The sequence below is a fragment of the Enterococcus sp. HMSC072F02 genome, from assembly GCF_001837725.1.
Classification (GTDB): Bacteria; Bacillota; Bacilli; order Lactobacillales; family Enterococcaceae; genus Enterococcus_B; species Enterococcus_B lactis.
The window spans coordinates 25,521-73,263 of sequence record NZ_KV833977.1 but is presented as its reverse complement, the minus strand read 5'-3'; the positions used below and the strand labels follow the sequence as shown (position 1 = coordinate 73,263).

The following is a 47,743-nucleotide window of genomic DNA, read 5'->3' as shown; positions in this document are numbered from 1 at the left end:
GAGATCGCGGGTTCGATTCCCGTCGGAACCGTTTGGCTCGGTAGCTCAGTTGGTAGAGCAATGGATTGAAGCTCCATGTGTCGGCAGTTCGATTCTGTCCCGCGCCATTATGCGGGTGTAGTTTAGTGGTAAAACCACAGCCTTCCAAGCTGTTGTCGCGAGTTCGATTCTCGTCACCCGCTTTTAGTTTTTATGGGCCTATAGCTCAGCTGGTTAGAGCGCACGCCTGATAAGCGTGAGGTCGATGGTTCGAGTCCATTTAGGCCCATTTATTTTATTGGCCCGTTGGTCAAGCGGTTAAGACACCGCCCTTTCACGGCGGTAACACGGGTTCGAATCCCGTACGGGTCATGGAAGATACTTGATGAGTATCTTTTTCTTTTTATCTGAAAGAATGATTTTAAAAGGCTTAGCAGAGTTATCTTTATAGATGATTGTGCTAAGCTTTTTTGGATAAATCTAACGTAAAATATTTATATTTTTTAAGCAAAAAAATGAAAAAATACGAGCAGAAAACTGTTTTATCTGCTATACTTGGTTCGTTGCAAGTTCCCGAAAGGATCCGTAGGACGGAGATGCCTTGTAACCGAATTTAACTAGGGGGAATCATTATAATGGTAGAAAGACACTTATTTACATCAGAATCTGTTTCTGAAGGACATCCAGATAAAATCGCTGACCAAATCAGTGATGCAATCTTGGATGCAATTTTAGAACAAGACCCAACAGCACGAGTAGCGTGTGAAACATCTGTAACAACTGGGCTTGTTTTAGTATTTGGAGAAATATCTACGACGGCATATGTAGATATCCAAAAAGTTGTACGGGAAACAATAAAAGAAATTGGTTATACACGTGCAAAATTCGGATTTGATGGAGATACAGCAGCTGTATTGGTTGCGATTGATGAACAATCTCCTGATATTGCTCAAGGAGTTGACGAAGCACTTGAGATCCGGGATGAAGATAAAAAAGACGTATTAGATGAAATTGGTGCTGGCGACCAAGGGTTAATGTTTGGTTTTGCTGTAGATGAAACACCGGAATTAATGCCTTTACCAATCGCTTTGAGTCATCGTCTGGTACGCCGCTTGGCAGATTTACGTAAATCAAATGAATTAACGTATTTACGTCCAGATGCAAAATCTCAAGTCACAGTTGAATATGATGATCAAGGACAACCTGAACGCGTAGATACAATCGTTATTTCAACACAGCATGATGATGCAGTAGATAATGAAACAATTCGTCATGATGTCATCGAAAAAGTAGTGAAGGAAGTTATTCCAGCTGAATTATTAGATGATCAAACAAAATATTATATCAATCCGACTGGCCGATTTGTCATTGGTGGTCCTCAAGGGGATGCCGGATTAACAGGAAGAAAGATCATTGTTGATACGTATGGCGGTTATGCTCGTCATGGTGGCGGTGCTTTTTCTGGTAAAGATGCGACAAAAGTTGACCGTTCTGCCAGCTATGCTGCACGTTATATTGCTAAAAACATCGTTGCAGCAGGGCTTGCTCGCAAAGCAGAAGTACAGCTAGCTTATGCGATTGGTGTTGCTCAACCTGTTTCGATCTCCATCAATACTTTCGGTACTGGAACGGTTCCGGAAGAAGAATTGATTGCTGCAGTGAGAGAAAACTTCGATCTTCGGCCAGCAGGAATCATCGAGATGCTTGATTTGCGTCGTCCGATTTACAAACAAACAGCTGCTTACGGTCATTTTGGTCGTACAGATGTGGATCTGCCTTGGGAACATACGGACAAAGTAGATGCATTGAAAGCAAGTTTAGCAAAATAAGCTATATTCAGCTGGAACGATCGCCGAATGGTGGTTGTTCCAGCTTTTTTTATGGCAGTGCACCTCTTGAAAAAGATAGTGAGTATTTATCTATTTTTAGATCCTGTCATGATGAAAAAGGAGGAATAAGATGAAAAAAGAAACAAATGTTGCTTTAGTCACAGTGAGTGTTTTCATTGCAACGTTCATGACGGCTATTGAAGGAACAATCGTAACAACCGCTATGCCAACGATCGTCGGCTCATTACATGGAATGGAAATCATGAACTGGGTATTTTCGATTTATTTGCTGACAAACGCTATGCTTACTCCGATTTACGGAAAACTTGCGGATAAAGTGGGACGAAAACCAATTTTTATTTTTGGGACATTATTGTTTATTATCGGTTCGTTATTTTGCGGTTTATCTCAAAGCATGATTGGGTTGATTGCTGCTCGTGCGATTCAAGGGATGGGCGCTGGAGCAATGATGCCAGTAGCTTTGACGATCATCGGCGATCTTTATTCTATTGAGAAGCGAGCAAAAGTTTTAGGTTTGAATAGTTCAGCTTGGGGGATTGCCAGTGTTTTTGGACCGCTCGCGGGAGGATTCATCGTTGAAACGATCAGCTGGCACTGGATCTTTTTTATCAATGTGCCGATCGGAATTCTATTAATTATTTTTATTTGGCTATATTTAAATGAACCAAAAATCATACATGAGTCTAAACCAATGGATATTTTTGGTAGTTTTAGTTTGATGGTCATGCTTGTCTCATTGCTGTTAGGATTCCAATTATTAGGAGACGAAGGAATGAGTCCGCTTGTTTCTGCTTTGCTGCTAGGTAGTATCGTACTGTTAGGTATTTTTATTTTTGCCGAAAAAAGAGCTAAAGATCCTGTCATCATGATGTATTTATTCAAAAATCCACTATTTGTTGTGGTCAACTTGGCTGCAGCATTGGCTAGTGGTTTTTTGATGGGAATCGATGTTTATATTCCTATGTGGATGCAAGGTGTATTAGGACTGAATGCAGCAATTGGTGGGTTGGTATTAGCACCATTATCACTAGTCTGGATGGTCGGTTCTTTCCTTGCAAGCAAGTGGATGACTCAAATGAAAACTCATTGGGTCTTGAGAATTGGACTACTAATCGCAGCTATTGGGGGCGCTTGGTTGTATCTTATGCCTTTCAGAAGTAACTATTTATGGTTTTTTGCTATATCAACGGTCATCGGTATAGGCTTAGGTGTGACCATGACTACCTCGACTGTCAGTGCACAAAATAGTGTATCTCGTGATCAGCTTGGTGTAGCAACTTCTTTTAATACGTTAGTTCGAACAATTGGTCAAACAGTCATGGTTTCTATTTTTGGTTTATTGATAAATGGGGTAACTAAACGAGAACTTGCAGCAGCAAATTTAACAAATGATACGGATATCATGAACAAACTGGTGAATCCACAAACGGCTAAATATATCGATGCGGATATTCTATTGCCATTAAGAAAAATTCTTTATGATGGGTTACATTCCGTTTATCTAGTTGGCTTGTTACTCGTGATCATTGCTTTGGTCTTAACGCTTTTCGTTCATGAAAAAAGTGGTAAAATAAAACAGTAGTTTCGGTCGAGACATGTACTTTGCCGAATCATTCAAATTTAAAGTTATTCAAAAATAACTTCTTACTAAGGAAGGCGAAAATATGGCATTTATTCAAGCAAATATTTATTCGAATGTATTAGAAATGGAAGTCAATCTAAATGTGATACTTCCACAAACAACTAAAAAGGTGATTGGCACCAGTTCAGAGCAAGCGACAACGGACATACCTGTTTTATATTTACTTCATGGGATGGGTGGCAATCATAGTGTATGGGAAAGACGTACGTCGATTGAACGTTATGTAGCAGACTACGGATTAGCTGTCATCATGCCATCTACTGATCTTGGCTGGTACACAGATACGGTTTATGATATGAAATATTGGACGTTCATTGCAGAAGAGCTACCTGAGATTTGTCATGAACTATTCCCACAATTAACAAGAAAAAGGGAAAAAACATATGCCGCTGGATTATCGATGGGCGGATATGGCGCATTAAAACTAGGCCTTGCAAAATCAGAAAATTTCGCAGCAGTAATCTCTCTTTCAGGCGCTGTTTCTGTAGGAAACCGAATGGATGATCTTTTGATGGTTCGTAAAGCAGCCTTTTGGGAAGGAATCTTTGGACCATTGGATCAAATCGAAGGTTCAAAGAATGATCCACAATATTTATTGAAAGAATTAGTAAAAAGCGGAAAACCAGTCCCAAGGTTTTATATGGCTTGTGGGGAATCTGATTTTCTTTATCAAGCAAATCAGGAAATGGTATCTGCTATGCAGGAACAAGGCTTAGCGGTCACCTTTGAACAAGGACCTGGCGATCATAATTGGATCTTCTGGGATCAATGGATCCAACGTGCATTGGTGTGGCTGATGGAAGAAAAGTAAAAAAGAGACTTAAAAAGATAGCTCCTATAGAGATCACTTTGTTGGTGACCTTTATAGGAGCTTTTTTTATCAATTGTTTTCTCTTCTTTTATTTTGTTGGCATAAACCTTCAATATAGGTTTGTGCACTCGTTAGAAAGAGTGCTTTTTCATTCAATTCTGCATGGGACTGCATACTTTCTTTAGATCCCTCTAATTGATTTTCAACTACATAATTACGCATAAATAGAACTGTTTCTTTCAAAAATTCATTTCCGTCCATAATCTTTTGCCGAAGCTGTTGTTCATGCTGCTGATCCATTAGCTGTCCAATCAATAAATTGTGGAGAGAGGCAATGGCCTGATGACTTTGGGTGACTGAAAATCCTTCACGAACAAGTAGTTGGATCATTTGTTCCAAATGTTCTAATCGACTCGGAAAAACGGGCACAGTATTGATTTCTAATTCTGCCCCACAAGGAAAACGTGTGTAAAGGTCATAGTAATTTTCCATATACTGCAACAATTGTTCATTCCAGGGCAAAGTTGGATCTGGAAGCGCTAATTCTTCTTCCATTGTTTCAGCCATTTTCTGCAAAAGCTGTTGTTTATTTTTGAAATACCAATATAAAGCAGGTGCTTGAACGTGAATTCTGTTTGCGATGTTTCGCATGGAAAGCTGCGAAAGAGCTTGTGTTTCAGCCAAGATATCAAAGGCGGCCTGAATGATGATTGCTTGAGAAAGCTTTATTTCCATTTTATCAACCTCGTGTATTGCATTATCTTTTTAAACATGGTAAATTGTTAGTCGGTCTAATTTTACAGTGTTAAATTAGTCCTGTCAATTTAAACAAAGGGGTGTAATCAACGAATGAAATTAATCTTACGACATGCGAAAAAATATAAAGTAGCTGTTTTTATTTCCTTGCTGTCCGTAGCAGTCATGGTTGCAGCAGCATTATGGCAACCTAAATTACTACAGCAAGTATTGGAAGCTATTATTACAGAAGATAATGATGAAATGAAAACAATCGGTATTTATCTGATCAGTCTGGCTTTGCTAGGATTAGCTGCAGGTGTAACGAACACGATTTTCTCTGCGAAAGTAGCTCAGGGCGTAAGTGCAGATATCCGAGAAGAAGCTTTTCGAAAGATCCAGACATTTTCATTTGGGAATATCGAACAGTTCTCTGCTGGGAATCTTGTTGTTCGTCTAACAAATGATATCACGCAAATCCAAAATTTAGTGATGATTTCTTTGCAATCACTTTTTCGAATTCCATTCTTATTTATTGGTGCCTTCATTTTAGCTATGATCACGATGCCACAATTGTGGTGGATCATCGTAGCGCTTATCGTTACGGTATTTCTTATCACGGCACTTTCATTTACACGGATGGGTAAGCACTTCATGATCATTCAAAAACTGATTGATCGTGTAAATAGCATTGCAAAAGAAAACTTACTAGGGATTCGTGTAGTGAAATCATTTGTACAGGAAGAAAACCAATTGAAGACATTCAGCAAAGTAAGTGAGGACTTAACAAAACACAACATCATAGTCGGTACATTATTTTCTGTGATGATCCCGTCCTTCATGCTGGCTGCCAATTTAGCTGTGGTTGGGGCGATCTTCTTTGTGAGCGATCTTGTTAAAGATGATCCTACATTAATTGGTGGAATTGCTTCATTCATGAATTACTTGATGCAGATCATGATGGCGATCATTATCGGCGGAATGATGATGATGATGACTTCAAGAGCAGCCGTATCGCTGAAGCGGATTGCGGAAATTTTAGATGCTGAACCAGATCTTACTTATTTAGACGTTCCAGAACAAGAGCTGACGGGTTCTGTCACTTTTGACCATGTTTCTTTTCGTTATCCTGGTGAGGATACAGATACGCTTAAAGATATCAGCTTTTCTATCAAACCTGGAGAAATGGTCGGGATCGTCGGTGCGACTGGCGCCGGGAAATCCACACTAGCACAGCTGATTCCTCGTCTATTTGATCCAACAGAAGGAAAAGTAGAAGTAGGTGGTGTAGATCTTCGCCAAGTAAATGAAAAGAGTTTAAGACAAACGGTGTCCTTTGTTTTGCAAAAAGCAATTTTATTCTCAGGAACGATTGCTCAAAACTTGCGCCAAGGAAAAAAGAATGCAACAGAAAAAGAGATGGAGCATGCTTCTTCTATTGCTCAAGCAAAAGAATTCATCGAAAAGCTATCTGATCGTTACGAAGCACCAGTAGAAGAACGAAGCAGCAATTTTTCTGGTGGACAAAAGCAGCGACTATCCATTACTCGTGGTGTTATCGGTGATCCAAAGATCTTGATTTTAGATGATAGTACGAGTGCATTGGATGCTCGCTCTGAAAAACTGGTCCGAGAAGCACTTGATCGAGATTTGAAGGGAACAACGACGATCGTCATCGCACAAAAAATTGCTTCTGTTGTCAAAGCAGACCGCATCTTAGTATTGGATGAAGGTAGATTAGTCGGCGAAGGAACCCATGAGGAATTGGTAGCTGGAAACCGTGTCTATCAGGAAATCTTTGAAACTCAAAAAGGAACGGAGGAGTAAGTATGACTGATTTAATAAAAGCAAGTAAATTTTTCTATCACTATTTGAAACGGTACAAACTCTCCTTTTTCTTTATCTTTATCACAGTAATTATTGCTACCTATCTACAAGTAAAAGCACCTCAGTATATCGGGGAAGCTTTCCAAGAATTAGCAAATTACGTAGGTGGCTTGATGCAAGGCGTAGATGATAAAAGCAAATTTGTTTCTGTAATATGGAAACTCTTGTTGTTTTATGTATTAGCTAGTGCAGCCAACTTTATCTATAGTATTTTATTCACTCAAGTAGTAGGAAAGTCAACGAACCGAATGCGTATCGGTTTATTCAACAAATTGGAAAAATTGACGATTCGCTTCTTTGATTCTCATCAAGATGGTGAAATTTTAAGTCGTTTTACCAGTGACTTAGATAATATTCAAAATAGTTTGAACCAAGCATTGCTTCAAGTCATCACGAATGCTGTTTTACTTGTCGGAATCTTGATTATGATGTTTCGTCAAAATGTAGAATTAGCTTGGGCTACGATTGCTTCTACTCCAGTAGCTATTTTGATAGCTGTCTTGATTATTCGAAAAGCGCGAAAATATGTGGATCTTCAGCAAGATGAAGTGGGAAAACTGAATGGCTATATGGATGAAAAAATCAGCGGACAACGTGTCATCATCACAAATGGCTTACAAGAAGAAACGATTGAAGGATTCTTAGAACATAATCAAAGTGTTCGCGAAGCAACGTTCAAAGGACAAGCTTATTCTGGCCTACTATTTCCGATGATGCAAGGAATGTCACTAGTCAATACAGCAATCGTTATCTTTTTCGGCGGCTGGTTAGCATTGAATGGCGATTTGGAACGTTCGGTGGCGTTAGGCTTAGTTGTGACATTCGTCCAATATTCACAACAATACTACCAACCATTGATGCAGATTTCTTCTGGGTACAGCATGATCCAATTAGCAATTACAGGGGCAAGACGATTAAATGAAATGTTTGATGAAAAAGATGAAGTCAAACCAGAAAACGGTAAAGCATTTGATGGAGTAGAACAAGGACTTGCCTTGCAACACGTAGATTTTGGTTATTCTCCAGAAAAACTAGTCTTGAAAGATGTCTCAATCAATGTGGACAAAGGAGAAATGGTTGCTCTTGTTGGACCAACCGGATCTGGGAAAACGACGATCATGAATCTGCTGAATCGTTTTTACGATGTCAATGATGGGTCAGTAGTAATCGATGGAATAGATATCCGAGAGTATGATCTAGATGCATTACGTAGACATGTAGGAATCGTTTTGCAAGAATCCGTCTTGTTCTCTGGCACCATCAAAGACAATATCACATTCGGTAAACCAGATGCTTCAGATGAAGAAATCATCAATGCAGCAAAACAAGCGAACATTCACGACTTTATCATGACGTTAGAAAAAGGGTATGATACAGAGATATCCGAAGAAAACAATTTGTTCAGTACAGGTCAAAAGCAGTTGATCAGTATTGCTCGAACGATCATCACAAATCCATCTTTATTGATTTTGGATGAAGCAACAAGTAATGTAGACACGGTAACAGAAGCAAGGATCCAAAAAGCAATGGATGAAGCAATCAAAGGAAGAACCAGCTTTGTGATTGCTCACCGGCTGAAAACGATCTTGAATGCAGATAGAATCGTTGTCTTGCGTGATGGGGAAGTCATTGAAGAAGGCAGTCATCACGAGCTATTAGCAGAAAATGGATTTTATGCGGAACTTTATCATAATCAATTTGTATTTGAATAAAGAGGTTGTGAAAAAGCTGTCCTGCATCAAGTAATAAGAACAGCCAATCAAAAACAGCTTCTCATGTTTTTGATTTGGTTGGACTTATTACCGCAGATGCAAGCTTTTGAGCACCGTGAATAAAGAGGTTGTGAAATCAACGCTCTAACCTGAGTACTAGAGAAAAAAACGCAAAACATATCATTTATGTTTTGCGTTTTTTTTATCTTTTTTTCTCGATACAATATAAAATAGGCGGCTGGTTCTTTTGGTTGATAAACCGATAATTCAGCACATTATATGTTTCCTGTGTCAGTTTGGAACAAAAAGAATCAACCATATCCAGTTCTTTTTCTCCGCCTTCATGACCATAGTAGACAACAAGGATCAATCGTCCGCGAGGCACAAGTCGTTTCAATATTTCTTCCATAGCTGTGCGTGTAGTCTCTGGCATAGTGATGATTGCTTTATCACTTTTTGGGAGATACCCTAGATTGAAGATCCCTGCTTTGAGATCTTGTTGTTCAGCTATTACTTCTCCTAACGTTTCGTGGCCTTGTAGAAACAATGAAACACGTTCTTCTAACTGATGCTGTTCTAGCTTTTCACGAGTAGCATCGATTGCTTGTTGCTGGATATCGAAACTATAGACATGACCAGTTTTTCCGATGTGTTCTGCTAGAAAAACCGTATCGTGGCCATTGCCCATCGTTGCATCTACGACGTGATCTCCTGGTTGCAAGATTTCTTGCAGTAATGTATGGCTGAAATACAAAGCAGTTTGCAACATCAGACACTCACCTTTTTCCGTACATCATATTTTCCTTGGAAGCTATCTCTGCGAAGAAGTTCTTCATCAATTGCATTCAAGACTTCCCATTTTTTCAAGCTCCACATTGGTCCAATCAAGGAATCCCACGGCGCATCCCCTGTCAAACGATGGATGATGATCTCTTTTGGTATCATTTCCAGCTGGTCGCAAATGACATTGACATAGTCAGGACGGCTCATTAATTGAAGTCGACCTTCATGATAGTCTCGCAACATTCTCGTTTTGCGCATCAGATGCATCAAATGGAGCTTGATTCCTTGGATATCGGAATCTAAAATAGTGCGTCTGACATTTTCTTTCATCATTTCTAAACTTTCGCCTGGTAATCCGTTGATCAAATGCGTACAAACACGGATATTATGTTTGCGTAATTTAGCCACGCCATCTAAATAAGTTTGATAATCATGTGCTCGGTTGATCAGTTTTGAAGTTTCTTCAAAAGTTGTTTGCAATCCAAGTTCTACCCATAAATACATCCGCTCGTTCAGTTCAGCAAGGTAATCAACTACTTCATCTGGCAGACAATCCGGTCGTGTACCGACTGATAATCCTACGACACCTGGTAAATTGACTACTTGCTCAAATCGTTCTTTGATTATTTCAACTGGCGCATGGGTGTTTGTAAAATTTTGGAAATAAACGATGTATTGTTGGACATGAGGCCATTTTTGATGCATCATGTCGATTTCTTTCTGGAATTGGATTGGAAGTGGATCTTCAGGTGCAACGATCATATCACCCGAACCAGATACACTGCAAAAAGTACAACCGCCATGGGCAACAGTCCCATCTCGATTCGGGCAGTCGAACCCTCCATCGATCGGCACCTTGAAAATTTTCCCGCCAAACTCATTTCGTAAAGCATAATTCCAAGAATGATATCTTTTATTTCCTTCTGAATAAGGAAAAGTCATTAAAAGTCCTTCTTTCTGTAAGAGTTACCTATTTGTTTTCTTTTTTCTCTATACACTGGATAAGTCAGGCACAGCCAAGAAAAACTGAGTAAGTAGCCGCCGATGATATCGGTAGGAAAATGAACACCCAGATAAATGCGGCTTATCCCGACACTTACTATAATAAACACCATCAGCAATTGAAGCAATGTACGTAAGGTTCTTTTTTGAACAAAAGCTGGCAGCAGAAATAGGAAAGAGCCGTAAAGAATCATACTGCCTGCTGCATGTCCACTAGGGAAACTGTAACTTGTTTCAACCACTAAGTGTGTCAATGAAGGGCGCTCTCGCATGAAAAATAGTTTGATCAACGGGTTGATGATTCCAGCAATTACAATAAATCCAGAAACGAACCAAACTGTTTCTGCCCTTTTTTTCTTATACCACATCCATAAAGCCGTACAAGCAAATAAAATGATGACGGTAAGAGGATTACCGAATTTAGTCATAAAGAGTTGGTAGCTGTTCAGATCAGGATAAGAAGCTCTGACAATGTCTGTAAACCACTGATCGAAACCAGAAAGCCACGATAGATGGAACTTTACGATCCAGCCCAAAATAAAAAACAGGACAAGAAAGAAGCTGCCAGTCACTTGAAATGATGTTTTATATTTCATACAATTCCTCCTTTGAAGCAATGACTTATTATAGCATTTTTGGTCCAGCGAAAAAAACGGTAAAGAGATAAAACCCATGCATGATCCCTCTTTGAATAACCAATATTCTTATAAAAAAATAACTGTAATCGGAAAGACATTTTTTGGTAATACAAATGAAATGTTAGGAAAATAAAATCAGTGTTTTTCGAAATCCTTGTAAATAAGAACATAGACGTAGGAAGAACTTAAAAATGAACAGAAGTTGTTCATTACGGTAAATTACAATATGATTACAAAAAACAACAAAGCTCTTAAATAACTTTTAATAAATATTAAGAGAAGTTATAATTATTAATAATAGATAAATTGAAGTTGGAGGATAGAAGATGGAAAACATTGCAAGAAAAGAACGGAGACGTTTAGAACAGACCAAACGTTTTCGAAAAGCAAAACGAGGGGCAGCAATCGTGGGAACTGCGATGGTAGGCTGTTCTGTCGCTGCTCCATTAGTACAGCCGATTCCTGTTCAAGCGGATGAAACACCTGTTCAGTTCGGCGCAAGAATCAATACAGCGGCATTTATTACAGAAATTGCTACTTATGCGCAGCCAATTGCTCAAGCCAACGATTTGTATGCATCAGTGATGATCGCACAAGCAGTTGTAGAAAGCGGTTGGGGCAGTAGTGCGTTATCGCAAGCACCTTATTATAATCTTTTTGGGATAAAAGGCAGCTATCAAGGACAAACTGTCTACATGGATACGCTTGAATTTTTAAATAATCAATGGGTAAATAAAAAGGAGCCTTTCCGACAATATCCTTCTTTTGCTGAATCGTTCAATGACAATGCCTATGTACTTAGAAATACTTCATTTGGCAACGGTTATTACTATGCCGGTACTTGGAAGAGCAACACGAGATCCTATACAGATGCGACAGCTTGTTTGACAGGTCGTTATGCGACTGACCCTGGTTATGCAAGCAAATTAAATAATATCATCACGACTTACGGATTGACCCAATATGATACACCAGCTAGCGGAAACGCGGGCGGTGGAGCCACTACAGGTGGGAATAATACTGGAAGTACAGGTAGTACTAGCGGTTCAAGTAATTCTGGTAATACAAACTCAGGTTCAGCAACTTCGACCACTTATACTGTTCAATCTGGCGATTCTGTTTGGGGAATCTCCAATAAATTCGGTATTACAATGGATCAATTGATTCAATGGAACAATATCCAAAACAATTTCATTTACCCAGGACAAAAACTAACGATCAAGGGTAGCCAAGAAAATGGCTCTTCGACGAATAATTCTGGTAACAATACCAATTCTTCAGGAAATGCTGGTACATCAAACGGAGGACAAACAACTGGGGCGAAATACACTGTTCAATCTGGCGATTCTGTTTGGAAGATCTCAAATGATCACGGAATTACGATGGCTCAATTGATTGAATGGAACAATATCAAGAATAATTTTGTTTATCCAGGACAACAGCTGATCGTATCAAATGGCGGTTCCTCTAATACTGGAGCAAATACTGGCAACACAAGTGGTTCAAATTCGTCTAATTCAAGTTCTTCTAATACGGCTTCAGGAACGAAATACACAGTGAAAGCCGGAGACTCTGTTTGGAGTGTCTCCAACAAATATGGAATTACGATGGCTCAACTGATCCAATGGAACAACATCCAAAATAACTTTATTTATCCAGGACAACAACTGACTGTTTCAAACAGTGGGTCAACAAACAGCGCATCAAGTAATACAGGTTCGTCAGCCAATACAAATAACAGCAGCTCAGCTAATACTGGCAGCAGTTCGTCTCAAGGCACTTATACAGTCAAGGCGGGTGAATCTGTTTGGAGCGTAGCGAATAAAAACGGCATCACGATGAATCAGCTGATTGAATGGAATAATATCAAAAACAACTTTATTTACCCAGGACAGCAATTGATCGTTAAAGGCGGCAATTCAGTAAATACCAATACAGGTTCAACTACTTCGGCAGCGAAACCAAATACACCGAATACGTCTGCTACAACAAGTACATCATCCTCTGGTAATACGATGTATACCGTGAAAGCAGGCGAGTCAGTTTGGAGCGTAGCGAACAAACATCATATCACGATGGATCAGTTGATCGAATGGAATAATATCAAAAATAATTTCATCTATCCTGGACAACAAGTGATCGTGAAGAAAGGTTCGTCTCAAACAACAAACCAACAAGCACCTGCAGGTTCGAAAACCTATACTGTGAAATCTGGAGAATCTGTTTGGGGTGTTGCTGACAGCCATGGTATTACAATGGCTCAACTAATCGAATGGAACAATATCAAAAACAACTTTATTTATCCAGGTCAAACATTGATTGTAGCTAAATAAAATAGCTGTTCAAAGAAATAACGATTGAATTCCACAAAAATATTTGTTACTATAAGGCTACTTAAATATGACAACACTTGAAAAGGAAGTAGTAAAAAGACTGAAGTTTCAGAGAGCACATGGTTGGTGAGAATGTGTACGGATGCTTTTGAACTCGCCTTTGAGTTGCCCTTGCTGAATATTCGAGTAAGCAAGTGGCGGTGACGGCCGTTACAACGTTCGAGGCCTTTTCATTAAGGTAAAAATAGGTGGTACCGCGTAGATTACGTCCTATAAAAAGAGCAATCTTTTTATAGGATTTTTTTATTTCTTTTGTGAAGTTTGAGAAAACAAAGTAAAAGAAAACAAAAAGAAACAGATTCTGCCGGTTTTTTTCGCTATAATAGAAACAAGCGTTTTTAATAGAACAGGAGGACAGAAAATGAGTTACAATCATAAAGAAATAGAGAAAAAATGGCAAAAATACTGGGCAAAAACGAATACCTTCAACACCCATGATGATCCTGAAAAACCAAAATTTTATGCACTAGATATGTTTCCCTATCCATCCGGACAAGGGCTCCATGTAGGGCATCCTGAAGGGTATACGGCAACGGATATCCTTTCCCGTGTGAAAAGAAGTCAAGGATACAACGTACTGCATCCAATGGGGTGGGATGCATTCGGTCTACCTGCTGAGCAATATGCGTTAGATACAGGAAACGATCCGGCTGAATTTACCCAAAAAAATATCGAAACATTCCGACGCCAAATCAATTCTTTAGGATTTAGTTATGACTGGAATCGCGAAGTGAATACAACTGATCCAGAGTATTACAAATGGACACAATGGATCTTTACGAAGCTTTATGAAAAAGGCCTGGCTTATGAAGCAGAAGTAGCGGTAAACTGGGTACCTGAATTAGGAACAGTTATTTCAAATGAAGAAGTGATCGATGGAAAAAGTGAACGTGGTGGCTATGACGTAGTCAGAAAACCAATGCGCCAATGGATGCTGAAAATCACTGCTTATGCCGATCGCTTATTGGATGATCTAGAACTAGTTGACTGGCCAGAAAGCATCAAGGAAATGCAAAGAAATTGGATCGGGCGTTCAGTGGGAGCAAATATTGAATTTAAAGTGGCTGGTACGGATAAATCCTATACCGTGTTTACGACACGACCAGATACTTTATTCGGTGCAACTTACTCGGTTCTCGCACCTGAACTAGATCTTGTTAGAGAAATTACGACCCCTGAACAAAAAGCTGCTGTAGAAGCTTATATCGAAGAGACAGCTAAAAAATCAGATCTGAAGAGAACAGATCTTGCAAAAGAAAAAACAGGAGTATTTACTGGTGCTTACGCAATCAATCCAGTCAATGGCAAAGAAATCCCAATCTGGATCGCTGATTATGTATTAGCTTCTTACGGCACAGGAGCAATCATGGCTGTTCCAGCACATGATGAACGTGACTTTGAATTCGCTCAAACTTTCGGACTAGAGATTCTTCCAGTTATCGAAGGTGGAGATGTTCAAAAAGCTGCTTACACAGAAGATGGTACGCACATCAACTCTGAATTTTTAAACGGTATGAACAAACAAGAAGCAATCGACAAAATGAATGAATGGCTAGAAGAAAATGGCGTAGGGAAGAAAGAAGTCAGCTATCGCTTACGCGACTGGCTATTCTCCCGTCAACGTTACTGGGGTGAACCAATCCCAATCATCCACTGGGAAGACGGAACAGTCACAGCTGTCCCAGAAGAAGAGCTACCATTACGTTTGCCTAAGACAAAAAATATCAAGCCAAGCGGTACTGGTGAATCTCCATTAGCAAATATTGAGGAGTGGGTCAATGTCGTTGATCCTGTAACAGGTAAAAAAGGCCGTCGCGAAACGAATACAATGCCACAATGGGCAGGAAGCTCATGGTATTACCTGCGTTATATCGACCCTCATAACAAAAAAGAACTAGCAGATTATGAAAAGTTGAAGCGTTGGCTGCCAGTTGACATCTACATTGGTGGAGCAGAACATGCGGTACTTCATTTACTATATGCACGATTCTGGCATAAATTCTTATACGATATCGGTGTTGTTCCTACAAAAGAACCATTCCAAAAACTATACAATCAAGGAATGATCTTAGGCGAAAACAACGAAAAAATGTCAAAATCTCGCGGTAATGTAGTCAATCCTGATGATGTGGTTGAAACTTACGGTGCAGATACACTGCGCATGTACGAAATGTTCATGGGACCATTAGACGCTTCGATTGCTTGGAGCGAAAATGGCTTAGAAGGAAGCCGCAAATTCTTGGATCGTGTATGGCGCTTGATCGTTGATGAAAACAATAAAATGCGTGATCGTATCACTACATTGAATGACGGCAAACTTGATAAAGTGTACCATCAAACAGTGAAAAAAGTGACAGAAGACTATGAAAATCTTCATTTCAATACAGCAATCTCCCAATTGATGGTCTTTATCAATGAAGCCTATAAAGTGGACGCTCTGCCTTATGAATATATCGAAGGATTTGTTCAACTACTCGCACCGATTGCTCCTCACATAGGTGAAGAACTATGGTCAATCCTTGGAAATGAAGATGGTATTTCTTACGCACCATGGCCAACATATGACGAAGCAGCACTTGTGGAAGACGAAGTAGAAGTTGTTTTCCAAGTAAACGGTAAAGTTCGTGCGAAAAGCAATGTTCCCCGAGACTTAGGGAAAGATGAGCTAGAAAAAGTAGCATTAGCCAATGAAACAGTGCAAGAATATATCGAAGGCAAAACAGTCAGAAAAGTTATTGCGGTACCAAACAAGTTAGTCAATATCGTTGCTAATTAAATAACCTGATAAAAGCAGTTGGCAGAATCTCTGTCAGCTGTTTTTTTGTAAAAAAACATGAATAGGGAAAATAGTTGACAAGAAAATAACAACGCCATATGATGTTCCATAGTATTTACAACCTGTCATAGTTGACTGTGAAAAATATAGAAATAAAAGTAAAAGAAAGGACGACAACAGGTGGGTTTTTATCAGTCTCTGCAACTAGATCCGTTTATTTTAAAACAAAAAATACGAGAAGCAACTTCTAGAAAAGAAAAGCGCATGTATATTTGTTCATTGTTTTTACGATCATTATTTATCGTATTATTTGCCATTTGTTTTATTATTTTCATTACAACATTGTTTGAATCGACGCATAAACCATACGCTGTGGTTTTATTCTGTATGTTGATGAGTATTCGTTTTGTTGATTTTGGTTATAAGATTTTTCATTCGATCATTAGTTTAGCCATCGTTATGCTCTCACTATTAACAGCGCCTTATGTCCAACTGATCAAATGGTCAGGTATGGGCGTGTTGATTCATTTTATTTTACTAAGTAGCATATTACTGGCAACTGCTAGTGACCCTAAAATGGGAAATGCTTCTTTGTACGGTTTTTCTTATCTTTTTATTGTTTATTCGTTACCTAAAGATTTGTTGAACAAGGATTTCTTTACACAAACAGGTAGCTTATTGTTTTTATTTTTTTGTTGGTTTTCAGTTATCCTTTATAGAAAACATCGAGAAAAGAATAGAGGCAAAAGCTTATTCAGAAAGAATTTTTTGAAAGATATTTATTCGCAACAAAAAATTTGGATGCTCAGCTATGCGTTTGGTATCAGTCTTTTGATTGTCGCAGGAGAATATGTCCCTTTTCAACGATTGATGTGGGCAGGGTTTGCATTTTCTTCTATTGTATCTAGCTATGGATTGATGTCGATTGGTTTCAAAGAACGAGCAGTAGACAGAATTATCGGCTCATTGATCGGATGTGCTTTATTTATTGGTATCAGCCAATTTATTCCGTTTGCGTGGGTCGGTATATTGGGTGGACTAGCTTTAGGTATTTGTTCTACCTATAGATATAAAACAATTTTTAATTGCTTTGGTGCTTTGACAATCGCTGCAAGCTTATTTGGTGTTCCAGGAGCAGTAACGATCCGTATTTTTGAGAATATCCTTGGGGTATGTTTAGGAATCATGTATATTGGGGTGACTGAGATACTTATCCGCAAAATAAGAGAAAAACACGGTTTGAATCATTAGATGAGATCGAATAAAAAAATAAGGAAAAAGTGAAGATACACATGGATGATAAATTGCTATCATTCCATGTGTATCTTTTTTACGGTAAATCAGTGAAATGCTCTACGTTCATTATTCAAGAGATGATACACATTTTTTCCGTAATGCTACGGAAATATATATTTTGAATAGAAAACGCTTACAAGTTATGCTTGGTTTATAAAAATAAAAGGAGTGATTGATTTATGAAAAAAGCATTGATTATTTGTGCAGCAGGAATGTCATCATCGATGATGGCCTCAAAGACAACGGATTTCTTTAAGCAAAAAGGAGAAGAGATACTCGTAGATGCAGTTTCAGCTACAGAAGGCGATAATATGATTAAGAATAGTGATTTTGATTTATTTCTGATCAGCCCGCAAACGACGATGTTTTTGGATAAATTCAAAAAATTAGGAGAATCTGTTGGAAAGCCTGTTGTTAGTATCCCTTTCCAAGCGTATGTCCCAATCCCTACAGGCATCCAGAAGTTAGCAGAGGTGATCGAAGAGAACATATGATGGAATAGGAGTGGATGATAATGAAACAGAAGGAAAAATTACTGTTGAGATATTTGATTGATCACAGGAAGGAGTATGTCACCAGTCAACGTTTAGCTTCTGAATTGTTATTATCTGATCGGACAATCCGTAATTACTTGCAGCGGATCAAAGAGTTAGTAGAAGAAAACGGAGGTAAGATCATTGCTAAACCAGGTTATGGTTACCAACTGCATATTTTACAAAGACTGACATTTGATCTGTTTTTGAGTCGGCAAGAAATAGTACCGGGATATGCTAGAGAGCCTCAAGGATTTTATGAGTCGGAAGACCGACAAAAGTATATATTGAACCAACTGCTTTTGGAAGATGCCATTCTTTTTATGGATGATTTGGCAGAAGAGCTTTATATCAGTCGTTCTAGTTTGACAAAGGACATGCAAGAAATCAAAGAGCGGTTGATTTCTTATTCACTAAAAATTGTTTCTAAGCATGGTCAAGGGATATGGATCGAAGGGGAAGAAAGAAATCGACGGCATTTTATCATGGATACTTTTTTCGGGAACCATTATGGGAATTCATTGAAAGAATATTTAGGACAAAGTCGCTTTTTCACAGACATCAGTTTTGAAGAGCTAGTGATCATCATTCTCGATGAAACAAGAGAAGCTAAGTTAAAAGTTTCTGATTTTATCATACAGAATTTGTCCTTACACTTGGCTTTGGGAATCAAACGTCTACGAGAAGGGTTTGAAATCAAGGAACTAGGTATCGAACAAGAAGTTTCTGATCGAGTAGAGTATCAAGTCGCGCAACGCATTGTTCAACGTATTGAGGTAATCGCAGATGTATCGTTTCCCCAAGAAGAAATTGCTTATTTGACTTTACACCTTATGGCTAAGTCAAATCATAGAGAAAATAAAAATGATCAGGAACTATCAAAGGAAGTAGCGAAAGTTTTGAAACGATTGTCTCAGGAATTTCGTTTTTCATTAATAGAGGATCACCAGCTTTTCAATGGTCTACTCGATCATTTGTCACCAATGATGATTCGATTGAGCCGAGGCATTCGCATTGAGAACCCTCTGACTGAAGAGATAAAGGAAGAAAATTCCAAAGTTTTTGAAGCAGTAAAAACGCATTTCAGCAACATGCCGGCTTTGAAAAACTATACCATCAATGAAGATGAATGGGCCTATTTGGCTTTGCATCTCATGGCGGCATTGGAAAAAGAAAGAGCTACGCATAAATTGCATGCGTTGATCATCTGTGCAACGGGTTACGGCAGTGCCCAATTATTAAAGAATCGTGTAGTCAGTGAATTTGGAAAAAATATTACAGTGGTAAATGTAAAAGGCTATTATGAGATCAATGAAACAACTTTAAAAGGAATCGACTTGATTATTTCTTCTATTGATCTTTCGACAATGTTTTTTAAAATTCCAGTTTTACATGTCAGTATTTTTTTGAATGAAGATGATGTTCATAAAATACGAAAGGTAATTGGTGAATCTATACCTTATCATTCCTCAGATCGACCGATACCAGCATTTTCTCTACAGCAAAAAAAGCAGATTTACACCGAACAGCTGTCTGAAAAGTTTTTCAAGACTTATACGTACGAACCGAAAAAAGAAGAAGTTCTTCATGATTTGTTGCAAAAGCTGAGCATAAATGAAGAAGAAGGATATATAAGAGAAATGCGAAAGCAGATCCAGCAACGTGAAAGTATGGGACAAATCATATTCAGTGATACAGTGGCAGTCCCACATCCCGCTGTTCCAGTTGGAATCGAAACAAAGATAGCCGTTGCATTGATTCCTTCAGGGATGCAATGGAATCAGTATCAAGGAATCCATTTTGTTTTTCTAGTTTCGCCTTCTTATATCGAAAATGAAGGAATTACGGTCGTGACCAAAGCAATCGTTAGGTTAGTTGACCAGCTAAACGTGCAACAGGAAATCTTAGCTGAACCTATTTTTGAGAATTTCAGCAGTAAATTTATCAAATTGATCGAATAAGGAGGAAAACAGATGGCTGAAAAAATAAACAGTGAAACGCTACAAGTGACGTCTTTTGATATCATTTTTCATAGCGGAAATGCACGAACACTGATACATGAAGCATTTCGCTCGATGCGTAAGGAGCTGTTTGAAGAAGTAGAAGAGAAGTTGCGACAAGCAAATGAAGAGATTCTTCATGCGCATCAATCACAAACTCAACTTCTGAAAGAATATGCTAGTGGGACAAAAATAGAAATGGAAATTATCATGGTCCATGCACAAGATCATCTGATGACGACGATGACATTATTGGAAGTTGCACAGGAAATGAATTATTTGTATCAAAAAAATAAATAGAAAGGAAGATTTATTGTGCAGGATACAGTAAAAAGGAAAATCGAATTAGAAAAAAAGCAACTTAGTTTGAAAAACATGTATTTCAATCGTTATCTGTTCGTACGCTATCTGACTGCCTTTTTCTTTTTCATGAACATGCAATGGATGATTCTGCTTCTATCAGCTAAAAGTTTAGGAAGCAGTTTACCAATGGTTCTACTTTTAGCTATTTTGCCTGCAGTAGGAGAACAAGTAAAGCTTTATCGAAAGCACCAAACGAATGTTCCATGGACAAAGCGGTATTTTTTGTTTCAGGGTGTCTGCAATATATTATTGATTCCAGTGTTGTTCACCTCAGGATTTACACTCTTGTATCCTTTTATGGCAAATAACAATAGAGGACAGCTATTTGTTTTCATTCTTATTGTAAGCGGTATTTTTGTCAGTGTATTTATCCAGTATCGTTTAAAGAAAATTTCGCTCAATCAAGATCAGCAGTATATCCGTATAAAACAATATGAAAAAGCGTTGTATTTAGGAAAGGAGAATAATTAATGTTTGATTTTTTGCAGAAATACCTGATGGGACCTATGGGGAAAATTGCGCAACTTAAAATCGTTCGGGCTGTCATGGCAGCGGGGATGGCTTCTATTCCTTTCACGATCGTAGGTTCGATGTTTTTGGTTTTGAATATTTTGCCATTACCGTTCCCATTTTTAGAAGGATTTTTTAATGCAACTTTTTTCAAAGTTAGTGACTTGTACATGATCGTCAATACAATGACGATGGGTATTTTATCTATTTACTTTGCCATTGTGTTTGCTTATGAATTAACGTCAATTGAACGAGATGAACAAAAGTTGAATGTTAATCCGCTCACGGGGGCATTACTATCTGTTTTTGCATTCTTTATGTGTATCCCTGAGTTGATCATGACCGATGGTAAAATCAGCTTGATTGCTTCTATCAATGAGACAGAAACTGTAGTAAATGGGATACGGATGGGCTCTTTTGTCGAACGTTTAGGAACTTCAGGAATCTTTACAGCTATTATTATGTCGATTATTGCGGTCGAATTGTATTGTATGTGTGTCAAGAGAAATTGGGTCATAAAAATGCCAGATGTTGTTCCGCCGGGAGTTTCTCGTTCTTTCACCGCTCTGATCCCAACATTTGTCATTGCGTTTGTGGTGATGATCATCAATGGATTATTAGTTGCACTAGGAACGGATATCTTCAAAATGATTGCTATCCCATTTGGGTTTGTTACGCAGCTGACGAATACGTGGCTTGGTGTCATGGTGATTTATTTCTTGATCCATGCATTGTGGATCGTAGGTATCCATGGAGCGAATATCATCACTTCTTTCTTGACCCCAATCGTATTAGCTAATATGGCAGCTAACGCACAAGGCGCAAATTATCCGTTGGCAGGAGAATTCAACAATTCTTATGTAACCGTTGGTGGATCAGGCGCGACCTTAGGATTGATCATCTTTATTGCATTCCTCGCGAAATCGGATCAGCTGAAAGTGTTAGGAAAAGCCTCTCTTGTACCAGGACTATTCAATATCAACGAACCAATTATTTTCGGGATGCCAATCGTCTACAATCCCTATTTAGCGGTTCCGTTTTTCTTAGCACCGATGGCTTCTGCTACACTCGCTTATTTTGCCATTCGGCTGGAAATCGTTAAACCGATGCTTGCACAGATGCCGTGGCCTTCACCAGTTGGAATTGGCGCATTTGTCGGCAGTGGGGGTGATTGGAAAGCAGCTGTGCTAGCTGTCTTTTGTGCAATCATCGCATTCATTATCTGGTTCCCATTTATTAAATTTTATGATAGTAAATTATTGAATGAAGAAAGAGAAAAGGCAGCAGAATCAGCTAGTGAAAAGTCAGCTAACTGATTTCTAAGAAAATAGAGCGTGGGACAAAAGTAAAGAACACTTTTGTCTCACGCTCTAAACACGTATAAACGGCGGAAGCAGAAGCAACTCCTTCGGAAATAAGCTGAAATTCACAAAAATTTGAAAAGCAATTTTCGTGAATTTCTTCTTATTTCTTGGAGTTAAACGCTTCTGTCCCAGCCTCTATTTATTATAGTCAATATGATTCGAACGAAGTATCAAGGCAGAATACCGAGCGACTGAAGCAAACCTAGGCATGTGAATATCAGATAAACGACTAGAAAAAATAGAGCAACCCTTCCGCCTAAGCGCGCGAAAAACTTAGTCTGATGCTTCCGACTCATCAAGTAAGAAAAAAGTAGCAGTAACCATCCAACAATCGATGCATCAACTGGCAAATGGAGATTTCTGAAAATAACGGCCCCCATTTTGCCACTTTGCAAATTCAAAGTTAGAAAAATGACAGAAAAAAGATACCGTTAGCTAAGTTGAAAAATTTTTTCATAATAACCACTTTTATATTATTGAAAAGACAGGAATAATAAACTAAAAGCAACGATAGAAGAGCCAGTAATCAAAACAAATAAAAGCGCTATCTTTAAGAGGCATGATAAAGAAACAATAAAAATTATTGTAGTTCCGGCAACTTTTCTTGATAATTCCATAGACGGGACGCTATGAAAAGTTTTCTTTTCATGGCGTCCCGTCTACTAGAATATAAATAACATTATTCTTCAATCAACCGCTTCACGATTGCATAATCCCCTTCGTAAGGTTCATCTACACCATTGATTTTTTGATAGGGATCAACCCCTTTTCCCGCAATGACGACTGAATCCTGCGGAGTACTTTCTGCTAAAGCACGCCGAATCGCTTCAGGACGGTCCATTTCATAATGAACGATCAATTCTGGATTAGTAATTGCTTCATTGATTTCTTCCGCGATTTTTTGCGGATCTTCAAATGCTGGGTCATCTGCCGTCAAAAAGGCAACGTCAGCTGTTTCTGATAGCACTTTTCCAAAATCATGTCGACGGGAGATTGCTTTGTTCCCTGGGCTGCCTAATACAACAATTACACGACCGTCTGGATGTTCATTTTTGGCAAATTCCAGCAATGTTTTCAAACTTAGATAATTATGTGCGTAGTCCACATAGACATGCGCCCCATTTGATTGGATCAATTGATCCATTCGGCCTGGTACACGAGCTTCTTTTAATCCGGCTTGTGCATCTTGACTGGAGGCACCTGTTAGTGCTGCGGCAATGATCGCACTGGCTGCATTTTCTTGATTGAATCCTCCGGCCAGCAAAATATCATAAGCAGTATCGCAGATAGCTAAGTGATCTTGACGAGAAGATAAAGTAAACCCGTGGGTACCTTTGTCTGAATGAATCACTTGATAATTGCTTTCTTCCGAACGACCATAAGTGATCGTTGGGATCTGGAATAGATCGGCGGTTTCTTTAAGCAAATCAAAATAGTCACTTTCGTGATTCAAAACAACTGTTTTTGAGTTTAAGATCAATTGACGCTTGCAATAGAAATAGTCATCAAATGTCGGATGTTCGATCGGACTGATATGGTCAGGCGAGATATTCAAGAAGATTCCTACATCTAAAGTCAACCCGTACACACGTTGTGTTTTGTAAGCTTGGGAAGAAACTTCCATCACTAGATGAGTCATACCATTTTTAACTGCTTCTGCCATCATACGATATAAATCTAATGACTCAGGCGTTGTTAAATGGGATTTGAAATACGTTTTGCCATCTAGCGTTGTATTCATCGTAGAAAGCAATGCAGTTTTTTTATTCGTTGTGTGATCCAAGATTGCTTTAGTAAAGTACGCAGCAGTTGTTTTACCTTTTGTTCCAGTGAATCCAATCACTTTCAATTTATTTTGTGGATAGTCGTAAAAGGCCATAGCAAGAAGTGCCATTGCTTTACGAATATCCGTCACAATGATGCCTACTGCTGAATTTTCATATGGCTGCTCTGATACATAATATTGGATACCTTGTTCGATCGCTGAATCCAAATATTCTTCTTTGAAATTCATTCCTTTACAGAAAAACAGAGTAGAAGCATCAGCTTTTCTTGAATCATAACTTAACTGAAGAAATTCAGCTTTTTCTGGTACATCAAGATGCCAGCCTTTTGTTGAAACAAATTCTTTTAATAGATGTTCTTTTAATAGTAAATGACGGATGTCTTCTAAAGAGAAGCTCATTGATTGATCCCTCGCTTCATTCAATTTCTTGATTTATTATAGCACACTCTTTTCAATATATCGTTTGATATATATCGTTTGATTCCGCTGTGACAAAATCCAGCTTTATTCAAATTTTCTTGACACAGGGGACAAGCGGATGAGTATTTTCATAAACAATGAGCTGACTGTAATAGATAGGAGAACGAACAGTGTCTCCAACCATCCAAATACATAATAATTCAAAAAGATGATAAGGCTATTCGTAAGTAACAGTCCTTGCGGCATTGGAAGCCGAAAAAATTTGTGAAAAATAATTGGCGGTATCGTTATCCCGCCATTTGAGGCTCCGACGGTGTACAATGTGTAAACGCCAAGACTGAACAAAAGACTTCCTGAAATCAGTGAGAAGAAATGAGAGGAGAGCATTTCCACTTTTGGAACGATTTCTAAAACAACAGGAAAAAGCAGACTTCCCGCTACAGTTTTAAAAAATATTGATTTTCCTAATAGAACAGCGGCTAGAAGCAGCATCATAAGATTGATGCTCCAAACAGTAACTGAGCGTTGGATAGAAAAGGCCGTTTCAACTAAATGTCCGATTGCGCCCACTCCGGCGGAAGCTATATCATGAGGGAGCAAGAACCAATTCAATCCAACTGTGATAAAGAAAAGACCTAAAAATATAACGGGTAGTTTTTTTATTTCTTGTGTCATTGATATCTCCTATAAATGTTAGCCATAAAAGGCTGTATATTTCTTTACTTTACCAAAAAAACGAAACCGAATTCAAAAAAACAATCGTTCTTATAAAAGTTATATAAAATCGATTGCCAGTTTCTGTTTTACCAATTAAAATGATAGTAATGTTTTGTAGAAAGTTGGAATCTGACCGATGGATAATCAAAGAAAACCAGCATTAGATCAATTATCACCGCAAGAAAAAATGGCACGAGGCTCTGCTTGGATGACCGCCAGTAATATCATTTCAAGGTTGCTAGGAGCTGTCTATATCATTCCTTGGTATGCTTGGATGGGCGAAAATGCTAAGGCTGCCAATGGATTATTCAATATGGGGTACAATATATATGCATTGTTTCTACTGATCTCTACAGCAGGAATACCCGCGGCGATCGCAAAACAAACCGCGCGATATAATTCGTTGAATGAATATGGCACTTCACGACGATTGTTCATCCGGGCATTACAGATGATGGGCGGGTTAGGTCTGTTGTTCGCTTTGTTCATGTACATCGCCTCTCCTTGGCTAGCTCATGCTTCTGGTGGCGGAGAAGAACTGATTCCAACGATGCGCTCTTTGAGTATCGCTGTATTGGTTTTTCCTTGTATGAGTGTGATACGAGGGTATTTTCAAGGGAACCAAGAGATGATGCCTTATGCGCTGTCGCAGATCGTTGAACAAGTTGCACGTATTTTTTATATGCTGTTGGCTACATTCATCATCATGAAAGTCATGAATGGCGATTATGTGACGGCGGTCACGCAATCAACTTTCGCGGCATTTATCGGTATGCTAGCAAGTATCCTTGTCCTTTTGTATTTTTTGAAGAAACATCAAGCGTATACATCTGCATTTATCCACTACAGCGAAAACAAAGTAAATATTGCAACGAAGGAATTGTTGTTAGATACCATTAAAGAAGCAATACCGTTTATTATCGTTGGTTCAGGGGTAACAATCTTCAAATTAGTCGATCAATTCACTTTTATGAGGGTCATGTCTGCATCCACTGAATATTCCAATGCACAGTTGCTAGATCTTTTTTCGATTTTTAGTGCCAATCCAGATAAATTGACAATGGTAGTTATCGCATTGGCAACATCGATCGCGTCTACCGGGTTACCGTTGATTACAGAAGCTGTTACGTTGAAAGATCGAATAGGACTGGCAAAATTGACGAGCGGAAATTTACAACTGTTTTCATTTTTTATGTTTCCAGCGACATTTGGTGTCATGTTACTTGCCTATCCGCTCAACACATTATTTTATACACCAGATTCTCTAGGAAGCAATGTACTGATCCAAGCAAGTTTTGTAGGACTCTTCTTAGGGTTATATATGCTAGTTTCCAACATGCTGCAAGGAATGTTTGAAAACAGGGCGGCAATCAATTATTTGGTTGTTGGGTTTCTGGTGAAACTACTTCTTCAATATCCAGCCATTCGTTTATTTGAAGTGTATGGCCCTTTATTAGCGACAATGCTCGGGTTTGCTGTGTCTTGTACCTTGATCTTAAAGAGGATCCATGAAGTAGCTCGCTTTAAACCAAGTTTTGTCTGGCGTAGGACATTACTGATCTTTATTCTTACCTTGATTATGCTTTTTGCTTCGTGGATCACAAAGATGATTTTTGGGACTTTCTTAAATGAAGATAGCAAATTCCAGTCTCTATTATTGATTCTTGCAGTAGCAGGTATAGGGGCATTGGTGTACGGTTATTTAGCTTTGAAAATCCGTTTGGCAGAAAGACTACTAGGACCAGGAATAGCGCGTTTACGACACAAATTAAAAATAAAATAAGTGAATGGGAAGAGCAGAATCAATGCTCTTTTGAAATGGGGGAAACGCATGCGTTTAGATAAATTTTTAGCAGATATGGGACTTGGTAGCCGCAAAGAAGTCAAAGGATTGATCAAAAAAGGAACGATTGAAGTCAATGGACAAGTGGTCAAAAGCGATAAAGCGCAAGTAAACGAGTTTGAAGATACGGTTACTTATTTAGGAGAAATCATTGCGTATCAAAAAGATTTTTATTATATTTTGCATAAACCTGCAGGAGTCATTTCTGCTACTCAGGATAATCATGATCAAACCGTAATCGATTTGTTGGAAGATCAAGATTATCGGGAAGATCTTTTTCCAGTTGGCCGATTGGATAAAGACACGGAAGGCCTCCTGATTTTAACGAATGATGGGGTATTTGCCCATCAGTTATTATCACCAAAAAAACACGTGGAGAAAGAATATCTAGCTGAGGTTAACGGCATAATGACAGAAGAAGATATCCGTTTATTTGCAGAAGGACTGATTATTGATGGTGATGAGCAGACATTGCCGGCAAAACTCCAAATCGATCAAGTAGATCAAGAGTCAGAAACTTCAATTATCCGTCTGATTTTGCATGAAGGGAAGTTCCACCAAGTCAAGCGAATGGTCAAAGCAGTAGGAAAAGAAGTCTTATATTTAAAAAGAATCCGTATGGGGAATTTTTGTCTTCCTAAAGATTTGAATAGAGGGCAGTATCGCCCCATGACCAAAGAAGAGCTAGAACAAGTGAGAGAAAAATAAGTGAATGGACAGCTAAAAGAATAAGCAGTGTAGTTGTAGCGCCATCTGAAAAGCAGACTTATCCGTCTGACTTTTGGATGGCTTTTTTGTGAAATTTCGGCTTATTTCCGTAGAAGCTACTTCTGGAACACCGTTTGTTCGGAAGAAGGGACTGTGACAAGACTTTTGTCACAGTCCCCATTGCTCGTTGTGACTCGGAGTTAGATAGCAAGGTCACGATCTGTCTAATACTCAGGACAAAACGCTGATTTCACAACCTCTCCTATACTTTGTTTCATTTTCCCTATACTTTGTTTATTTATTCTCATTATTGAAAGCGCTATAATAACGTTGCGAATGAATCGAAAGGGGTTTTTAGATGAAAAAACGAAAGGGGTTCAATCATTTTTTTATGAATCTATGGCGTTATAAAGCACTTGTCCTGATGGCTGTACCGGGTATGCTTTGGATGATTTTTTTCTTTTACATACCTGTAATGGCGAATGTCGTAGCATTCAAAAATTTTCATATTTCAGCAGATGGGTTCCTGGCTAGCCTGAGGGAAAGTCCTTGGGTGGGTTGGGAAAATTTCAAATTTTTATTTTCTTCGGACCAAGCATTTCTCATCACTAAAAATACAATTTTATATAATGTGACATTTATCCTTTTAAATCTGTTCATTTCAGTCGTATTTGCAGTCATTATGAGCGAGTTGAGAAATAAACGACTTGTTAAAGTTTATCAAACGATGTCGTTGCTCCCTTATTTTCTATCTTGGGTCATTATCAGTTACTTCGTTTACGCCTTTTTAAGTCCCGACAAAGGAATATTCAACCAGTGGATTACTGGACACGGAGGAGAAGCTGTCAATTGGTATAATGAACCGAAATATTGGCCATTTATCTTAGTATTCATCGGTACATGGAAAGGGATTGGTTATAACAGCATCATTTACTTTGCATCTGTTATGGGAATCGATCCGACTTATTATGAAGCTGCTATGGTTGATGGAGCTAGCAAATGGCAGCAAATCAAACATGTGACTATACCACAACTGATTCCATTGATGACGATTTTAACGATTTTAGCCGTAGGAAACATTTTTCGAGCTGATTTTGGCCTGTTTTATAACATTCCTAGGAATTCCGGTGCATTGTACGATGTGACTCAAGTTTTGGATACGTATATCTACAATGGGCTGACATCCACAGGAGATTTTGGTATGACGGCTGCTGCAGGCCTTTATCAATCAGTTGTCGGTTTTGTCTTATTGATGATCACAAATACGGTCGCCCGTCGTTTTGATAGCGATTCTGCATTATTCTAAGGAGGAAAAAAATGAAAAAAAAGAAAGTGGAGAGAGTCCAAGTCCGTTCTTTCAATAAGACGACCAATTTTTTCTCTAATATAATGATTGCACTCTTTGCTATTTCCTGTGTTTTGCCATTCATATTTGTTATTGCCATCTCTGTTACCGATGAGTCCATATTGTCGACGCACGGGTACAGTTTTTGGCCAGAAAAATTCAGTCTATTTGGTTATACGTATTTATTCGACCAGATGCAGGATAAAATTTTGCAAGCGCTTTTCGTCACTGTACTTGTTACTGTTTTAGGTACCCTGATCAATAGCACGGCTACTTCTTTATATGCTTATGCGATTTAGCGGTCAAACTTTCCATTCCGTCGTTTTTTTACCGTTTTTTGTTTGATTACGATGTTGTTCTCACCAGGAATGGTAGCCAATTATCTTGTTATGACAAATCTTCTCCAGTTAAAAGATACGATTTGGGCATTGATCTTGCCAATGGCTGTCAGCCCCTTCAATATTATTGTGATGCGCACATTCTTTAAACGTTCGGTCTCTGATTCGATTATTGAATCGGCGCGGATCGACGGAGCTAGCGAACTTCGAATATTCGTTCAAATCGTTTTACCGTTAGCTGTTCCTGGTATCGCGACAATCAGCTTATTTGCCGCATTGGGCTACTGGAATGACTGGTTCAATGCTTTACTATACATTCAAGATGATAAGCTGGTTCCACTACAGTATCTTTTGATGAAAATCCAAAGTAATATTCAATATCTGACGCAAAATTCAGGAGCAGGAAGCCAATTGACAGGTGGGCTAGCTTCAGTTCCAGGAGAATCCGCCAGAATGGCGATCGTAGTTATCTCTACGTTGCCTATTGCGATCAGCTATCCATTTTTCCAGAAACATTTTGTCAAAGGTCTAACGATCGGTGGAGTAAAAGAATAAAAAAATATAAAAATCATAAAACTAGGAGGAAGAAAAATGAAGTTATGGAAGAAACTAGCCTTTACAGGTGTTTCAGCATTATTGGTAGGTACATTAGCGGCATGCGGAGGTTCTGGTTCTAAAGAGCAAGCAGAAGCTAGTGATTCGGACACTTTGCAGATGTATCAAATCGGTGATAAACCGGATAATTTCGATCAATTGATGGAAGTGGCAAACAAACGAATCGAAAAAGAGATTGGTGCAAAAGTCAATATCAATTACATTGGTTGGGGCGATTACGAAAAGAAAATGAACGTCATCATTTCTTCCGGAGAAAATTACGATATCGCCTTTGCGAACAACTATGTTTCCAATGCTCAAAAAGGAGCCTTTGCTGATTTGACTGAATTAGCGCCTAAGTATGCTGAAAAAGCGTATAATGATTTAGATGAAGCTTATATCAAAGGAAATTTGGTGAATGGGAAATTATATGCCTTTCCAGTAAATGGAAATGTCTTTGCTCAACAAGTACTTACTTTTAACAAAGCTTTACTAGATAAATATGATCTTTCAATTGATGGAATCCAATCTTACGCTGATGCAGAAAAAGTTTTGAAGGAATTCCATGAAAAAGAACCAAACACGGCCGCTTTTGCCATTGGACAAGGATTCAAAGTCCAAGGAAACTTTGACTATCCTTTAGGGAACACTTTACCATTTGCTATTGATCTGGATGGAGATGATTCAAAAATCATCAACCAATACGACAATGAAACGTATATCGGACTGTTGCGTACGATGCATAGCTGGTACAAACAAGGACTCATTCCAAGTGACGCTGCAACGAGCAATAAGGACTATCCACTAGAAGGAAATACTTGGCTGATGCGTGGAGAAACACAAGGACCCTATGATTATGGCGATACGATTTTGACAAATGCAGCAAAACAAGAACTAGTTTCAAAAGCAATTACTGTTCCATTGAAATCTACAGCTCAAGCACAAATGGCAAATTTTGTCGTATCCAATACTTCAAAAAATAAAGAAAAATCAGTAGAACTTCTAGGCCTACTTAACAGTGATCCAGAATTATTGAATGGACTTGTTTGGGGAATCGAAGGAGAAGCATGGGAAAAAGTCGATGGTTCAGAGGATAAAATCAAATTGCTAGATGGTTATCAGCCAAACACACATATGTCTGCTTGGAATACAGGAAACAATAAGATTCTATATACACAAGAGTCCATTACGGATGACATGATTGCCAACCGCGACCAATCGATTGCTGAAGCAGAAACTTCACCGATTTTAGGGTTCAGCTTCAACACGGACAATGTAAAAACAGAATTAAGTAATATTTCAAATGTCATGAACCAGTATTTGGATGGATTGAATACAGGAACTGTTGATCCAGATGAAACATTGCCGAAATTAAAAGAAGCTTTAGATAAAGCTGGTTATGACAAGGTATTGAAAGAAATGCAAAAACAATATGACGAGTTTCGACAAGAACAATAATGAATAAAGACAAAGAGGTTGTGACAAAAACGTGTCGCAACCTCTTGTTCCGAATGAATGGTGTTCAAAACCTTGTATCTGCGGCAATCAGCCCAACCGAACGAAAAACGTAGAGAGCTATTTTTGTTCGGCTGTTCTTATTACTTGATGCAGGGCAGCTCTTTTACAACCTTTAATACTCAGGTCATGGTGCTGATTGCCCAACCTTTTTTTGTATAATGAGAAAGTATAAACTTAATGTTTGGAGGAGAAGATATGTTAGGGAAGGTTTTGGAAGAGTTGTTTATCCGGATCTGGGTCGTTATAAAACTAACCTTATATTTCTGGATATACACGTTTGTCGGCGGAATCATCTTTGGATTAGGTACGGCATGGAAAACAGTCAATGAGTTATTTTATTTACATGGATTCGAGTATAAAGAAATCACGTTAAAAAGAGGCTGGAATATATATAAAAGAAATTTTTTAAGAGGAAATCTGCTATTTAGTTTATTTTTATCTAGTACTGCTTTATTGAGCTACAATCTATATCTATCTGTTCAAATCAAAGGGCTCATTTTTTTAGCTATTGATTTTATTTTGCTTTTTGCCTTGTTTTGCCTATTTGCTACTTATCAATACAGTATGATTTTAGACAGTGAATATACGATCTCTGTTCCTAATCTGCTAAAGCTGAGTTTTATTTCGGTTTTTTCCAGCTTTTCGTCTTTTCTAAAAATAATTATTGGTAGCAGTGTAATTATAGCTGTGACTTGGCAATTCAAAGGATTGATTTTATTTGGTGTCATTGGTCTTTTGACGGTTTGGAATGGTACGATGACGAAACAGTGGCGTGAAGAGTTAGATAAACAGTTGGAAAGTTATGAATAAAATCCGGATTCTATTTTCAAAAGGAACCTTACTGAATCGGCTATTACGGAAATATGCGGTTATCATGATTGGTGTAACGATGACTGCTACTGTTATTTTTAGTGTCCATACGTGGGATCAAAACCAAAAGCAGGCAGAAAACATGACAAGTGATGCCGTTCAAAGTACAAGCAGAATGCTGAATGACAAAACAACTTTGAGTAGGATCATTAAAAACCAGCTTGTAGGTGATTCCGAAAAAATCGAAAATGTCACTACCTACTTAACAAAACCCATAGATCAGTATTTGATGTATGTATATGAGCAGCAAAACAGTACCGACGAATTAGTTTCTTTCCCAAATCAAATCAAAGATCTTTATATAAATTATGAAGAACTAAGTGCGATATATATCGTGTTGAATCAGCTACCGGAGTACTATGAATCCTCTAGAGAAAACAAAGGCGGAGAAGTAAAAGCCGGAACGCCGAAATTACTAGACGCCTTTTATATCAAGTTGCCTATCACCCAAGGAGGAGCTGAGTCAGGCAGTATTTTTATCGGTTTCCAAAAGAAAGAGCTAGATACGATTTTAGAGAATCTAACGTCATTCAATGGACTCTCTTTATACATGATTTCTGGCACGACAAATCGCTTGTATACGTTCCATGATAATAAAATAGCTAAAGAAACATTTGGAAGACAAGAAACGATTATCTCAGAGAGTCTTCAGAAAAATTCACAATTGCCAATTGCTAATCTGAGAAAAAATAATTTTGTTCAGCATCAAGAACTGTCGGATGATTACCGAATATTAGCTGTATTAGATAAAAAAAGCGTAAAAACCGAAACGGGGAAAAACCTTGCCCCTCTGATTGTCGGTATCATTGTTTTAGACAGTATATTGCTTATCTTTCTTTATAAAACATTCAAACGATATTCACAGCAAATATCCGTCGTCATGCAGGCAATGGAGCAAACAGCAGCAGGAAATTTAGAAACACGGATTGATACAACAAAAACGGAATATGAACTAAAGGAACTTTCGATCGGTATCAACGAAATGTTGGATAGCATCAATCAATTTGTCGAAGACATCTACAAACTAGAAATCAAACAGCAAGATGCACATATGCGGGCGCTTCAAGCACAGATTAATCCGCATTTTTTATACAATACATTAGAATATATCCGAATGTATGCAATCAGCGAAGGAAGCGAAGAATTAGCAGATGTTGTATATGCTTTTTCTGCCTTGCTCCGAAACAACACAAATCAAGAGAAGACGATCACTTTGAAAGAAGAATTGGACTTTTTCGAAAAATATGTCTATTTATATCAAGTGCGTTATCCTAATCGAGTGGCCTATCATTTTATGATCGATCCTGATTTGGAAAAGATTGAAGTACCTAAATTTGTGATTCAACCATTAGTTGAAAATTATTTTAAACATGGTATTGATTTTACTCGATTTGATAATGCCCTAAGTGTCAAAGTCTTACAGGAAGACAAGCGGGTAAGGATCATCGTCAAAGATAATGGAAGAGGGATGACTGAAAAACGGCTAAAACAGGTGGAAGAAAAACTGTCTCATCCCAAAGTGGAACTTCACGAATCAATCGGTCTGCAAAACGTGAATGAACGTTTACGTGCCAACTTCGGCAGCAGTTATTACATGTCGCTTGAGAATAATGAGACAGGTGGACTGACTGTTTCTATTACATTCAAGGAGGGGTGAATATGTACCAGGTGTTATTGGTAGATGATGAATATATGATTTTGAATGGGTTAAAAAAGATAATTGATTGGAAAAGTTTAGGGTTCCAAATAGTAGCAACAGCGGAGAATGCCAAAGAAGGACTATCTGTCCTTGAACAACAACGGATTGATCTAGTGGTAACGGACGTGACGATGCCAGAAATAAACGGACTGGAATTTATTGAAGCAGCTCAAAAAGAACATCATAATTTTGAATTTATGATTTTGTCCGGGTACCAAGAATTTGATTATTTGAAAGGAGGCATGCAATTAGGTGCGGTGAATTATTTGATGAAACCCGTGAATAAGTTCGAATTGATTGAAAGCCTCAAGAAAATCAAAACACGGTTAGACCAGCAAAATGAACAAAAAAATCAGCAAGAAATCTATCAGGAACTATTATTCAGTCAATGGTTGAATGAAGAGTTAGATGAAGCAAGTGAAGAAGAAATAATAGGACAAATCAGTGAGAAACAGCGTAGAATAGTATTGATCCAATTATCAAGAATTCATGATCCTCTTATCAATACATGGTTGAAAGAACACCAGCAAATCTTTTATTATCAAAGAAATTATGGAGACCGTATATTGATTACGCTGTTGTTGGAGGCAGATGAAGTTGATGGATTCTGCTGTTTTGTCCAAGAAAACATCCCTGATCAGGAATGGCTGATCAGTATCGGGGAAGAGACAGATTCATTGGACAAGATCCCTGAAACATTCCAACAAGCGAAAGACAATCTACAATTACATCAATTTTATGGAGATAAAGACGAGCATGTTTTTTACGCAATACAAGCAACAATAAAAGAGCAAACCATCGATTTTTCAAGTTTCAGACGTGTGTTGCAAAATAAACGATTAGATGATGCCCAAAAAATGATCACTGATTTTTTCGAGCAATTTCAGTTAGCAGCCATGATGCCGGAAGACATCCGGTACTCCAGCTTTTTACTGTTTATGGAGATTCAACGGGAATTGATTGATCTAGAAGATGAGGAATATTTACAAGGAATCGAAAAAATTCATCAGGCAAAAACGGTGCAAGAACTCCACCAGCTACTTCTGTCGTTCGTCCAAAAGCACCAGAGACAGAAAAAATACAGTGGCAATGTAGAAAAAGTAATCGAAATCCTGCATCAGCATTATCAAGAACCACTTACACTCAAAGAAGTGTCAGAAAGTTTGCATTTAAATGTCATGTATTTAGGGCAGTTGTTCAAAAAAGAAACGAAAAAAAGTTTTTCAGCTTATTTGAACCATTTACGTATGGAAAAAGCAAAGCAGCTGCTTTTGCACAGTAATCAAAACGTCAATGAAATAGCAAGTGAGATTGGCTACAACAATACCACGTATTTCTCTAAATTATTCAAGAAGATTGTCGGCAGATCCCCTAAGGAGTATCGGGAAAAAAGAGGAGAATCCTAAAAAAAGAAGCGTATGGAATGAATCAATGTTCAAAAGTTTGCATCTGCGGTAATAAGCCCAACCAAACGAAAATAGGAGGAGCTATTTTTGTTTGGCTGTTCTTATTACTTGATGCAGGACAGCTTTTTCACAACCTTTTGTTAGTTATCGTTTGATAAGGAAAAAGGCAAATCTTTTGATCGATACTTCTTAGGATGAGGGACGATACCTAATTGGTAAGAGATCTTGCCGCCTTTCAGCAAATCTTGATGAGTAAAATATAATTTCGTATATTCTTTGTCCATCCGTTTGATTTTATGGATAAATTGCTGTTGTGGCCGATTAGGAGTGGTTTCAATCGTCAATTCCTTTCCATTTGACAAAAGCACAACAGCCTTGTCCATTAAAGGCATACCGATAACATATTCACCGGTCCCTGGTGTGACAGGATAGAATCCCAGACTATTGAAGATATACCAAGCAGCCATACTTCCGTTGTCCTCATCTCCAGGGTAACCCGTTGAAGAATCGTCGAAAGTTTGAGTCATCAATTGTTTAAGCAATGGCTGTGCCATTTCGGGTTGTCCAATATAGCTGAACAAGTATGGGTAATGAAAACTTGGCTGATTGGAGATAGCTAACTGCCCAAATTCTATCGCAGCCATCTCGCTCATTTCATGAATCTCAAAACCATATCCTCCTGTTTCAAATGTCGGAGATTGATTGCACAAATCAATGAGTTTTTCTTTGAATCTCTCACTGCTGCCATATTTTTCGATCAACCCTGCAAAATCATGATAAACAGCAAAGCTGCTTTGCCAAGCACTGCCTTCTGCATAATCTTGTCCCCAACGATGAGCAGAAAATGGTTCTCTGAATTTGCCATTTTTATCTTTGGAACGCATCCATCCTGACTCATAGTCAAAAATATGTTGATAGTTCAATGATCGTTGCTGATATTTTTTCACCGTTTCGTCCTCTGCTAGTACTTTGGCAACTCGACTAATACAAAAGTCGCTATAAGCATAATCTAGCGTATGATTGACCGATTCATGGTAGTGATTAGGAACATAGCCGTATGTCAAGTAATCCTCTGTCCCTTGTCGTCCATAATTTGAATGATTACTTTGAACTGTAGCGCCTTTCTTCATTACTGTTAGAAATTCCTGCATCAAGTCTGGCCGAATATCTTTCACAGCAGCATCTGCAACGACCGCATCGATCAATGTCCCAGGCATTAGTCCACGTTCGTCAGGAGACAGCCATTTTGGCAAATAACCAGTTTCTCTATAGCTGTTCAAGAAACCTTCCAGCATTTCTTCGTACTTTTCTACAGCAATCAAAGAATAAAGAGGATAAACCGTTTTATACGTATCCCAAAACCCGTTATTTGTATAGAGAACGCCAGGTTTCACAGATCGGCTAGTCGTATCATAGTGGATTTTTTGCCCGCTAGGATCCATTTCATAAAATGTTTGCGGAAATAAAAACACCCGATAGAAGTTATGATAAAACGTCCGCAATTGTTGTTGATCATGGTGTGTGAGCTGTATACGATCAAAATAGGATTGCCATTGTTTCTGGCTGTTAGCAAGGTAAGTCTCTTTGCTTTGGTTTTGTTCTAGTTCCAAGTTATAAGCTGCTTGTTCCGGGCTGATAAAAGATGTCCCGAATCGGATGGTTTGTTTTTTTGTCTGTTCAAAATACAACGGGATCGAATCGCTATTTTTGTTGGAAACAGCTAGCTCATCAGTTGTTAAAGGATATTCAAATCTCAATATGAAATAAAAAGAAAAATCAGGATCTTCTGAACCAGCAAAATGTGTGATTTTTCCTTCCACTGTGTAAGGATCTATAACAAAGAGCTGATGACGTCCCGGAAAGGATAAAAGTAAACCGCTATCATTTCTGCTGTAATCAATAGATAAGATTCCGCCATACATACTGGGTATCAATGTAGAGCGGATGCCATAACGCAATTGACGGATCGACAGATGAGTCGGACAAAATATACTTTCTTCTGGGCGGTAAGAACTTTGCGCATGAAAAAGGGTATTTTCCTGTAATTTACCATTGATTGGCGTGAGCAGCATATGACTGAAATTGCCCATCCAAGGACTTGGCTGATGGGTAAGTCGATAACCTTGAAAAACACGATCCTCAGGATGAAACCACCAGCTGCCGTTTTGATCGGTCGTTTGCGGTGCAAAATAATTCATCCCAAAAGGAACGCCAGTGTAAGGCTGGCAGTTCCCGTTAGAGAAATTTGGCTGATTAGCTGTGCCATGTCTAGTATCTATTTGACCGATATTCATTTTATTTCTCCTTTGTTGATTGTCTTTTGATAAATGAAACTGGAAATTTGCTGTCGGAAGGACGTTCGTTTGTCTCTAACCAAGTGATCAAAGCCTCTCCAGCAAGCTTGCCTAACTGTTCAAAATCTTGTGCAATGGTTGTCAGCGGTGGATCAACAAGAGCAGCTGCTTGGATATCATCAAATCCGATGATTGAAAAATCTTCAGGAACATGATAATCATGCTGTCTCAAGAAATTCATCGTCTGGATAGCGACAACATCGTTTTCGCAAACAAAAGCGGTCACTTCATACTTAGTGATATAAGAAAGCAATTCATCGAATGTCGCGCTTTTGTCATCCAGCGAAGTGTGGAAAGCTAAACCAGCTTTGTCCAATGCTTCAAGGTAACCAAGGTAACGCTGACGTACGGATTGTGGATGAGTCTGTGCACCAAATAAATAAGCGATTTTTGAATGTCCCTGTTCGATCAAATGAGAAGTAGCGAGCACACCACCTTGGAAGTTGTCGGAAAGCACGGTAGGAAAAGGCAATTCATAGATTTTTTTATCCAATATGATGACAGGGAATTCTTTTAATGACAGCTCAAAAAGCAAGTCAAGATGCTGTTCTGTATCAAAGGCATAATAAATTAATCCATCAAATTCATGGATGAGTTCTTTTGCCGTTTTATTTTGTAAAAAATCATGTGTCGTCATCATGACATCCATCTGTTTATCCTGCATCACAGGATTCAATCCCTTGGTAAAATCACCAACAGATAAATCAGCGACATATGGAAGAAGAAACAGAATCCGCCGTGTTTTTGTAGGAGAAGGAAGCATCTGCTCCGGAGCAGATGATTTAACAAAACTGCCTTTCCCACGTACGCGATAAATCAGCCCTAATTGTTCTAATTCAGTCAATGCACGTTTGGAAGTGATTCTGCTTACTTTATAAGTATGGGAAAGTTCCTTTTCAGTTGGTAGTTGGCTATCCACAGGTAATTCACCAGTTAAAATAGCCGTTTGCAAATCATTAAATATTGTCTGGTACAATGGTTGATTCATATAAACACCTCTTAATGATATATCATATTCAAATAATACCATAATAGATGAAAAAGTAAATAAAAAGTTATTTTTTTTGAAAGCGTAGACATAAAATGCTGCAAGAGGTATAATCTTTAAAGATATATCAAATGAAAAGAGGAGATTTGTATGGTTTATAAAGATATACCAAAGTCGGTGCGAAAATTTATGGATGATATCACACAAAAATGCGGGAAAACCCATGCGGACTGGGCAACGAATTTTACAGCAGCATTTGCCAACACGCTATTGACAACAGTCAAAAAGCAAAATGACGGTACTACTTTTCTATTGACAGGAGACATTCCTGCAATGTGGTTGCGAGATTCTACTGCACAAGTTCGTCCTTATTTAGTGATTGCAAAAGAAGATGAGGAACTAGCTGACATGATTAGTGGGTTGGTCAAAAAACAATTTTTTTATATCAACATCGATCCATATGCGAATGCCTTCAATGAAGAAGCGAACGGTGCAGGACACCAAACAGATCACACAAAAATGAACGATTGGATCTGGGAAAGAAAATATGAAATTGATTCTTTATGCTACCCGATACAGTTGGCCTATCTTCTTTACAAAAATACAGGAAAAACGGACCAATTCAACCCAACTTTTATTGAAGGGATCAAAAAAATCTTAGGCGTGTTCGAAACAGAGCAGGATCATGAACACTCTCCTTATACATTTGTACGAGATACGACAAGAAAAGAAGATACGCTGATCAATGACGGACGAGGAGCCAAAACAACTTTTACAGGTATGACATGGTCTGGGTTCCGTCCTAGCGATGATGCTTGCCGTTACGGATATCTGGTACCATCCAATATGTTTGCGGTGGTCGTGTTAGGTTATGTGGAAGAAATTTTCCAAACGATACTCGATGATAAAGAAATTGTACAGAAAGCACAAATATTGAAGAAAGAGATCCAAGAAGGTATCCAAAATCACGGACGGACGGTTAATCAAAAAGGGCAAACGATTTATGCATACGAAGTAGATGGAATGGGGAACGCGACGGTCATGGATGACAGCAATGTGCCCAATTTGATCGCGGCACCTTATTTGGGTTACTGTTCGGAACAAGAGGAAGATTATCTTCAAACAAGAAGAACATTGTTGAGTAAAGAGAATCCATATTTTTATGAAGGAAAGTACGCAAAAGGAATTGGTTCTTCCCATACGCCAAAAGAGTATGTTTGGCCGATTGCGTTAGCTATGGAAGGAATGACAACACCAGATAAATCTGAAAAAGAACGGCTATTGAATTTGCTTGTAGCAACTGATGCAGGAACACATCTTATGCACGAAGGATTTGATGTGAACAATCCTGAAAATTATACGAGAGAATGGTTTTCTTGGGCAAATATGATGTTTTGCGAATTAGTTATGGATTACTTTGATATTCGAGTAGAAAAATAGGAGGTACTGTAAATGAAAAAGAAAGTATATATCATTTCTCATAGCCACTGGGATCGTGAATGGTACATGGCTTACGAACAGCATCACATGCGGTTGATTGAATTGATAGACGATTTATTAGAGCTATTTGAAGTTGATCCGTCCTTCAACAGTTTTCATTTGGATGGGCAAACGATTATTTTAGATGACTATCTTCAAGTAAGACCAGAAAAAAGACAGGCACTCCAACGAGCTATTGATGAAGGAAAATTGAGAATCGGACCATTTTATATCTTGCAAGATGATTTTCTGATCAGTTCGGAATCAAACGTGAGAAATATGCTGATTGGCATGGAAGAAAGCCGTAAATGGGGAACCCCCGTCATGTTAGGGTATTTTCCCGATACATTTGGAAATATGGGACAGACGCCTCAATTAATGAAACAAGCTGGTATTTCAGCAGCGGCGTTTGGCCGTGGGGTAAAACCAATTGGCTTTGACAATCAAGTTCTGGAAGCAGAAAACTATTCTTCTCAATACTCAGAGATGTGGTGGAAAGGACCTGATCAAACAGAAATTTTTGGTCTGTTATTTGCCAATTGGTATAGCAATGGGAACGAGATTCCCGTAGAAAAAGAAGCTGCTCGTGTCTTTTGGAAGCAGAAATTAGCAGATGCAGAACAATATGCATCTACTGATCATCTATTAATGATGAATGGTGTTGATCATCAACCAGTACAAAAAGATATATCAAAAGCAATTCATCTCGCAAATGAGCTGTTTCCAGATTACGAGTTCATCCATTCTAATTTTACTGACTATCTGGAAGCAGTTCGACAAGAGTTGCCAGAAGACTTAGGTTCAGTAGAAGGAGAATTGACAAGTCAAGAAACGGATGGCTGGTATACTTTAGCCAATACAGCATCTGCTCGCGTTTATTTGAAACAATGGAATACCAAGGTCCAACGGCAGCTAGAAAACATCACGGAACCACTTGCGACGATGGCTTACGAAGTTACAGGGATTTATCCCCACGATCAATTAGATTATGCTTGGAAGACATTAATGCAAAATCATCCTCATGACAGTATTTGCGGTTGTTCAGTTGATTCTGTCCATCGGGAAATGATACCTCGTTTTGAAAAAGCAGATGAAGTCGGAAAGTATCTTGCACAAGATTCTTTAGAACAACTGGCCACAGCGATCGATACAACTGGATTTCCAAAAGACAGCTTTCCATTTGTCGTTGTAAATACTGCAGGAATGGATAAAACTGGCGAAGCAGAAATAACCATCGAATTAGCAAGAAAAAGATTCGCTGAGGGAATACCGGAACATCTGTATCAAGAGTTAGAACAGTTGCCTAGACGGAAGTATCACGTAGAAACAAAAAGCGGGGCCACTATACCAGCTATTTTATCTGAAGAAACTGTACAATTTGGTTATGATTTGCCGAAAGATCGTTTCCGTGTGCCATATATGGCAAGAACGATCAAGGTAACTTTACCAATAAAAAACATGCCAGCGTTTTCTTGGGAAACATTCGCGCTTGTAGAAGGGGAAGCGAAAGCAGAAGAAAAGGAAACAATGATCCGTCAGAGTGGACGAATCGTCGAAAACGCCCACCTGCGTTTGACGATTGAAAAAAACGGTACCATTACAATGGAAGATCGCAAAAACAAACGAAAATGGAATAACCTGCATATTTTTGAAGATATCGGTGATATAGGAAACGAGTATATCTTTAAGCAACCTGTCTATGATCAACCAATCCTATCCAGTAATCAAGAGGGCTCTGAAGTAAAAGTATTAGTAGATACACCAGAAATAGCCAAAATAAGTATTCTACAGGAAATGGAGATCCCAGTTTCTGCAGACGAGCGTTTAGAGAAAGAACAACGAATGGTTGTAGAATTTCGTTATCGTAAAGCAGAACGATCTAAAGAAAAACGGATCCTTCAAATAGAAACGATCATGACAGTCAGAAAAGATAGTAAAAAAATCGACTTTGAAACGACTCTTGACAATCAAATGAAAGATCATCGATTGCGTGTCTTGTTTCCTACAAAGTTACATGTGGAACATCACGAAGCAGATAGTATTTTTGAAGTAGTAAAGCGCCCAAACCATGTATCTAGGAGCTGGGAAAATCCCACGAATCCGCAACATCAGCAAGCATTTGTCAATATTCATGATGAACAGTACGGTGTAACAGTTGGTAACTTTGGTTTGAATGAATATGAAGTAACAGCAGATGGACAAATCGCGGTGACACTACTTCGCTGTGTGGGAGAACTAGGAGATTGGGGGTATTTTCCAACACCAGAAGCACAGTGTTTAGGTAAGCATCGGTTCAATTATAGCGTTGAACTACATGGACCAGAAGAAACATTCTCTACTTATTTGCATGCATACGCGGCACAGATTCCTTTCTCCACTCAACAAATCAAACATCATGAAGGAACATTGGCATCAAAACAACAATATTTAACGATAAAAAGTGAAACGTTTGCAATTACAGCTTTGAAACGGAGTAAGTTTAGTGATAAAGTAGTAGTGAGAGGTTTCAATATGTCTAGTCATTTGGAAAAATTAGAAATAACTAAAGACAATCGAAAAACGGTCATATTGAATCTGCTTGAAGAACCAACGCAGCAATCGGTTGTCCCGATAATCCAACCTTATGAAATTCGGACAATCGGATTCGAGGAGGAAAACTAAATGTATGGCGGAATAGAAGCAGGCGGAACAAAATTTGTGTGTGCGGTTTCAGAAGGTGGAGAGATTTTGGAAAAAACAAGTATCCCTACCACAACACCAGAAGAAACATTGGATCAAGTATTTGAATTTTTTGATCGTTATGAACTGAAGGGAATCGGGATCGGCTCATTCGGCCCGATTGGTATCGACCAAACAAAAGATAATTACGGATATGTTTTGGCAACTCCCAAAAAAGGATGGGCACAATTTGATTTTCTCGGCACAATCAGGAAACGCTACCATATTCCTGTTGCTTGGACGACGGATGTCAATGCGGCTGCATACGGGGAGCTGAAGCAAGGGGCAGCACAAGGAAAAAATAGTTGTATTTACCTTACCGTGGGAACAGGAATCGGCGCAGGCGTCGTGATCAATGAGGAAATTTTTTCAGGGATCGCACATCCTGAAATGGGACATATTTGGGTAAAACGCCATCCAGATGATCAATATGAAGGCACTTGTCCTTATCATAAAGACTGTTTAGAAGGATTAGCGGCAGGTCCGTCTATTGAGGCACGTATAGGGATCAAAGGGCAAGATCTGCCACAAGATCATCCGATTTGGGATATTCAAGCTTTCTATATTGCTCAAGCACTGATCAACTATACGTTGACGTTAGCACCTGAAAAGATTATTTTAGGTGGCGGAGTAATGAATCAGGATCATCTCCTTCAAAAAATCCGTCAGCAATTTGTTGAATTGATGGGTGGCTACATGGAAACACCTCAAGTAAGTGAATATATCGTTCGTTGGGGACTGCCAAATGAAAGTGGGATTATCGGTAGTTTGCTGTTAGCAGAACACGAACATCAAAAGTAAGCAGACAAGTTACACAAAAAGAACGTAGTCTTATCAGCAGATAATGATAGGACTACGTTCTTCTTTCTATTTCCACAATCCGGGTAAAGCTTTACCAACTATTTTTTCTTGAGTAAATGGATGGATCATGTGCAGTTCTAATGCATGGAGCATCAGTCGTTCAGCTGGTCTATTTTGGTAGAGAGGGTCTCCAACGATTGGATGCCCTATATGAGCTAAGTGAACTCTGATCTGGTGCGTACGACCGGTTTCCAAAACACAATACACTTGTGTTTTTCCAGAAAGTACTTTGTCGACAGTGACATGTGTCAAGGCGTTCTGACCATTTTTATCATCTACGACCCGTTTTCTCCGATCATGGCGATCGCGTCCGATTTTATTGGTAATAGTCCTATCTTTGGCGATTTTCCCCCATACGATGGCTTGATATCTCCGATAGATCATTTTTTGTTCCAACATTCTTCCAAGTATCGGCAAGACAAATGGGTTTTTTGCAAATAAAACAGCGCCGCTTGTTTCTTTGTCCAAACGGTGGACAACGTAAGGTCGTTGTTTTTTCGTATCGAGATAAGCAGCTAAGTGATTGAGCAAGGTACTGTTTTCTGTTGGTTCGTTTGGATGAGTCTTCATTCCTGCAGGCTTATCCACTATAATCAAATGTTCATCTTCATATAAAACACGGATGTGCTTCGCATCTCCTAATTGGACTTCTTGATAATTATAATCTGTTTCTTCGAATAACAATGTGATCTGGTCATTGCCTTTTACTTCATGATGGAACAAAGCAGGTTGTTGATTGATCCAAACGTTTTTACGTATACGCAAAAAGTGCCGAACCTTTCTAGGAACTAACCATTCCTTTTCAAGCAAGTCGCGAATCGTTGTTTCAGGATGGTTCATAGGTAAAGTGATCGTGATTTTCACAAGTGTACTCCTTTCGGTAAAATTGCAGATTAATTGTACCATTTTTAAAACATATTTAAGAAAAAACTTACATTTTTCTGTTCATTCTTATGTTACTCTACTTGCACTAACGAAAAAAACAAATCGAACTACAACTTAAGCAGGAAGAAAACACTCTTTCATTATGGTAAAATAAGACGATTGAATTGAATAGACAGGAGAAGAAGCGAATGGATTTTCAAAGCATTTTAGGAAAGATAAAAGCTGCTTTGATCAGTTTTTGGCGATGGATCAGACCATATCTCGGACAATTCCATCGATGGCGAAAGCGCATTTGGAAAAAATATCATGTGAACAAATTGATTTTGCTGATTGGTTTGATCTGTGTCTTAGTGACAAGTATCTACCTTTTTATTTTAGCCAAACAAGCAAATGTCGAAACGTTAAAATCTGGATTAAGCCAATCGACAGTCATTTATGATAAGAAAAATGAAGAAGCTGGCACACTGTACGCCCAAAAAGGGACATACGTAGAATTAAACGCGATTTCTCCCTATATTCAAGATGCGGTAATCTCGACAGAAGATAGGAATTTTTACGAACATCACGGATTTGATATCAAAGGAATCGCCCGTGCGGCTGTTCGGATGGTTTTGTCTGGCGGAACATCAGGGGGCGGAGGAAGTACGATCACTCAGCAGCTTGCCAAAAATGCTTATCTGACATTAGATCAAACATTTGATCGAAAAGCGAAGGAATTATTTTTGGCAATCGAGATCGAAAAGAAGTACAGCAAAGAAGAAATCTTGACCATGTATCTTAACAATGCCTATTTTGGTAACGGGGTATGGGGTGTCCAAGACGCTTCCAGAAAGTATTTCGGAGTAGATGCAACGAATGTTACGCTATCTGAGGCTGCTACTTTGGCAGGAATGCTGAAAGGTCCTGGTATTTATAATCCGATTGATCACCCAGAAAATGCGAATGATCGGAAAAACACAGTACTAAGCGTAATGGAAGAAAACGGAAAAATCACAAAAGAACAAGAACAAGCAGAAAGCCAGACAGACATCAGTGCTTATCTTCATGACACATACGATAATTCAGATTCTGGTTATCGTTATCCTTATTATTTTGATGCAGTGATCGATGAAGCAGTTAACGAGTATGGTCTTGATGAAGAAGATGTCATGAATAAAGGCTATAAAATCTATACAGCTTTAGATCAGGATTACCAAAAGCAATTAGAAGCTACTTATCAAAATAATGCATTATTCCCAGCAAATGCTTCAGATGGTGCCATGGTCCAATCTGCTTCAGTAGCTTTAGATCCGAATACAGGCGGTGTACAAGCATTAGTAGGACGAAGAGGAGATCATGTCTTTAGAGGATTCAGCTTTGCTACACAGATGCGCCGTTCTCCAGGATCAACGATCAAACCATTAAGCGTATATACACCAGCGTTGGAAGCTGGTTACAAGCCTTCTAGTGTCTTGAAAGATGAACCGCAAAGTTATTACGATGCGCATAATTTTGACGGGACATACCAAGGAGAAGTACCGATGTATCAGGCTGTTGCACAAAGTTTGAACTTGCCTGCTGTATGGCTTTTGCATGAGATCGGTTTACAAAAAGGATATGATAAAGCAGAAGAATTCGGCCTGCCTTTAGCAAAATCTGATAAGTATTATGGCTTAGCTCTTGGCGGATTAGAAAAAGGAGTATCTCCAATGATCATGGCGGGTGCTTACAGTGCATTTGCCAATGAAGGTCAGATGTATACGCCGCATCTCATCACGAAAATCGTTGATTCAACTGGAGCGGTGATCATCGATAATACAAACAAAAAGCCAAAACAGGTTATATCAAAGGAAACAGCTGATGAAATGACCAGCATGCTTCTTTGTACATTCTCAAATGGGACAGCAGCTGCTGCGAACCCTGCAGGTTATACGATAGCAGGTAAAACAGGAACCACAGAAACTAATTTCGATGCCACGAAAGCAAATGACCAATGGATGATCGGGTATACGCCAGATGTAGTGATTTCGACATGGATGGGGTTTGAAGAATCCAGCAAGCTGCATTATTTGGAAGGGACAAGTGGAAATGTTGTCGGGAAAGTCTTCAAATCAGCGGCAGAAGGTATCCTTCCTTATACTTCCAAAACAGGATTTAGTGTAGCTGACGCCTATGCCACAGGAGGGCAAGTGGTAGCAGCAGATCAAGTTGGAAACACAGGTAATTCTAATGGAGAGTCTGGAAATTGGCAAGATAACTTGAATCAATACGGTGAACAAGCAAAAGAAGGATTGAAGAATTTCGGCGATATGGTGAAAGAAGGCGTTCAGGGAATTGGTGAAGCGGCTAAAGACCTCTGGCGGAAATATCAAGGAGAGTAGACCCTTTGAAAACGAATAACCCCATGTTACAATAGAGAGTAACTACTAAAAGAAAAGAGGGCATAACATGTCAAACATCTACGATAGCGCGAATCAGATCGAACGTGAGATCCGTGAATTACCAGAATTCAAAGCGTTGAAAGAAGCGTACGAGAAAGTACAAGCAAACGAAGAAGCACACAAGCTGTTCAAAGACTTCCAAGCGATGCAAATCGAATTACAAGAAAAACAAATGAGTGGACAAGAATTCAGCGACGAAGATGCAATGAAAGCACAAGAAATGGCTGTGAAAATTCAATCAGAAGAAGTAATCAATGATTTAATGCAAAAAGAACAAGGGTTCAGTACGATCATCAATGACTTGAACCGGATCATCATGACGCCAGTTCGCGACCTTTACAGCGAATAGAACTATTTTATGAAACAACAGAGGTTGTGAAAGAGACGTTCAGCCTTGAGCGATGACAAAGTTGCTTCTTATTGCCGATAGACTGTCTCTTGAACACCGTTTACCAAAAAGACGTGAGCCTACCGTTTAACTCTGAGTGACAAGGAACAATTTCAAAAAACAGCTTCTCAT

General features: G+C 38.7%; 34 protein-coding genes, 4 tRNA genes, 1 pseudogene, 1 riboswitch and 1 other annotated feature. Of the genes and pseudogenes, 30 read left to right on the top strand and 9 right to left on the bottom strand.

Annotated features, from left to right (window positions below; genetic code table 11):
* The first annotated feature begins 34 nt into the window (after nt 1-34).
* The 7 genes from HMPREF2731_RS13490 (at nt 35) to HMPREF2731_RS13460 (ending at nt 4,282) form a co-directional block, all read left to right on the top strand.
* Nucleotides 35-107: transfer RNA gene (locus tag HMPREF2731_RS13490), tRNA-Phe, on the top strand.
* Nucleotides 108-111: 4 nt separating this feature from the next.
* Nucleotides 112-182 (top strand) — tRNA-Gly (locus HMPREF2731_RS13485).
* Between the two features lie 12 nt (nt 183-194).
* Nucleotides 195-268 (top strand) — tRNA-Ile (locus HMPREF2731_RS13480).
* Nucleotides 269-279: 11 nt separating this feature from the next.
* Nucleotides 280-351: transfer RNA gene (locus tag HMPREF2731_RS13475), tRNA-Glu, on the top strand.
* 186 nt (nt 352-537) lie between these two features.
* Nucleotides 538-617, top strand: a riboswitch (SMK box riboswitch).
* Complete coding sequence (gene metK / locus HMPREF2731_RS13470) at nt 615-1,808, top strand: methionine adenosyltransferase (RefSeq protein WP_002292731.1); 1,194 nt, start codon at nt 615-617, stop codon at nt 1,806-1,808. It overlaps the preceding riboswitch by 3 nt.
* Before the next feature lie 130 nt (nt 1,809-1,938).
* On the top strand, nt 1,939-3,411 hold the full coding sequence (locus HMPREF2731_RS13465; protein WP_002292733.1) for an MDR family MFS transporter: 1,473 nt from the start codon (nt 1,939-1,941) through the stop codon (nt 3,409-3,411).
* 82 nt (nt 3,412-3,493) lie between these two features.
* Nucleotides 3,494-4,282, top strand: coding sequence for an alpha/beta hydrolase (locus HMPREF2731_RS13460; RefSeq protein WP_002316096.1), 789 nt, complete (start codon nt 3,494-3,496; stop codon nt 4,280-4,282).
* Nucleotides 4,283-4,351: 69 nt separating this feature from the next.
* On the opposite strand, the gene HMPREF2731_RS13455 is transcribed toward HMPREF2731_RS13460, so the two are convergent.
* A complete protein-coding gene (locus HMPREF2731_RS13455; RefSeq protein WP_070873166.1) occupies nt 4,352-5,017 on the bottom strand; it encodes a TetR/AcrR family transcriptional regulator C-terminal domain-containing protein in 666 nt (221 codons plus the stop codon).
* A 114-nt stretch (nt 5,018-5,131) separates the two neighbouring features.
* Here HMPREF2731_RS13455 and HMPREF2731_RS13450 point away from each other — a divergent pair, with 114 nt between their 5' ends.
* Nucleotides 5,132-6,844 (top strand): ABC transporter ATP-binding protein, encoded by a 1,713-nt coding sequence (locus HMPREF2731_RS13450; protein WP_002329921.1) that lies wholly within the window; start codon nt 5,132-5,134, stop codon nt 6,842-6,844.
* Nucleotides 6,845-6,846: 2 nt separating this feature from the next.
* Nucleotides 6,847-8,616, top strand: a complete 1,770-nt coding sequence (locus HMPREF2731_RS13445) for an ABC transporter ATP-binding protein (RefSeq protein WP_002292737.1) — start codon at nt 6,847-6,849, stop codon at nt 8,614-8,616.
* Nucleotides 8,617-8,818: 202 nt separating this feature from the next.
* On the opposite strand, the gene HMPREF2731_RS13440 is transcribed toward HMPREF2731_RS13445, so the two are convergent.
* From HMPREF2731_RS13440 to HMPREF2731_RS13430, 3 genes are read right to left on the bottom strand one after another with little or no spacing between them, the layout of a single operon-like run.
* Nucleotides 8,819-9,385 (bottom strand): tRNA 5-(aminomethyl)-2-thiouridylate-methyltransferase MnmM, encoded by a 567-nt coding sequence (locus HMPREF2731_RS13440; protein WP_002335446.1) that lies wholly within the window; start codon nt 9,383-9,385, stop codon nt 8,819-8,821.
* Nucleotides 9,385-10,341 carry a tRNA modification radical SAM protein MnmL/YtqA gene (locus HMPREF2731_RS13435; RefSeq protein WP_002285909.1) on the bottom strand — a complete coding sequence of 319 codons (957 nt, stop codon included), beginning with the start codon at nt 10,339-10,341 and terminating at the stop codon, nt 9,385-9,387. The genes HMPREF2731_RS13440 and HMPREF2731_RS13435 overlap by 1 nt, the downstream gene beginning before the upstream one ends.
* Nucleotides 10,341-10,997: a phosphatase PAP2 family protein gene (locus HMPREF2731_RS13430; RefSeq protein WP_002292251.1), complete on the bottom strand. Its 657-nt coding sequence runs from the start codon at nt 10,995-10,997 to the stop codon at nt 10,341-10,343. Before HMPREF2731_RS13430 ends, HMPREF2731_RS13435 begins: the two co-directional genes overlap by 1 nt.
* 368 nt (nt 10,998-11,365) lie before the next feature.
* Here HMPREF2731_RS13430 and HMPREF2731_RS13425 point away from each other — a divergent pair, with 368 nt between their 5' ends.
* From HMPREF2731_RS13425 to celB, 8 genes are all read left to right on the top strand, one after another.
* Complete coding sequence (locus tag HMPREF2731_RS13425; RefSeq protein ID WP_070873164.1) at nt 11,366-13,372, top strand: LysM peptidoglycan-binding domain-containing protein; 2,007 nt, start codon at nt 11,366-11,368, stop codon at nt 13,370-13,372.
* A gap of 69 nt (nt 13,373-13,441) precedes the next feature.
* Nucleotides 13,442-13,648, top strand: a binding site (T-box leader).
* Nucleotides 13,649-13,793: 145 nt separating this feature from the next.
* The gene (leuS, locus tag HMPREF2731_RS13420) at nt 13,794-16,208 is read left to right on the top strand and encodes a leucine--tRNA ligase (RefSeq protein ID WP_002292255.1); all 2,415 of its coding nucleotides are present in this window, start codon (nt 13,794-13,796) and stop codon (nt 16,206-16,208) included.
* Between the two features lie 180 nt (nt 16,209-16,388).
* Nucleotides 16,389-17,459 carry an FUSC family protein gene (locus HMPREF2731_RS13415; RefSeq protein WP_002292256.1) on the top strand — a complete coding sequence of 357 codons (1,071 nt, stop codon included), beginning with the start codon at nt 16,389-16,391 and terminating at the stop codon, nt 17,457-17,459.
* A 224-nt stretch (nt 17,460-17,683) separates the two neighbouring features.
* Complete coding sequence (locus HMPREF2731_RS13410; protein WP_002292257.1) at nt 17,684-17,998, top strand: PTS cellobiose transporter subunit IIB; 315 nt, start codon at nt 17,684-17,686, stop codon at nt 17,996-17,998.
* Nucleotides 17,999-18,018: 20 nt separating this feature from the next.
* Nucleotides 18,019-19,998, top strand: coding sequence for a BglG family transcription antiterminator (locus tag HMPREF2731_RS13405; RefSeq protein ID WP_070873162.1), 1,980 nt, complete (start codon nt 18,019-18,021; stop codon nt 19,996-19,998).
* A 12-nt stretch (nt 19,999-20,010) separates the two neighbouring features.
* The gene (locus HMPREF2731_RS13400; protein WP_002292259.1) at nt 20,011-20,337 is read left to right on the top strand and encodes a PTS cellobiose transporter subunit IIA; all 327 of its coding nucleotides are present in this window, start codon (nt 20,011-20,013) and stop codon (nt 20,335-20,337) included.
* 15 nt (nt 20,338-20,352) lie between these two features.
* Complete coding sequence (locus HMPREF2731_RS13395) at nt 20,353-20,871, top strand: hypothetical protein (RefSeq protein WP_002292261.1); 519 nt, start codon at nt 20,353-20,355, stop codon at nt 20,869-20,871.
* Nucleotides 20,871-22,226 (top strand): PTS cellobiose transporter subunit IIC, encoded by a 1,356-nt coding sequence (gene celB, locus HMPREF2731_RS13390; RefSeq protein ID WP_002292266.1) that lies wholly within the window; start codon nt 20,871-20,873, stop codon nt 22,224-22,226. The genes HMPREF2731_RS13395 and celB overlap by 1 nt, the downstream gene beginning before the upstream one ends.
* Before the next feature lie 727 nt (nt 22,227-22,953).
* Here the strand turns inward: celB and HMPREF2731_RS13385 are convergent.
* Nucleotides 22,954-24,459: a UDP-N-acetylmuramoyl-L-alanyl-D-glutamate--L-lysine ligase gene (locus tag HMPREF2731_RS13385; protein ID WP_002292267.1), complete on the bottom strand. Its 1,506-nt coding sequence runs from the start codon at nt 24,457-24,459 to the stop codon at nt 22,954-22,956.
* A gap of 105 nt (nt 24,460-24,564) precedes the next feature.
* The gene (locus HMPREF2731_RS13380; RefSeq protein ID WP_002292268.1) at nt 24,565-25,155 is read right to left on the bottom strand and encodes a YitT family protein; all 591 of its coding nucleotides are present in this window, start codon (nt 25,153-25,155) and stop codon (nt 24,565-24,567) included.
* 178 nt (nt 25,156-25,333) lie between these two features.
* Between HMPREF2731_RS13380 and HMPREF2731_RS13375 the strand changes: the two genes are divergently transcribed.
* From HMPREF2731_RS13375 to HMPREF2731_RS13340, 8 genes and pseudogenes are all read left to right on the top strand, one after another.
* Complete coding sequence (locus tag HMPREF2731_RS13375; RefSeq protein ID WP_070873160.1) at nt 25,334-26,980, top strand: putative polysaccharide biosynthesis protein; 1,647 nt, start codon at nt 25,334-25,336, stop codon at nt 26,978-26,980.
* 48 nt (nt 26,981-27,028) lie between these two features.
* Entirely contained in the window at nt 27,029-27,748 is a 720-nt protein-coding gene (locus tag HMPREF2731_RS13370; RefSeq protein WP_002292270.1) for a pseudouridine synthase, read from the top strand.
* A gap of 358 nt (nt 27,749-28,106) precedes the next feature.
* Nucleotides 28,107-29,054, top strand: a complete 948-nt coding sequence (locus HMPREF2731_RS13365) for an ABC transporter permease (RefSeq protein ID WP_002292271.1) — start codon at nt 28,107-28,109, stop codon at nt 29,052-29,054.
* Between the two features lie 11 nt (nt 29,055-29,065).
* Nucleotides 29,066-29,986: pseudogene (locus HMPREF2731_RS13360) on the top strand (carbohydrate ABC transporter permease).
* Nucleotides 29,987-30,022: 36 nt separating this feature from the next.
* Entirely contained in the window at nt 30,023-31,483 is a 1,461-nt protein-coding gene (locus tag HMPREF2731_RS13355; protein ID WP_002329924.1) for an ABC transporter substrate-binding protein, read from the top strand.
* A 255-nt stretch (nt 31,484-31,738) separates the two neighbouring features.
* The gene (locus HMPREF2731_RS13350) at nt 31,739-32,353 is read left to right on the top strand and encodes a YesL family protein (protein WP_002292277.1); all 615 of its coding nucleotides are present in this window, start codon (nt 31,739-31,741) and stop codon (nt 32,351-32,353) included.
* Nucleotides 32,346-34,070, top strand: coding sequence for a sensor histidine kinase (locus tag HMPREF2731_RS13345; protein WP_070873158.1), 1,725 nt, complete (start codon nt 32,346-32,348; stop codon nt 34,068-34,070). Before HMPREF2731_RS13350 ends, HMPREF2731_RS13345 begins: the two co-directional genes overlap by 8 nt.
* 2 nt (nt 34,071-34,072) lie before the next feature.
* Nucleotides 34,073-35,518, top strand: coding sequence for a response regulator transcription factor (locus tag HMPREF2731_RS13340; protein WP_070873156.1), 1,446 nt, complete (start codon nt 34,073-34,075; stop codon nt 35,516-35,518).
* A 140-nt stretch (nt 35,519-35,658) separates the two neighbouring features.
* Here the strand turns inward: HMPREF2731_RS13340 and HMPREF2731_RS13335 are convergent, their stop codons facing one another.
* On the bottom strand, nt 35,659-37,812 hold the full coding sequence (locus tag HMPREF2731_RS13335; protein ID WP_070873154.1) for a GH92 family glycosyl hydrolase: 2,154 nt from the start codon (nt 37,810-37,812) through the stop codon (nt 35,659-35,661).
* A 1-nt stretch (nt 37,813) separates the two neighbouring features.
* Entirely contained in the window at nt 37,814-38,860 is a 1,047-nt protein-coding gene (locus HMPREF2731_RS13330; protein ID WP_002290950.1) for a GntR family transcriptional regulator, read from the bottom strand.
* Nucleotides 38,861-39,010: 150 nt separating this feature from the next.
* Here HMPREF2731_RS13330 and HMPREF2731_RS13325 point away from each other — a divergent pair, with 150 nt between their 5' ends.
* The 3 genes from HMPREF2731_RS13325 to HMPREF2731_RS13315 are packed head-to-tail and all read left to right on the top strand — an operon-like array spanning nt 39,011 to nt 43,858.
* Complete coding sequence (locus tag HMPREF2731_RS13325; protein ID WP_070873152.1) at nt 39,011-40,300, top strand: glycoside hydrolase family 125 protein; 1,290 nt, start codon at nt 39,011-39,013, stop codon at nt 40,298-40,300.
* A 12-nt stretch (nt 40,301-40,312) separates the two neighbouring features.
* A complete protein-coding gene (locus HMPREF2731_RS13320; RefSeq protein ID WP_002329927.1) occupies nt 40,313-43,000 on the top strand; it encodes an alpha-mannosidase in 2,688 nt (895 codons plus the stop codon).
* Nucleotides 43,001-43,858, top strand: a complete 858-nt coding sequence (locus HMPREF2731_RS13315) for an ROK family protein (protein WP_002329928.1) — start codon at nt 43,001-43,003, stop codon at nt 43,856-43,858.
* A gap of 66 nt (nt 43,859-43,924) precedes the next feature.
* Here the strand turns inward: HMPREF2731_RS13315 and HMPREF2731_RS13310 are convergent, their stop codons facing one another.
* The gene (locus tag HMPREF2731_RS13310; protein WP_002310841.1) at nt 43,925-44,782 is read right to left on the bottom strand and encodes an RluA family pseudouridine synthase; all 858 of its coding nucleotides are present in this window, start codon (nt 44,780-44,782) and stop codon (nt 43,925-43,927) included.
* Between the two features lie 209 nt (nt 44,783-44,991).
* Between HMPREF2731_RS13310 and HMPREF2731_RS13305 the strand changes: the two genes are divergently transcribed.
* Entirely contained in the window at nt 44,992-47,163 is a 2,172-nt protein-coding gene (locus tag HMPREF2731_RS13305; protein ID WP_070873150.1) for a PBP1A family penicillin-binding protein, read from the top strand.
* A 67-nt stretch (nt 47,164-47,230) separates the two neighbouring features.
* Nucleotides 47,231-47,572, top strand: coding sequence for a YlbF/YmcA family competence regulator (locus HMPREF2731_RS13300; RefSeq protein WP_002285994.1), 342 nt, complete (start codon nt 47,231-47,233; stop codon nt 47,570-47,572).
* The last annotated feature ends 171 nt before the right edge of the window (nt 47,573-47,743 follow it).

Coding starts and splice junctions, on each gene's coding strand:
- metK (WP_002292731.1), top strand. CDS start 615: ATGGTAGAAAGACACTTATTTACATCAGAATCTGTTTCTGAAGGACAT.
- HMPREF2731_RS13465 (WP_002292733.1), top strand. CDS start 1,939: ATGAAAAAAGAAACAAATGTTGCTTTAGTCACAGTGAGTGTTTTCATT.
- HMPREF2731_RS13460 (WP_002316096.1), top strand. CDS start 3,494: ATGGCATTTATTCAAGCAAATATTTATTCGAATGTATTAGAAATGGAA.
- HMPREF2731_RS13455 (WP_070873166.1), bottom strand. CDS start 5,017: ATGGAAATAAAGCTTTCTCAAGCAATCATCATTCAGGCCGCCTTTGAT.
- HMPREF2731_RS13450 (WP_002329921.1), top strand. CDS start 5,132: ATGAAATTAATCTTACGACATGCGAAAAAATATAAAGTAGCTGTTTTT.
- HMPREF2731_RS13445 (WP_002292737.1), top strand. CDS start 6,847: ATGACTGATTTAATAAAAGCAAGTAAATTTTTCTATCACTATTTGAAA.
- HMPREF2731_RS13440 (WP_002335446.1), bottom strand. CDS start 9,385: ATGTTGCAAACTGCTTTGTATTTCAGCCATACATTACTGCAAGAAATC.
- HMPREF2731_RS13435 (WP_002285909.1), bottom strand. CDS start 10,341: ATGACTTTTCCTTATTCAGAAGGAAATAAAAGATATCATTCTTGGAAT.
- HMPREF2731_RS13430 (WP_002292251.1), bottom strand. CDS start 10,997: ATGAAATATAAAACATCATTTCAAGTGACTGGCAGCTTCTTTCTTGTC.
- HMPREF2731_RS13425 (WP_070873164.1), top strand. CDS start 11,366: ATGGAAAACATTGCAAGAAAAGAACGGAGACGTTTAGAACAGACCAAA.
- leuS (WP_002292255.1), top strand. CDS start 13,794: ATGAGTTACAATCATAAAGAAATAGAGAAAAAATGGCAAAAATACTGG.
- HMPREF2731_RS13410 (WP_002292257.1), top strand. CDS start 17,684: ATGAAAAAAGCATTGATTATTTGTGCAGCAGGAATGTCATCATCGATG.
- HMPREF2731_RS13405 (WP_070873162.1), top strand. CDS start 18,019: ATGAAACAGAAGGAAAAATTACTGTTGAGATATTTGATTGATCACAGG.
- HMPREF2731_RS13400 (WP_002292259.1), top strand. CDS start 20,011: ATGGCTGAAAAAATAAACAGTGAAACGCTACAAGTGACGTCTTTTGAT.
- celB (WP_002292266.1), top strand. CDS start 20,871: ATGTTTGATTTTTTGCAGAAATACCTGATGGGACCTATGGGGAAAATT.
- HMPREF2731_RS13385 (WP_002292267.1), bottom strand. CDS start 24,459: ATGAGCTTCTCTTTAGAAGACATCCGTCATTTACTATTAAAAGAACAT.
- HMPREF2731_RS13380 (WP_002292268.1), bottom strand. CDS start 25,155: ATGACACAAGAAATAAAAAAACTACCCGTTATATTTTTAGGTCTTTTC.
- HMPREF2731_RS13375 (WP_070873160.1), top strand. CDS start 25,334: ATGGATAATCAAAGAAAACCAGCATTAGATCAATTATCACCGCAAGAA.
- HMPREF2731_RS13370 (WP_002292270.1), top strand. CDS start 27,029: ATGCGTTTAGATAAATTTTTAGCAGATATGGGACTTGGTAGCCGCAAA.
- HMPREF2731_RS13365 (WP_002292271.1), top strand. CDS start 28,107: ATGAAAAAACGAAAGGGGTTCAATCATTTTTTTATGAATCTATGGCGT.
- HMPREF2731_RS13355 (WP_002329924.1), top strand. CDS start 30,023: ATGAAGTTATGGAAGAAACTAGCCTTTACAGGTGTTTCAGCATTATTG.
- HMPREF2731_RS13350 (WP_002292277.1), top strand. CDS start 31,739: ATGTTAGGGAAGGTTTTGGAAGAGTTGTTTATCCGGATCTGGGTCGTT.
- HMPREF2731_RS13345 (WP_070873158.1), top strand. CDS start 32,346: ATGAATAAAATCCGGATTCTATTTTCAAAAGGAACCTTACTGAATCGG.
- HMPREF2731_RS13340 (WP_070873156.1), top strand. CDS start 34,073: ATGTACCAGGTGTTATTGGTAGATGATGAATATATGATTTTGAATGGG.
- HMPREF2731_RS13335 (WP_070873154.1), bottom strand. CDS start 37,812: ATGAATATCGGTCAAATAGATACTAGACATGGCACAGCTAATCAGCCA.
- HMPREF2731_RS13330 (WP_002290950.1), bottom strand. CDS start 38,860: ATGAATCAACCATTGTACCAGACAATATTTAATGATTTGCAAACGGCT.
- HMPREF2731_RS13325 (WP_070873152.1), top strand. CDS start 39,011: ATGGTTTATAAAGATATACCAAAGTCGGTGCGAAAATTTATGGATGAT.
- HMPREF2731_RS13320 (WP_002329927.1), top strand. CDS start 40,313: ATGAAAAAGAAAGTATATATCATTTCTCATAGCCACTGGGATCGTGAA.
- HMPREF2731_RS13315 (WP_002329928.1), top strand. CDS start 43,001: ATGTATGGCGGAATAGAAGCAGGCGGAACAAAATTTGTGTGTGCGGTT.
- HMPREF2731_RS13305 (WP_070873150.1), top strand. CDS start 44,992: ATGGATTTTCAAAGCATTTTAGGAAAGATAAAAGCTGCTTTGATCAGT.
- HMPREF2731_RS13300 (WP_002285994.1), top strand. CDS start 47,231: ATGTCAAACATCTACGATAGCGCGAATCAGATCGAACGTGAGATCCGT.